Annotated in this window: 54 protein-coding genes, 2 tRNA genes and 1 pseudogene (2 of these 57 only partly in view); 5 read left to right on the plus strand and 52 right to left on the minus strand. The window is 62.3% G+C overall.

Annotation, left to right across the window (positions count from 1 at the left end):
* The 4 genes from GTP44_RS03630 to GTP44_RS03645 all read right to left on the minus strand — a co-directional run.
* On the minus strand, positions 1–844 hold the start of the coding sequence (locus GTP44_RS03630; protein ID WP_161018355.1) for a glycosyltransferase family 9 protein. 1,412 nt of this gene lie to the left of the window's left edge; the window shows 844 of its 2,256 coding nt (coding positions 1–844); it begins with the start codon at positions 842–844; the stop codon falls past the left edge of the window.
* A gap of 94 nt (positions 845–938) precedes the next feature.
* Positions 939–2,243, minus strand: coding sequence for an MFS transporter (locus tag GTP44_RS03635; protein WP_161018356.1), 1,305 nt, complete (start codon positions 2,241–2,243; stop codon positions 939–941).
* Between the two features lie 48 nt (positions 2,244–2,291).
* Entirely contained in the window at positions 2,292–3,071 is a 780-nt protein-coding gene (locus tag GTP44_RS03640; protein WP_161018357.1) for a substrate-binding domain-containing protein, read from the minus strand.
* A gap of 115 nt (positions 3,072–3,186) precedes the next feature.
* Positions 3,187–4,083 carry a LysR family transcriptional regulator gene (locus GTP44_RS03645; protein ID WP_160991150.1) on the minus strand — a complete coding sequence of 299 codons (897 nt, stop codon included), beginning with the start codon at positions 4,081–4,083 and terminating at the stop codon, positions 3,187–3,189.
* 275 nt (positions 4,084–4,358) lie between these two features.
* On the opposite strand from GTP44_RS03645, the gene mqo reads away from it, so the two are divergent.
* Entirely contained in the window at positions 4,359–6,074 is a 1,716-nt protein-coding gene (mqo, locus tag GTP44_RS03650) for a malate dehydrogenase (quinone) (protein ID WP_161018358.1), read from the plus strand.
* Between the two features lie 3 nt (positions 6,075–6,077).
* Here mqo and proX read toward each other — a convergent pair whose 3' ends face one another.
* From proX to proV, 3 genes are read right to left on the minus strand one after another with little or no spacing between them, the layout of a single operon-like run.
* The gene (gene proX / locus GTP44_RS03655) at positions 6,078–7,124 is read right to left on the minus strand and encodes a glycine betaine/L-proline ABC transporter substrate-binding protein ProX (protein ID WP_161018359.1); all 1,047 of its coding nucleotides are present in this window, start codon (positions 7,122–7,124) and stop codon (positions 6,078–6,080) included.
* 15 nt (positions 7,125–7,139) lie between these two features.
* Positions 7,140–8,231 carry a glycine betaine/L-proline ABC transporter permease ProW gene (gene proW / locus GTP44_RS03660; RefSeq protein ID WP_161018360.1) on the minus strand — a complete coding sequence of 364 codons (1,092 nt, stop codon included), beginning with the start codon at positions 8,229–8,231 and terminating at the stop codon, positions 7,140–7,142.
* Positions 8,228–9,463, minus strand: a complete 1,236-nt coding sequence (gene proV, locus GTP44_RS03665; protein ID WP_161018361.1) for a glycine betaine/L-proline ABC transporter ATP-binding protein ProV — start codon at positions 9,461–9,463, stop codon at positions 8,228–8,230. Before proV ends, proW begins: the two co-directional genes overlap by 4 nt.
* 469 nt (positions 9,464–9,932) lie before the next feature.
* Here proV and GTP44_RS03670 point away from each other — a divergent pair, with 469 nt between their 5' ends.
* Positions 9,933–10,949 (plus strand): glycoside hydrolase family 43 protein, encoded by a 1,017-nt coding sequence (locus GTP44_RS03670; RefSeq protein WP_161018362.1) that lies wholly within the window; start codon positions 9,933–9,935, stop codon positions 10,947–10,949.
* Positions 10,950–10,969: 20 nt separating this feature from the next.
* Positions 10,970–12,892, plus strand: a complete 1,923-nt coding sequence (locus tag GTP44_RS03675; RefSeq protein WP_202423965.1) for an NPCBM/NEW2 domain-containing protein — start codon at positions 10,970–10,972, stop codon at positions 12,890–12,892.
* Between the two features lie 16 nt (positions 12,893–12,908).
* Here GTP44_RS03675 and GTP44_RS03680 read toward each other — a convergent pair whose 3' ends face one another.
* On the minus strand, positions 12,909–14,570 hold the full coding sequence (locus GTP44_RS03680; RefSeq protein WP_161018363.1) for a glycoside hydrolase family 43 protein: 1,662 nt from the start codon (positions 14,568–14,570) through the stop codon (positions 12,909–12,911).
* 22 nt (positions 14,571–14,592) lie between these two features.
* A complete protein-coding gene (locus GTP44_RS03685) occupies positions 14,593–17,523 on the minus strand; it encodes a TonB-dependent receptor domain-containing protein (protein ID WP_229256763.1) in 2,931 nt (976 codons plus the stop codon).
* Positions 17,524–18,082: 559 nt separating this feature from the next.
* Here GTP44_RS03685 and GTP44_RS03690 point away from each other — a divergent pair.
* Positions 18,083–19,030 (plus strand): DUF535 family protein, encoded by a 948-nt coding sequence (locus tag GTP44_RS03690; protein ID WP_161018364.1) that lies wholly within the window; start codon positions 18,083–18,085, stop codon positions 19,028–19,030.
* Here the strand turns inward: GTP44_RS03690 and GTP44_RS28165 are convergent.
* The 3 genes and pseudogenes from GTP44_RS28165 to GTP44_RS03705 form a co-directional block, all read right to left on the minus strand.
* Positions 18,968–19,450 (minus strand): efflux RND transporter permease subunit, encoded by a 483-nt coding sequence (locus GTP44_RS28165; RefSeq protein WP_371867141.1) that lies wholly within the window; start codon positions 19,448–19,450, stop codon positions 18,968–18,970. The genes GTP44_RS03690 and GTP44_RS28165 overlap by 63 nt on opposite strands.
* A 5-nt stretch (positions 19,451–19,455) precedes the next feature.
* Entirely contained in the window at positions 19,456–20,874 is a 1,419-nt protein-coding gene (locus GTP44_RS03700) for an MFS transporter (protein WP_371867135.1), read from the minus strand.
* A 21-nt stretch (positions 20,875–20,895) separates the two neighbouring features.
* Positions 20,896–21,749 (minus strand): annotated as a pseudogene (locus GTP44_RS03705) (aldo/keto reductase).
* Between the two features lie 122 nt (positions 21,750–21,871).
* Between GTP44_RS03705 and GTP44_RS03710 the strand changes: the two are divergent.
* On the plus strand, positions 21,872–22,840 hold the full coding sequence (locus GTP44_RS03710; protein WP_161018367.1) for a LysR family transcriptional regulator: 969 nt from the start codon (positions 21,872–21,874) through the stop codon (positions 22,838–22,840).
* Between the two features lie 153 nt (positions 22,841–22,993).
* Here the strand turns inward: GTP44_RS03710 and guaA are convergent, their stop codons facing one another.
* The 40 genes from guaA to GTP44_RS03905 all read right to left on the minus strand — a co-directional run.
* Entirely contained in the window at positions 22,994–24,604 is a 1,611-nt protein-coding gene (gene guaA, locus GTP44_RS03715; RefSeq protein WP_161018368.1) for a glutamine-hydrolyzing GMP synthase, read from the minus strand.
* A gap of 66 nt (positions 24,605–24,670) precedes the next feature.
* A complete protein-coding gene (gene guaB / locus GTP44_RS03720) occupies positions 24,671–26,134 on the minus strand; it encodes an IMP dehydrogenase (protein ID WP_161018369.1) in 1,464 nt (487 codons plus the stop codon).
* A gap of 419 nt (positions 26,135–26,553) precedes the next feature.
* The gene (locus GTP44_RS03725) at positions 26,554–27,201 is read right to left on the minus strand and encodes a hypothetical protein (RefSeq protein ID WP_161018370.1); all 648 of its coding nucleotides are present in this window, start codon (positions 27,199–27,201) and stop codon (positions 26,554–26,556) included.
* A gap of 49 nt (positions 27,202–27,250) precedes the next feature.
* A complete protein-coding gene (locus tag GTP44_RS03730) occupies positions 27,251–27,538 on the minus strand; it encodes a hypothetical protein (protein WP_161018371.1) in 288 nt (95 codons plus the stop codon).
* Positions 27,535–27,930, minus strand: coding sequence for a hypothetical protein (locus GTP44_RS03735; RefSeq protein WP_161018372.1), 396 nt, complete (start codon positions 27,928–27,930; stop codon positions 27,535–27,537). The genes GTP44_RS03730 and GTP44_RS03735 overlap by 4 nt, the downstream gene beginning before the upstream one ends.
* Position 27,931: 1 nt before the next feature.
* Complete coding sequence (locus GTP44_RS03740; RefSeq protein WP_229256765.1) at positions 27,932–28,270, minus strand: ubiquitination-like system serine protease family protein; 339 nt, start codon at positions 28,268–28,270, stop codon at positions 27,932–27,934.
* An 11-nt stretch (positions 28,271–28,281) separates the two neighbouring features.
* Positions 28,282–28,800: a glycoside hydrolase family 19 protein gene (locus GTP44_RS03745; RefSeq protein ID WP_161018507.1), complete on the minus strand. Its 519-nt coding sequence runs from the start codon at positions 28,798–28,800 to the stop codon at positions 28,282–28,284.
* Positions 28,801–28,826: 26 nt separating this feature from the next.
* Positions 28,827–29,261 carry a hypothetical protein gene (locus GTP44_RS03750; RefSeq protein WP_229256766.1) on the minus strand — a complete coding sequence of 145 codons (435 nt, stop codon included), beginning with the start codon at positions 29,259–29,261 and terminating at the stop codon, positions 28,827–28,829.
* Positions 29,262–29,323: 62 nt separating this feature from the next.
* A complete protein-coding gene (locus GTP44_RS03755; protein ID WP_161018375.1) occupies positions 29,324–29,722 on the minus strand; it encodes a hypothetical protein in 399 nt (132 codons plus the stop codon).
* Positions 29,722–31,701 carry a glycine-rich domain-containing protein gene (locus GTP44_RS03760; protein WP_161018376.1) on the minus strand — a complete coding sequence of 660 codons (1,980 nt, stop codon included), beginning with the start codon at positions 31,699–31,701 and terminating at the stop codon, positions 29,722–29,724. The genes GTP44_RS03755 and GTP44_RS03760 overlap by 1 nt, the downstream gene beginning before the upstream one ends.
* Positions 31,701–32,765 (minus strand): hypothetical protein, encoded by a 1,065-nt coding sequence (locus GTP44_RS03765; protein WP_161018377.1) that lies wholly within the window; start codon positions 32,763–32,765, stop codon positions 31,701–31,703. The genes GTP44_RS03760 and GTP44_RS03765 overlap by 1 nt, the downstream gene beginning before the upstream one ends.
* On the minus strand, positions 32,762–39,025 hold the full coding sequence (locus GTP44_RS03770) for a tape measure protein (RefSeq protein WP_161018378.1): 6,264 nt from the start codon (positions 39,023–39,025) through the stop codon (positions 32,762–32,764). Before GTP44_RS03770 ends, GTP44_RS03765 begins: the two co-directional genes overlap by 4 nt.
* A gap of 35 nt (positions 39,026–39,060) precedes the next feature.
* Complete coding sequence (locus GTP44_RS28400) at positions 39,061–39,384, minus strand: phage tail assembly chaperone (RefSeq protein WP_443093265.1); 324 nt, start codon at positions 39,382–39,384, stop codon at positions 39,061–39,063.
* Positions 39,385–39,392: 8 nt separating this feature from the next.
* Positions 39,393–39,899, minus strand: a complete 507-nt coding sequence (locus GTP44_RS03780; protein WP_161018380.1) for a hypothetical protein — start codon at positions 39,897–39,899, stop codon at positions 39,393–39,395.
* A gap of 138 nt (positions 39,900–40,037) precedes the next feature.
* Complete coding sequence (locus GTP44_RS03785) at positions 40,038–41,267, minus strand: phage tail tube protein (protein ID WP_161018381.1); 1,230 nt, start codon at positions 41,265–41,267, stop codon at positions 40,038–40,040.
* An 89-nt stretch (positions 41,268–41,356) separates the two neighbouring features.
* Positions 41,357–41,776, minus strand: a complete 420-nt coding sequence (locus GTP44_RS03790) for a DUF4128 domain-containing protein (RefSeq protein WP_161018382.1) — start codon at positions 41,774–41,776, stop codon at positions 41,357–41,359.
* Positions 41,773–42,174: an HK97 gp10 family phage protein gene (locus tag GTP44_RS03795; RefSeq protein ID WP_161018383.1), complete on the minus strand. Its 402-nt coding sequence runs from the start codon at positions 42,172–42,174 to the stop codon at positions 41,773–41,775. The genes GTP44_RS03790 and GTP44_RS03795 overlap by 4 nt, the downstream gene beginning before the upstream one ends.
* Positions 42,174–42,557, minus strand: a complete 384-nt coding sequence (locus tag GTP44_RS03800; protein ID WP_160990314.1) for a hypothetical protein — start codon at positions 42,555–42,557, stop codon at positions 42,174–42,176. The genes GTP44_RS03795 and GTP44_RS03800 overlap by 1 nt, the downstream gene beginning before the upstream one ends.
* Positions 42,554–42,925: a hypothetical protein gene (locus GTP44_RS03805; RefSeq protein ID WP_161018384.1), complete on the minus strand. Its 372-nt coding sequence runs from the start codon at positions 42,923–42,925 to the stop codon at positions 42,554–42,556. Before GTP44_RS03805 ends, GTP44_RS03800 begins: the two co-directional genes overlap by 4 nt.
* Positions 42,922–43,437, minus strand: coding sequence for a DnaT-like ssDNA-binding protein (locus GTP44_RS03810; RefSeq protein WP_161018385.1), 516 nt, complete (start codon positions 43,435–43,437; stop codon positions 42,922–42,924). The genes GTP44_RS03805 and GTP44_RS03810 overlap by 4 nt, the downstream gene beginning before the upstream one ends.
* A gap of 95 nt (positions 43,438–43,532) precedes the next feature.
* On the minus strand, positions 43,533–44,498 hold the full coding sequence (locus GTP44_RS03815; RefSeq protein WP_161018386.1) for a hypothetical protein: 966 nt from the start codon (positions 44,496–44,498) through the stop codon (positions 43,533–43,535).
* A gap of 64 nt (positions 44,499–44,562) precedes the next feature.
* Positions 44,563–45,027, minus strand: coding sequence for a hypothetical protein (locus tag GTP44_RS03820; protein ID WP_161018387.1), 465 nt, complete (start codon positions 45,025–45,027; stop codon positions 44,563–44,565).
* 52 nt (positions 45,028–45,079) lie between these two features.
* The gene (locus GTP44_RS03825) at positions 45,080–46,249 is read right to left on the minus strand and encodes a major capsid protein (protein ID WP_161018388.1); all 1,170 of its coding nucleotides are present in this window, start codon (positions 46,247–46,249) and stop codon (positions 45,080–45,082) included.
* Between the two features lie 143 nt (positions 46,250–46,392).
* The gene (locus tag GTP44_RS03830) at positions 46,393–47,196 is read right to left on the minus strand and encodes a DUF6651 domain-containing protein (RefSeq protein WP_161018389.1); all 804 of its coding nucleotides are present in this window, start codon (positions 47,194–47,196) and stop codon (positions 46,393–46,395) included.
* A gap of 136 nt (positions 47,197–47,332) precedes the next feature.
* A complete protein-coding gene (locus GTP44_RS03835; RefSeq protein ID WP_161018390.1) occupies positions 47,333–47,560 on the minus strand; it encodes a hypothetical protein in 228 nt (75 codons plus the stop codon).
* Complete coding sequence (locus GTP44_RS03840) at positions 47,545–47,817, minus strand: hypothetical protein (protein ID WP_161018391.1); 273 nt, start codon at positions 47,815–47,817, stop codon at positions 47,545–47,547. Before GTP44_RS03840 ends, GTP44_RS03835 begins: the two co-directional genes overlap by 16 nt.
* On the minus strand, positions 47,814–49,415 hold the full coding sequence (locus GTP44_RS03845) for a putative phage head morphogenesis protein (RefSeq protein WP_202423966.1): 1,602 nt from the start codon (positions 49,413–49,415) through the stop codon (positions 47,814–47,816). Before GTP44_RS03845 ends, GTP44_RS03840 begins: the two co-directional genes overlap by 4 nt.
* Entirely contained in the window at positions 49,412–50,842 is a 1,431-nt protein-coding gene (locus GTP44_RS03850; RefSeq protein ID WP_161018392.1) for a DUF4055 domain-containing protein, read from the minus strand. Before GTP44_RS03850 ends, GTP44_RS03845 begins: the two co-directional genes overlap by 4 nt.
* 11 nt (positions 50,843–50,853) lie before the next feature.
* Positions 50,854–52,137, minus strand: a complete 1,284-nt coding sequence (locus GTP44_RS03855) for a terminase large subunit domain-containing protein (protein ID WP_161018393.1) — start codon at positions 52,135–52,137, stop codon at positions 50,854–50,856.
* The gene (locus GTP44_RS03860; protein WP_161018394.1) at positions 52,121–52,582 is read right to left on the minus strand and encodes a DUF2280 domain-containing protein; all 462 of its coding nucleotides are present in this window, start codon (positions 52,580–52,582) and stop codon (positions 52,121–52,123) included. Before GTP44_RS03860 ends, GTP44_RS03855 begins: the two co-directional genes overlap by 17 nt.
* Before the next feature lie 31 nt (positions 52,583–52,613).
* Entirely contained in the window at positions 52,614–53,207 is a 594-nt protein-coding gene (locus tag GTP44_RS03865; RefSeq protein WP_161018395.1) for a putative metallopeptidase, read from the minus strand.
* A gap of 355 nt (positions 53,208–53,562) precedes the next feature.
* Positions 53,563–53,778 (minus strand): hypothetical protein, encoded by a 216-nt coding sequence (locus GTP44_RS03870; RefSeq protein WP_161018396.1) that lies wholly within the window; start codon positions 53,776–53,778, stop codon positions 53,563–53,565.
* Positions 53,779–54,286: 508 nt separating this feature from the next.
* Positions 54,287–54,362: transfer RNA gene (locus tag GTP44_RS03875), tRNA-Thr, on the minus strand.
* 5 nt (positions 54,363–54,367) lie between these two features.
* A tRNA-Gly gene (locus tag GTP44_RS03880) sits at positions 54,368–54,442 on the minus strand.
* A gap of 107 nt (positions 54,443–54,549) precedes the next feature.
* Positions 54,550–54,777: a YodC family protein gene (locus GTP44_RS28170; RefSeq protein ID WP_371867138.1), complete on the minus strand. Its 228-nt coding sequence runs from the start codon at positions 54,775–54,777 to the stop codon at positions 54,550–54,552.
* Positions 54,778–54,834: 57 nt separating this feature from the next.
* A complete protein-coding gene (locus GTP44_RS03890) occupies positions 54,835–55,056 on the minus strand; it encodes a DUF2158 domain-containing protein (RefSeq protein WP_161018398.1) in 222 nt (73 codons plus the stop codon).
* A gap of 55 nt (positions 55,057–55,111) precedes the next feature.
* Positions 55,112–55,276 (minus strand): hypothetical protein, encoded by a 165-nt coding sequence (locus tag GTP44_RS27120; protein ID WP_202423967.1) that lies wholly within the window; start codon positions 55,274–55,276, stop codon positions 55,112–55,114.
* A gap of 860 nt (positions 55,277–56,136) precedes the next feature.
* Positions 56,137–56,670 carry a hypothetical protein gene (locus tag GTP44_RS03895; protein ID WP_161018399.1) on the minus strand — a complete coding sequence of 178 codons (534 nt, stop codon included), beginning with the start codon at positions 56,668–56,670 and terminating at the stop codon, positions 56,137–56,139.
* Positions 56,671–56,744: 74 nt separating this feature from the next.
* Positions 56,745–57,170 carry a hypothetical protein gene (locus GTP44_RS03900; protein WP_161018400.1) on the minus strand — a complete coding sequence of 142 codons (426 nt, stop codon included), beginning with the start codon at positions 57,168–57,170 and terminating at the stop codon, positions 56,745–56,747.
* A gap of 2 nt (positions 57,171–57,172) precedes the next feature.
* A protein-coding gene (locus tag GTP44_RS03905) for a hypothetical protein (protein ID WP_371867139.1) crosses the window boundary here: on the minus strand, positions 57,173–57,321 show its 3' portion. It continues 76 nt past the right edge of the window; only the last 149 of its 225 coding nucleotides appear in the window; its start codon lies off the right edge, out of view; the stop codon is at positions 57,173–57,175.

The following is a 57,321-nucleotide window of genomic DNA, read 5'->3' on the forward strand; positions in this document are numbered from 1 at the left end:
ACTCCAGCCGGATCGAGACCGAGGTGCTGGCGATGCCGCCGTTGAGGTAAGCCTGCATGTCGCTGTACACCAGTTCAGCATGCCGCGCCACGCCGGTGGCGGGGATCACGCAGGCGAGGACCATCGTCGCCAGCACCAGCGCCAGGATGGTATAGATGCGGCGGCCATACAGACGACGGCCATAGGTCAGCAACGGCACCAGCACCAGCGGCAACGGCAGCGCCAGCCAGCTGCCGCGCGCGCCGGACAGCACCGAAGCCAGCAAGCCCGACACCAACGCCGCCACCGGCAGCCATTTCAGCTTGTCCAGCCGATGGTCGCGGAACACCGCCAGGCCGCAAGCGGCCATCAGGCCCGAGGCCAACGCCAGGTCGCCGAAGGTGATTTCGTGATGGGTGAAGCCGACCGCGCGCGTCATTTCGCCACTGAACACCTGCCAGCTGGCCACCGCCGCCGACACCATCGTGGTGATGCACAGGCCCAGCCAGAAGTAGCGGATGCGCGGCCGCAGAAAGTACATGACGCCGATGCAGCTGAGGCCGAGCAACAGCCGCGCCGGTCCGTCCAGCGTGCGCAGCGGCTGATGATCCAGCACCAGCCGCAGCAGCGAAATCAGGAAGTAGAGGAAAAACGCCAGCGTCACTTCGCGCAGCTCGCCCCATTGTTGCAGATGGGCGCGCACCACGGCGGGCAGATAGCGCAGGAACACCAGCAGGATGAGGCACTGCACCAGTCCCAACCCACTCTTGCTGGTCAGCGCCAGCGCGGGTAAGGCAAACAGCAAAATCGAGGACAGGGGACTGCCGCGCTCGGGAACGAGCGCGGAGGAGCTGGCATTAGTCATTGGCAAGTCGGCGGAAAAAAGTAAGCCCGGGGCGGTTTACTTTTCATTATATAGCAGAGGCAACATTGTGCGCATCCGCCCTCCACCGCCGAAACTATCCCGCCACAGTACTGGGCGTCGCCGCCTGGCGGCTGCTGTATTGGCGATACAGGTAAAGCGTCGCCATCAGGCTGCAGACGGCGGCGAAGGTCAGCCACCAGCCCGGCGAGGCCTTGTCGCCGGACTTGTCGATCAGCGTGGTGGCGATGGCCGGCGTGAAGCCGCCGAAGATCGCCGTCGCCAGACTATAGGCCAGCGAGAAGCCGGTGGTGCGCACCTCGACCGGCATGACTTCGGTCAGCGCCACGACCATCGCGCCGTTGAAGCTGGCGTACACGAACGACAGCCACAGCTCGACCGTCAGCATACGGCCGAAGCTCGGCGCCTGCACCAGCCAGTGCAGCGCCGGGTAAGCGGTCAGCGCGGCCAGCAGCGCAAAGCACAGCAGCAAGGGGCGACGGCCGATCCGGTCCGACAGCGAACCCATCACCGGCAACCAGAAGAAGTTCGACAGGCCGACACACAGCGTCACGATCAGGCTGTCGGTCGTGCTGAGCTTGAGCACCGCCTTGCCGAAGGTCGGCGTGTAGATGGTGATCAGGTAGAACGACACGGTGGTCAGCGCCACCAGCATGGTGCCGGCCAGCACCAGCCCCCAGTTGTTCAGCATCGAACGCAGAATGGTGCGCAGGTCGGGACGGTGCTTGCGGCGCTGGAATTCCTCGGTTTCCTGCAGCGTGCGGCGGATGACGAACAGGATCGGCACGATCATGCAGCCGATGAAGAACGGAATGCGCCAGCCCCACTCGCTCATCTGCGCCGGGCTGAAGTACTGATTCAGGCCGTAGCCCAGGCCGGCGGCGGCGATGATCGCCACCTGCTGGCTGGCCGACTGCCAGCTGACATAGAAGCCCTTGTTGCCGGGCGTGGCCATTTCCGACAGGTAGACCGACACGCCGCCGAGTTCGGCACCGGCGGAAAAGCCCTGCAGCAGGCGGCCGATCAGCACCAGCGCCGGCGCCAGCAGGCCGATGGTGGCGTAGCCGGGCACGCAGGCGATCAGGATGGTGCCCAGCGCCATCAGCCCGAGCGTGACGATCAGACCCCGGCGGCGGCCGACCCGGTCGACATAGGCGCCGAGGATCACCGCGCCCAGCGGACGCATCAGGAAACCGGCGCCGAAAGTCATCAGCGTCATCATCAGCGAGGTGACCTCGTTATCGGAAGGGAAGAAGGTCTGCGAGATGGCGGTGGCGTAGAAACCGAACAGGAAGAAGTCGAACATCTCCATGAAATTGCCGCTGGTAACACGCAGCACCATGCCTGCGCGCGAGGGCGAGGCTTTAGAAATGGCAGTCATTTGAGTCTCTTTTCTGCCGCACGGCGGCGGCATTGGAATGGAAAAAACTTATTGGCCGGGCAGCGGGTCCATGCCGCTGGCGACCACCGCGGGCAGAGCCTGCGGCGAAGCGAGGAATTTAATCAGCTTGCGGCCGGCCTCCGGATGCTTGGCGGCGAACGGCACACCGGCGGCGAAGCGGGTCACGCTCTGCACCGCCTCCGGCAGACGCCCGACCAGTTGCACACCGGCCACCGGCTTCAGTTCGCTGACCTGCTGGAAGCCCAGCGCATAGCGGCCTTGCGCCACCAGTTGCCCGACCGGGGTTTTCTCCACCATATGCGCCTTCGGCTTGACGGCCGCCTCGATATCGAGCTTTTTCAGCAGTTCGCGCTCGATGTAGACGCCGCTGGCGCTGTCGGAATAGGCGATCGACTCGGCCTGCAGCATGGCTTGCTTGAGCGCGTCGACGGTGGAGATGTCCGGCGCGTAGGCGCCGGCGCGCACCACCATGCCGATACGGGAATCGGCCAGGTCGGTGCGGCTGGCCGGATCGACCACGCCTTGTGCGATCAGCCGGTCCAGCGCGTAGCCGACCATGATGACGACGTCGGCCGGCTCGCCGCGCGCCAGCCGGTTCGGGATCGATTGCGGCGACTCGCCCATCGACGGCCCCCAGGCGGTGCTGAGGGTGTCGCCACTGCTGCGTTCATACTCGGGCTGCAATGCCTTGTAGGCGGCTGAGAAGCCGCCCGAATTCATGACCTGTACTGGTTCGGCGTGGACGGCGGGAATGCTGAGTACGCAGGCCAGCGACAGCCAGGATGCGCGATATGAAGGCACTTTCATGGGGGGATCTCCTACTAATCAGATGTTCTTATATCCCCATTATCAGAAGTCGGTTTGATAAAGTAAAATGCAAAGATTCTTGCGATTGATGCGCCAAACACATCAATCATGTCCATCAAACGCGCGCCAGCGCCGCCTTCAGCTCCTCGTACAAATGCTGCGCGGCCGGCGCGAAAATGCGGCCGGTACGACGGATCACGCCCAGCGTGCGCACGATGCCGGGCGCCTTCAGCGGCACCGCCCGCAGCCTGGCCGCGTCCGGCATCGCCATCTGCGGCACCACCGCCACGCCCAGCCCGGCGGCCACCAGCTCGATCAGCGTCGACACATGGCGCACCTCGATGTACGACTGCGGCCGCCACTCGGACGGCGCCATCGCATCGTCGAGCACCTTGCGGTTGCCGCTCGACTTGGCCACCGTCATGTAGGGATAGCGGCCGATGTCCTCCCAGCTGACCGCGCGCTTGCCGGCCAGCGGATGCGACGGCGGACAGGCCAGCACGAACTGCTCGCGGATCACCGGCTCGAAATCGATGCCGGGCGCGCCGGCGCCCAGGAAGTTGATGCCGAAATCAGCGTCGCCACGCGCCACCATCGTCAGCACCTCGTGCGCGCCCTCGTCGGCCACGCGGATGCGGATGCCCGGCAAGGCGGCGTTGAAGCGCTGCAGGATGGGCGGCAGCACGTGGTGCGCCACCGACGGCACGCAGGCGATGGTCACCTGGCCGAAGTGGGTCAGCGAAATATCACTGATCTTGTGCAGCGAGCGTTCCACATTCTCCAGAATCTCGACCGCCTTGAGGAAGAACTCGCGCCCGACCAGCGTCAGCGCCACGCGCCGCGTACTGCGCTCGAACAGTTGCACATTGAGCGCCTCTTCCAGCTTGGCGATGCGCCGCGACAGCGCCGGCTGCGACAAATGCAGCGCCTGCGCCGCCGCGCGGAAACCGCCCTTGTCGACCACCGCGACCATCGCTTGCAGATCGCTCAGGTCGAAGCGCAATTGATGCATGCGGCCACCCGGAACAGCGCCGGGCGCCGGTATGTTGGTTGTAGTCATGTCCGCAGTGTACCGTAAGGCGCCGCCCCGCCGCCGCCAGCGCTTGACCTACACAAAATTTCGGATATCCACAATAGTCTAAATCAAGTAATCTACACTATGATCCCGCCGAGACAATTGCACCAAGGCAAATGTGTGCCGCCACCCCACGTGCATGAAGAGCAACATTGCCTGCCATTGAGCGCTGCGCCAGCACCGCTATACTTTTCATTAAGAGGATAATTTTCATGAGTCAACCAAACAACAATGCGTCCGTGGACGCCAAAGGCAAGCGCTTCTCCCGGCGCAAGTTCATTGGCGCGGCAGTCGGCGCCGCGGCCGTATGGGGTGGCTACTCGGCGCTGTTCGGCGGCCAGTTCCGCGCCGACAAGGCCGACCGCAAGGTTGACGTGCTGCTGATCGGCGGCGGCATCATGAGCGCGACGCTGGGTGTCTACCTGGCCGAACTGGAACCGGGTTGGACCTTCGAGGTGTTCGAGCGTCTGGACAAGGTGGCCGAAGAAAGCTCCAACGGCTGGAACAACGCCGGCACCGGCCACTCGGCGCTCTGCGAACTGAACTACACGCCGATGGACGACCAGGGCAAAGTGCAGATCAGCAAGGCGGTCGAGATCAACGAGAGTTTCCAGATTTCGCGCCAGTTCTGGTCGCACCAGGTGCGCAAGGGCGTGCTGGGCAATCCGCGCGACTTCATCAATTCGACGCCGCACATGAACCTGGTGTTCGGCACGGAAAACCGCGAGTTCATCCGCAAGCGTGTCGAGGCGCTGAAGGCCTCGCCGCTGTTCGCCGGCATGGAAATGAGCACCGACCCGGTCAAGATCAAGGAATGGATTCCGATCATGATGGAAGGCCGCAAGGCCGATGACGTGGTCACCGCCACGCGCTCGCCGCTGGGCACCGACGTCAACCTGGGCGCGATCACCCGCCAGTTCTACCAGCACCTCGGCGAACGCGCCGGCGTCAAGATTTCGACCGGCTATGAAGTGCGCTCGATCACCCGCAACGACGACGGCAGCTGGCGCGTGTCGGCGTTCGACATCAACGACAAATCCAAGATCCAGACGGTGGACGCGGGCCGCATCTTCATCGGCGCCGGCGGCGCGGCGCTGCCGCTGCTGCAGTTGTCGGGCATTCCCGAGGCGAAGCAGTATGGCGGCTTCCCGGTCGGCGGCGAATTCCTGGTCACCGAGAATCCGGAAGTGACCTCGCGCCACCTGGCCAAGGTGTACGGCCTGGCCGATACCGGCTCGCCACCGATGTCGGTGCCGCACCTGGATACCCGCGTGCTGGATGGCAAAACCGTGCTGCTGTTCGGCCCGTTCGCCACCTGGTCCAGCAAGTATCTGAAGAACGGTTCCTACTTCGATATCGCGAAGGCGACGACGCCGTCCAACATCATTCCGCAGCTGCAGGTCGGCATGCACGAATTCGCGCTGGTGAAATATCTGGCGCAACAGCTGGAACTGTCGAAGGAAGAGAAAATGGCGGCGCTGCGCCACTACATGCCCGAGGCCAAGGACGGCGACTGGCGCCTGTGGCAGGCCGGCCAGCGGGTGCAGATCATCAAGAACATCCCAGGCCAGGGCGGCGTGCTGAAGCTGGGCACCGAGGTCGTGGTGTCGGCGGACCGTTCGGTGTCGGCGCTGCTGGGCGCCTCGCCGGGCGGCTCGACCTCGCCGGCGATCATGCTGTCGCTACTGGAAAAAGTCTTCCCGGACCGCATCAAGACGTCCGCCTGGCAGGACAAGATCCGCGAGATCGTGCCGACCTACGGCAAAAAGCTCAATGAGCATCCGGAGTTGCTGGCTAACGAATGGGCCACCACCGCCGAAACGCTGCAACTGACGATCGCCTCGCCAAGCCTGGACAACTTCGTGCCGGCTGGTGCCACCACCGAGAAGCCAGGCGTGGTGAAAAAAGTACCTGATATGGCGTTGTAAAACTCAGGATTTGGCCGCCAGCGCCTGTTCGATCCAGCTATCGAACAGCGGCTGGTGGTATTTGATCCAGCCCGCCACATGGCGGGCGATGTCTTCCTGCGTATTCTCGCCATCGCGCATGCGCTCGTTTTGGGCGTTGATGTCGGCGATCGGCAAGCGCATCACCTCAAACAGCCGGACCGCCGCCGGATTCTTCTCCGCCCACGCGCGGTTGACCACAATGCGCGTCGTGCTCACCGCGAAACCATAGTCGCTGCCGTCGTCAAGCTTGGTGTTGGCGTGATCCGGCGTCGACGAGAACGGCACCTGCAGCCACACCACATCCTTGCCCGGCACCAGCACCCCGCTGACCCAGTACGGCGTCCACGTGTAATACAGGATGGGCTCGCCGCGCTTGTAGCGGCCGATGGTGTCGGCCATCAGCGCCGCGTAGCTGCCCTGCACATGCTTGACCGTCCCGCGCAGCTGGTAGGCATCCAGATGGTTTTCGATCATGGCCTCGCAGCCCCAGCCCGGATTGCAGCCGGTCAGGTCGGCCTTGCCGTCGCCGTCGTGATCGAACAGCTTGGCCAGGCCGGGATCGCGCAACTGCTCGATATTGCGGATGTTGTAGCGATCGGCCGTGGCCTTGTCGATCAGATAGCCTTGCGCGGCCGGACCGGCATACGCGCCAACGCGTATCAGCTTGGCGTCGCCGCCGGCGTGCTCGTAATAGTCCTTGTGCAGCGGGTCCCAGTGCACCGCGAGGAAGGTCGCGTCACCATTGGCGACGGCGATGTGCGCGGTCGGGTATTCGACTTCCTTGATCGGCTGCGGCTCATAGCCCAGCTTTTCCAGCGCGCGATCCACCAGCATGGTCTGGAAGGTTTCCTCGGCAAGCGAGCTTTGCAGCGCTTGCACCTTGACGCCCTTGCCGGGCAGCCCGGCCGCCGGCGTCTGCGCCATGGCGAGACCGGTGGTCAGCGCCAGCACGGCCAGCGCCAGCGCGACGATCCAATGCCGCTTGCGTTGCGACTTGTACGTCGCCTTAAATTGTTTGATCCTATCCATCGGGTTCCTTTCTTGTTATTGTGTGGTGAGAGGTTTGGCGGGGGCGGCGGTTTCACCGTGCGCCGCGCCACGGCGCACCAGCCGCAGCACGATACCCACCGGGCCGGTTTGATACCAATGGCGCACGCCGCGACGCGGCTGGCCCATCGCCTGCGTCAGACGGTCCAGCGTGATGGCCAGCAGCACGATGCCCAGGCCGCCGACGGTGGCCAGGCCCATGTCCAGACGGCCGATACCGCGCAGCACCATCTGGCCGAGACCGCCCACCGCGATCATCGAGGCGATCACCACCATCGACAGCGACAGCATCAGCGACTGGTTGATGCCGGCCATGATGGACGGCATGGCCAGCGGCAACTGCACGCGGCTCAGCAACTGCCACGGCGAGGCGCCATAGGCGCGCGCCGCCTCGATCAGATCAGGACGCACCTGACGGATGCCCAGGTTGGTCAGGCGCACCAGCGGCGGCAGCGCGAAGATGATGGTCACGATCACGCCCGGTGCGTTGCCGATACCAAACAGCATTACCACCGGCACCAGATACACAAAGGCGGGCGTGGTCTGCATGGCGTCCAGCAGCGGACGCAGGATGTTTTGCGCGCGGTCGCTGCTGGCCAGGAAGATCCCCAGCGGCAGGCCGATCAGCAGGCAGAAGGCAAGCGAAGTCAGCACCAGCGACAGCGTGACCATCGCCTCCGGCCACACGCCCAGCGCCGACACGACCAGCAGCGCCGCCACGGTGCCGACGGCCAGCGCGCGGCTGGTGAACTGCCAGGCCAGCAGGCCGATGATGGCGATCAGCGTCATCGATGGCACCGCCATCAGCAAGTCGCCGACGCCGGTCAGCGTGGCGTCGATCGGCGCGCGCACGGTCTGGAAGAAGGGACGAAAATGCGCGACCACCCAGCCCAGCCCCTGATTGATCCAGGATTCCAGCGGCAGGCCGCCATCCATGATGTGCTGCAGGCCGCTGGCGTGCTCGGGCGCCGCGGCAGGCTTGGCGGCGTCCAGCCACGAGGTGTCGCTTGGCGGCGTCGGCAGCCAGGGGTTGGTCTGGGCGACGGGTTCCGCCGTCGCTTCCGCTGTGGTTACGGCATTCGGATTCATGCGTGTCCTTTCTGTTTTTGTGGTTCAGCGATGGGCGGCGTATTCGGGTCGAGGAACTTCAGCAACGTGGTGCGGCTGATGGCGCCGTGGAAGCTGCCGTCGTTGGCCACTACCGGGACGGCGTAAGGCAATTGCGCCACCTGGCCGAGCAGGCCGGCGACCGGCGCGTCCACATTGATCGACCGCACCTCCGGCAGGAAGGCGTGCGCCAGTCCCAACGGACCGGTATGGCCGTCCAGCGCGCTGCGCAGCGAATCGGCCGACACCACGCCGAGGAACTTGCGTTTCGGATCAACCACGTAACCGTAGCTGCGGTCCTGATCCTCCAGCATCGACAGTGCCGCCCGGGCGCCACGGGTCGGCGACTCCGACACCACGATCTGGCTCTTGCGGGCGATATCGCCGGCCTTGAACACCGCCGCCGCATCCACCCCGCGCACAAAGCTGCGGACGTAATCGTTGGCGGGCTTGCGCAGGATTTCTTCCGGCGTGCCCACTTGCACCACGTGACCATCTTTCATGATCGCGATGCGGTCGCCGATGCGCATGGCCTCGTCGAGGTCGTGCGAAATGAAGACGATGGTGCGGCGCTTGATCTGCTGCAGGCGCAGGATTTCCGACTGCATTTCAGTGCGCATGATCGGATCGAGCGCGGAAAACGCCTCGTCCATCAGCAAGATCGACGGATCGCAGGCCAGCGCGCGCGCCAGGCCCACCCGCTGCTGCATGCCGCCGGACAGTTCATCGGGATAGCTGCCGGCGTAGGCGGCCAAGCCGACCTGCTCCAGCGCCTGGCGGGCCTGCTCGTGACGCTCGGCCTTCGACATGCCGGCCAGTTCCATGCCAAAGGCGGTGTTGTCGAGCACGGTCAGTTGCGGCAGCAGCGCGAACGACTGGAACACCATGCTGATGTCCTTGCGGCGCAGCGCGCGCAGTTGCGCGTCGGGCAGCGTGTTGATGTCGTTGCCGTCGATCAGGATGCGGCCGTCGGTCGGCTCGATCAGCCGGTTCAACATGCGCACCAGCGTCGATTTACCCGAGCCGGACAGACCCATGATGACGAACACCTCGCCTGCATCAATGGTCAGGGTGGCGTCGAACACGCCGATGGTGCAGCCGGTCTTGGCCAGAATGTCTTGCTTGCTGGCGCCCTGGCGGACGAGCGCCAGCGCCTCTTCAGGCTGATCGCCGAAGACTTTGAAGACATGGTCGATAATAATTTGTTTAGCCACGTTGTGGTTCTCCTTCGATTTGACGAATGGATTGAGACCCGGCCGGCCGCAGGCTGGCGATGGGAATCAGCGAACCCTGTCGGCGCTGCCATGGCGCGATCGGGCGCGCGCAAGTGGCGGACAGGGTAGACACGAATGACCGGCAGGCGTGCCGGCCTATACCAAAGTGTCGTGTGCGTGCTAAAAGAGGCTGGGTCGCAGGACTTTTAGCCACGCATGGAAAGCGCGGACGCAAGGCCCGCTTCAGAGGTGCTACTGACGACGTTTGTTGTAAATTTACATCAATTATACCGTAAAATTACGGGGAAGTCTAATAGCTTTCTGAATTGAAATGTGCTAGCTACGTTCGTTGGCGCACATATCACGCCCTGCGCCGCCATACTGCTTTCGGTATCGATCACCCCTAAAAAGTGATCAGCTTCGCGGCGCGGTCGTCATAACATTGTCAAAACCAATATCTGGAGACACAATGCAAATCACGTATCGTCGGCGCCGACTGCTGGCGCTCGCCTCGCTGTGCCTGTTGACCACGACCCTGCCGCCGCTCGCGCGGGCCGCCGACGCCCCCGGCGCCAACCCCATCATCCGCGACAAGTTCACCGCCGACCCGGCGCCGCTGGTGGTCGGCGACACCCTGTACCTGTACGTCGGCCACGACGAGGCGCAGCGCGACCAGATGTTCAATATGCGCGAGTGGCTGGTCTACTCCACCAAGGACATGCGCACCTGGACCCCGCACGGGCCGATCATGAACGTCAAGGACTTCAAATGGGCCAAGGCCGACGCCTGGGCCTCGCAAACGATTGAAAAGAACGGCAAGTTCTACTTCTACGCGGCGGTCGAGCACGACGCCACCCATCCGGGCAAGGCCATCGCGGTGGCCGTCTCGGACAAGCCGACCGGCCCCTTCGTCGACGCGCGCGGCGCGGCGCTGGTGACCAACCAGATGACGCCGAAAGGCACGCACAGCTGGGAGGACATCGATCCGACCGTCTTCACCGACGATGACGGCACCACCTGGCTGGCGTGGGGTAATCGCCAGTGCTACATCGCCAAGCTGAAGCCCAATATGATCGAGCTGGACGGCCCGATCCAGGAGATCACCCCGCCCCACTTCGAGGAAGGCCCGTGGCTGCACAAGCGCGGCAATATGTACTATCTGACCTACGCATCGCTGGACCGTGGCACGCAGCGCGACGAACACGTTTCCTATTCGACCGCGCCTTCGATCACCGGCCCGTGGACGTATCGCGGCCTGCTGACCGGCTCCGGCAAGTACAGCTTCACGATCCATCCCGGCATCGTCCAGTTCAAGGACAACTGGTATCTGTTCCTGCACAACGCCACGCTGGCGATCGGCGACATGAACGGCGCCATCGGCCGCCGCGCGGTCACGGTGGAACATCTTCAATACAACGCCGACGGCACCATGAAGCCGGTGGTGCAAACCAGCGCCGGTGTCACGCTGCCGCCGCCGGCGCAATGAGCGAAAGGCACGGAGTCCTTATGCAAAGCAAAATCAAACTGATGCCGGCGCTGCTGATGTGCGCCTTTCTCGGCCAGGCCGCGACCGCGGCGACATCGGCCGCCACCGGCGACCCGCTGGCGCCGAGCGCGCGCTGGAGCGCCTACAGCATCGGCCGCGCGGCCACGCCGCCGATGGGCTGGAGCAGCTGGAACGCTTTCGGCACCGATATCGACGAGGCCAAGGTGCTCGGTTCGGCGCAGCGCATCGTCGACAGCGGCCTGGCCGCCAAGGGCTACCGCTACATCAATATCGATGACGGCTGGGCCATCCGGCGCCAGCAGACAGACGGCCGCCTGATCATCCGTCCCGACCGCTTCCCCTCCTCCACCAGCGACCAGCGCAGCAGCTTCCGTCCGTTCACCGACAAGCTGCACGCGATGGGCCTTAAGGCGGGCATCTACTCCGACCTGGGTCGCAACACCTGCTCGCAGGCGTACTCGCCCGACAAGACCGACCTGCCGCAAGGCAGCGTGGCGGAACGCGAGGTGGGCCTGTACGGCCATATCGATCAGGACATCGCGCTGTACTTCGCTGACTGGGGCTTCGACTTCATCAAGGTGGACGGCTGCGGCTTGCGCGCCTATGGCGCCAACAGTCCCAAGGTGCGCGCCGGCGAATTCCGCGCGCTGCCGCCGGTGCTCGACCTGCAATCGGTCAACCGCTCCGACATCGCGGCGGTGCAGGCGGAGTTCAAGGAGATCAACGCGGCACTGCTGCGCCACAACCCCGACGGCGATTTCCTGCTGTCGCTGTGCGTGTGGGGCGCCGCCAATGTGCGCGCCTGGGGCAAGGACTACGGCAGCCTGTCGCGCACCAGCGATGACATCACGCCCGCCTGGACCCGCATGCTGACCAATTTCGACAGCGCGGTGCGGCGCGAACTGTATGCCCATCCGGGCAGCTGGAACGATCCCGACATGCTGTTCATCGGCAAAGGCGATTTCGACGCCGGCCACCTGACCGAGGCGCGTTCACACTTCACGCTGTGGGCCATGCTCAACGCGCCGCTGATGCTGGGCGCCGACCTGCGCAGCACGGCGCCGGCGCTGATGGAGATCGTCGGCAACGCCGACATCATCGCGCTGAACCAGGACCCGGCCGGCAACCAGGCCACGCTGGCCTATGACGCCGACGACCTCGCCATCCTGGTCAAGCAGCTGGACTCGGGCGACAAGGCGGTGGCCATCTTCAACCGCGGACTGGCCCCGATCGACGCCGACCTGACCGCCGAGCACCTCAAATTACGCAAGGACGCGCCGGTCACGCTGACCGATCTGTGGGCCAAGGCCGACAGCACCTTCACCGGCGCCACCAAGCTGCGTGTGGCGCCGCGCGAGACGCGCGTGTTCCGCGTCCATGGCGAGCGAACGCTGGCGCATGGCGTGTACTTGTCGGAACAGCCGGGCAGCGTGAATCCGGCGGTCGATGGCGTGACCCGGCCGCAACCCGATCCGTCCATCTTCCGTTCGTCGGCCGGCTGGTCGGGCACCAAGGGCGCCGGCGAGCGGCCGATGTATGCCGGCTGGGGCGGCGCGCGCGCCGACAGCACGCCGTATGGTCAGACGCTGCACATCGGCGGCGCCGGCTACGCGGCAGGTGTCGGCGTGCTGGCCAACTCGCGGCTGGAGGTGCGGAACAAGGGCTATGGCCGCCTGACGGCCGAGGTCGGTGTGGACGATTCCGCGCGCGATCGCAATGGCGCGGTGACCTTCATGATCTATGGCGACGGCAAGCTGCTGTCGCGCAGCAAGCCGCTGCGCTGGGGCCAGCCGGCCCAGCCGCTGAGCGCCAACGTGCAGGGCGTGAAGATCGTTGAACTGGTGGCGCGCAGCACGGCGGGCGACAACGAGCAGTTACCTGTCTCGTGGGGCAACGCCGCGCTGCTGTCACCAGGTCATTAAAGCCAACGGCAACGCCTCACGGCGTTTCCGCAGCCTGCACATATGGCCCGATCACCACGCCGACAAAGCCCTTGGCCTTCTGCGTGGACAGGAAGGTCACGTCGACATCGGACTGCAGCGAGCGCAGCTGACCACCGCTGCGGTAGCTGTAGGCCGAGCGGCCACCGTGCATCTCCATGATCAACTCCACCCGCGCATCGCTGACCGGAGCGGAAGCCAGCAAGGTCTCCTTGCCCGCCTCGGTCTTATACAGCACCACCGATGGCTTGCCCTGTAGCTGACTGACGCCGAGGAAGACATAGGCGGCGTCGTTCTGCATCGCCACCAGGCCGGCGCGCTCGCCATCGTGCCGTGGCGCGTAGTTCACCACGGTCGAGACGATCGCGTCGTGATGCTGTTGACGACGGCCGATGAAGGCCGGCACGCCGGCCAGATCGCCCAGCGGCTGGCCCGAGGTCAGCACCAGCGCGCCCTGCTCCACCTTGTAGAACGGCGTGCGCGGCGTGCGCACGCCGATCCAGGCCGGCGACAACGGCCGGTCGAACTCGTCCACGTAGCTGAAGTTGCCGTTCATCGGCGGCGTCGCCGCCGCTTGCGCGGGCAACTTCGGCTTGGGCAGCGTGTACGGCACGGTCTTGCCCTGCTCCAGGATCATCGGCCAGCCGTCGCGCCACTGCACCGGCAGCAGGAAGGTGTCGCGGCCGATGTTGTACATATTGCCGGGATACGGCCGCGTGGCCAGGAACACCGCCCACCAGTCGCCGTTCTGGGTCTGCACGAACTTGGCGTGACCGGCGGTGGTGACCGGATTGGGGCGCTTGGGATCGAGGTCGCGCTGGGTCAGGATCGGATTGACCGGCCCCGGCAGATAAGGGCCGCGAATGTCGCGCGAACGGAACACGACCTCGGAGTGGTTATCCCCGGTGCCACCCTCGGCGCAGATCAGGTAGTAATAGCCGTCTTTCTTCAGCAGATGCGGACCTTCGATCCAGATCGGATTGGCGGCCGGCTTGACGCCGCCGTCGACGATCACCTGCGGCTTGCCTTTCAGCTGCAGCGTGGCTGGATCGAGCTCGGTCAGGTAGATGGCGCGGTGGCCGTCGTAGCGCGGCGTGCCTTGCGGCGCGTCGTTGTGGACGATCCAGGCCTTGCCCTCATCCCAGAAGATCGACGGATCGATCCCGTTCAGCCCCTTGACCGTCACCGGCTTGGACCAGGGTCCGGCCGGATTGGTGGCGGTGATGATGAAGTTGTTGACCTCCCCCACGCAGGCGGCGCAGGTGGTGATGATGTAGTACACGCCGTCATGGTGGGAGATGTCCGGCGCGTAAATGCCTTGCGAGCCGCGCCGGCCGCTGAAGTCGACCTGCTCCGGCCGGTCCAGCGCGTTGCCGATCTGGGTCCACGTCACCAGATCCCTGGAATGCATCAGCGGCAGTCCGGGGAAATTGGTGAACGAGGAATTGACCAGGTAGTAGTCGTCGCCGACCCGCGTCACGGACGGGTCCGGGAAGTAGCCGGCCAGGATCGGGTTGACGAACTCCCCCGGCTTGGGCGACGCCGGCTCCAATGCCTTGCCGGCGTAACTGTAATGCTCAAAGCGCGCGCTGGTGGTGGCTGCCTGGGCAGCCACGCTCAGCGAACACAGAGCGGTCAGCAATGTGATCGAATATTTCATCGTGTCGTGTGAGCTCCGGTCATTAGAAGTTCATGCGCACGCCAACGCGGTAGGTGCGCCCCACCGAGTCGTACAGCGCCGGATTGAGGCCCAGACTGAGATTAGTCTGCGGCACCATCACCGGCGCGCGGTCGGCCAGATTGTCGATCTTGAAGTAGCCGCTGACCTGCTTCGAGAAGCTGTAGTTGCCACCGAAGTCGATGTAGAACGCGCCCGGCATGTGGTTGTCGTAAATGGTCGGGTGCGCCGCGGTGGATACCGGGCAGTTGGTCTGGCACTCGATGTACTCGTTGTTGAACACACCGGAGCTGATCCAGCGCTGGCTCAGGTTCAGACCCAGCTTGCCGCTGGCCAGGCCGTCCCACGACTGCGTCAGCATTACTTTCCACTTCGGCGTGGCGCCCGTCATGGCGCCGGCGCCTTCGCTCGGCGTGGTGCCTGGCACGCCAGGGTCGGAGATCGAGTGGATCATGCGCGTCGCCAGACCGCGCAGCGTGACGCTGCCCGGCAGGCCGAAGTCGCTCATGTTTTTACGATAGGCCGTCTCGAAGTCGACACCGCGGGTGTGCAGCGAGGCGAAGTTGAAGCTCTGCGCCAGCACATAATTGGTGCCCGCGGAGCCGTTGATCGACACCGCCGAGCAGACCTGCTGGTTGCCGCCGTAGCACAGGTCGACTTCCTGCTGCGGATTCAACGAGTTGATCACGTTCTGGACCTTGATGTCGTAGTAATCGACCGAGAAGTTGAAGTTACGCGCCCAGCTCGGCTGGCTCAGCACCACGCCGAAGGAATTGTTGCGCGCCACTTCCGGCTTCAGCGCCGGGTTGCCGACGTTGCGCTGCTGGATCTGGATCGATTGACCCTGGTTGTTGTTGACGGCCTGATTGGTGACCGTCATCGCCGCGTACAGCTCGGACAGATTCGGCGCCCGCACGTCGCTCGACGAGACCGCGCGCAGGCGCAGGCCATCGATCGGCGTCTGCCAGGTGGCGCCGAGCTTCCAGGCGCGCGCCTTGCCGGCGGTGCTGTACTTCTCTTCGCGGTCGGCGATGTTCAGATTGGCCTCGCCCCAGGTGGCCGACTTCAGGAAGGGAATATTGAGCTCAACATAAGCTTCCTTGACGTTGAACGCGCCCTTGCCGTTGTGGTAGTTGCCGGCGAACCAGTTGTCGCCGGTGACCGACAGCGTCGGGTCGGCCGGATACTCGGGACGGTAAGGCGATTCGACCGCCGCGCCGGCACCGTAAGGGTCGCCAAACACCGAGTATTCCTCACGCCGCCATTCGGCGCCGAACGCCACCGAAATCGGGCCGGCCCAGCCTTGCGCCAGCTCGCCATTGATGTTAGCGCTAACAACATTTTGCGTCGAGTCGGTGTGTTGCAAGGGACCGTTGGTCGGCGCGATGTAGTTCCAGCCGGCGATATTGATCGGGTTGTCGCCGAAAATATTGATCGGCTGGCAGCCGGCCGCGCGCGCCGCCGCACTACGGCAGACGATCTGGCCATTGGCATCGCGGACCGCATCGATGGCGAAGTTATAGCGCGGGTTGAGCGTGATGTCCTTGACCTGGATGACGGTCTTGTTCTCGCCATGCTCGGCATAAGCGTCATACGACCATTCCTTGCTGAACATCTGGAACTTGCCGTTGGCGCCCAGCACCACGCGACGCTGGGTCCGGGTTGGGTGCACGTTGATGTTGGATGGGAACTCGGCATTCGCGGTACCGACCGACATCACGCCACTTGGGTAGCCCGAGGCGCAGCCCGCGGCGACCGAAGCCGGCAGATAGGCGTTGTCGCAGCGGATGGACAGATTGCCCTGCTTGGCCGCGCCCGGATTTGGCGAGAAGGCCGAGGTGACCTGCGCCCAGTTGCCGGTGACATAGATTTCATTGTCCGCGTCCAGATCCCACGACACACGGGTGTAAGCGACCTGACGCTTGAAGTTCATCGCCAGATTGGTGCCGGCGCCAACGCTGCCGGAACGGTCGCCGCCGATACAGAAGTTACCGACGCAATCGGTGCCGTACTGGAACGGATAGGGCGTGCCGCCGGGGCCGAAGGCCGTGCCGCGCAGCGGGCCGTTGGTGATCAGGCCATACTTGGCGTACTGGATGTGCTGGGCGTTGACGATGCTGCGGTAGCGCGGTGCGCCAGCCGCCTGCATGTCCTTGGTCGATTCCTGCAGCGCCGGATTGTTGTACCAGGTGCGGCCGCCCGCGCCCACTTCACCGAAGCCGGGCGAATCGATACCGTTCTGCTTGCTGAACTCACCGCTCAACGTGACATGCAGACGGTCGTCGGCGAAGCCCTTGCCCCAGGCCGCCTGTACGGTGGCGCCCTTGTCGTCGTGGTACTTGGTCATGCCGCCGGAGAGATTGGTCTTGAAGCCGGTGAACTTCTTGTCGGTGATGAAGTTGACCACACCGCCGATGGCGTCCGAACCGTAGGAGGCCGACGCGCCGCCGGTCACCACGTCCACGCGCTTGACCAGCAATTGCGGGAACTGGCTGACGTCGGTCACGCCGGTCACGTTGGCGCCGACCACGCGCTGGCCATCGAGCAGCGTCAGGGTGCGCAGCGTGCCGAGGCCGCGCAGCGACAGCGACGACAAGCCCTGGATGCCGCTGGAGGTGCTGAAGGTATTGGTGGTGCGGCCGGTGCTGCCCTGCAACGCAGGCAGTTCGGTCAGCGCATCGAAAATATTCGGTTTGGCCACCTTGTCGAGGTCGGCGGAGGTCAGCGAGGTGGTCGGCGTCGGCTGGGTGAAGCCGCGCGCGGCGATGCGCGAACCGGACACGGTCACGGTTTTAACCGCCTCTTCGGGTTCCGGCGTGGCGGGCGCGGCGGGTGTTTCGGCTGGTGCTTGCTGGGCATAGCCCGGCATCGCCAGCATGCCGCAGGCGCTGGCCACGGCAAGATTAAGCATGGTGCGCTTGACTGGTTTTTTCATTACGTCTCCTGTTTTTTTAATAAAAAATCATCCGTGGATTAAGGCAACTGCTATTGATTATGTGTGCACCTCCTGGTTATGGCGCGCGCCATCGCTGACGGGTTGCTATTGGAAAGACAGATCGGATCGGGGGAGTCAGCGGCTGCGCCTGACGGCATGTAGCGAAATGGCGGCCCAAAGCGCCGCAGCCTTTGTCCGCATCATCCCGCATTGATTGTCCCCTATGTGACCCTGTTGGCGGGTCTTATCATTTCGCATGTCGGCCCTTCATGTTAGCCTCGCAAAAAATGTTTGCGGTAACATTTCATTAGCAATGTAGCCCCTGCATTAGCAATGAGCCAATTACTTTTTTGTCGCGACTGATATCCATTTCGATATCGCAGAATCCGCACTTCCACCGAGACGGCCCGCCAGCCCGTCATCCAATCTACACGATTCGCCAACGTTGTTTGCACATTCATTGCCTACGCTTCCGATATTGACCGCCATCAGGCATGAAATTACCGGATTTACCACAATGAACACTAGAAACTACGACGCTTGGCTGACCAGACCAACCATGGACGCCGACTGGCCGACGATTACCGTCCGCTCGGGCGCCAAGGATTTTATCGGCTTACCCAAGTTGCGCGAAACCATCAAACTGTGCATGCGGGCGTGGCTGCATCGGCATGCGACACGTGATTGGCTGGCCGTGCTCAACTCCCAAGCGTGGATCCGGGCGCTGGTTGTCGCCCGCCCCCGGCTGGTATGCAAAATATACCGGCCGTATCTCAGCAACGCGTTTTCACCCGCACGGCGAGTGACTTTGCTGGCCGGGCACTATCGTTTCGTGCAGCAGCTGGGGCTGGAAAAACTGATTCTGCACGCCGCCTACAAGCCGGTGGATCTGGCTAGCGTGACCGGCAAGACAGGCGACGCGTATCGTGTGGTGCTGCGGGCAGTCGAGCCGATGGAGCGCGAGGGCGAACTGGTGCTGCAACTGCTCAAGGAAGACACGCTGGTGTACTCGTGCGCGTTCACCTTTTTCGTCGAACAGCAGCGGATGGTGCTGGGAATCGGCTGCATGCAAGGTCCGCAGTGCGGCGTCGGTCTGCAACTGATACGCGAGGCGACCCGCGAACTGCACGGTCTGCGCCCGAAGCACCTGATGATCAGACTACTGGAAGCGCTGGGCGCGCAGCTCAATTGCGCGGCCTTGCGCCTGGTGGGCAACAACAACCGCGTCGTACACCGGGCGCGGCAACAGGGCAAGGTGCACGCCGACTACGACACCTTCTGGCAGGAATGCGGCGCGACTGCGCGCGCGGATGGCGATTTTGAACTGATCTGCGCGCCACTGAGCGCCCCTGATTTTCAGGCGCTGCCATCGAACAAGCGTTCGGCGGCGCGCAAACGCCATGAGGCCGTATGCAACGTCACCGACATGATGATCATGAAATTGCTACCCGACCAGACTGTCGCTTGGCAAGGCCCAGACAAGCGCCGCGACAAAACCGGCGCATAGCATGAACATGCGCGCGCATCGTCTGGGCAGCGAAGCGGCGCTGGCGGCGATGGGCCGGCCCGCGCGGCGTGGCCACATCCGTGTCAATGCCGGCGCCACGGCGAGCACCAGCAGCATCGTCAACCACATGGCGATCACCATCGCCGCCATGAACTGCCGGTAAATTTCCCCGACCGCGCTGGAGGCCAGCGCGATCATCGGGATGAACATGGCGCTCAAGACGAGCATGGTGGCACAGGTGGTTCGGCTGAAATCCCTCATGGCGGACGCCAGCGCTTGCTCGGAACCAGCATGCTGCGCGGCGTCCATGGCAACGCCCCCATCATCAGATCGTACTGCAACAGTTTGCTGAACGACTTGCGGCTGCGAGGCCCGCGCACTTGTGATGGCCGCTATAGCACCCAGCGCCATACAGATCATTGATTTCACGATATTGCCTCCAGTTGCTTGGGTTTCACTTTGCGACGCGGAAGTACGATAAAAATCCACGACACTATCAGCGCCAGAGTAAGCAGCAGGCCAGCGGCGTCCATGACCGCTGAAATCCGATGGGCCAGCACCTGGCTGTCATGAGCGCCGATAGGTGCTGCGCCGGCAAAGACCAGCACCAGCAAGCCGAGTCCCAATGCTCCGCCAAGCTGATGGGCAACGTTAACCAAGCCCGAGGCAGCCCCGGCGTCATCGCGAGCGACTCCAGCCACTCCGGCGGCAGTCAAAGGGCCTAGTAGCAAACCTTGGCCCAGTCCGATTAATAGCATCGGCGGCACAACACTCGTCCAATAGCTCGCTCCGGCATCGGCCCGCCCTAGCCAAAGCAATCCAGCAACGCCCAGCGACAAGCCCGCCAGAATGAGTGAGCCGTTGCCAACGCGCCGCGCTAGCCTGGGTGCGCCCATCGCCGCGACGAAGTTGGGCAGCGTTACCGGCAGGAAGGCGAGGCCCGCCTGCAAGGGCCGCATATGCAGCACGCCCTGCAGGAACTGCGTGGAGAAAAACCAGAAGCCCACGGCGCCGCCGAGGAAGAGCATGCGCGCCAGATAGGCACCCGCGCGTTCGCGGTTTGCCAGCAAACGCAACGGCAGGATGGGCTGGCTGATGCGGCGCTCGATCAGGACAAATACTGCTGTCAAGATGACGCCACCGAACAGCGCCGACTGCGCCAAGGTGTCATGCCAACCAGCCTCGGCGGCACGCACGAGTCCATAGACCAGTGCCGTCATCCCCATGGTCGAGCAAATTGCACCGCCCACGTCGAAGCGGCCAGGACGCATTGGCGGCTCGACGATGTGCCGTCTGGCGACAACGATCAGCAACAGGCCGATGGGGAGATTGATAAAGAAGCCGGCGCGCCACGAAACCAGATCAGCAAACAGGCCGCCCAGTACCAGGCCCAGCGTTGCCCCGACGCCTGCCGCTGCGGCGTACATCGACAGTGCGCGATTGCGCTCGGGTCCTTCAGCAAAGTGGGTAGACAACAACGCCAGCGTGGACGGTGCCAGCACCGCTGCCCCAACGCCCTGGATTGCGCGGGCTGTGAGCAGCCAGCCAGCCGACTGCGCTATCCCAATCGCCATCGACGCCAGCGTAAACAAGGATAGGCCCGCAATGAACATGCGACGCCGCCCCAGGATATCGCCGGCACGCGCGCCAAGCAATAGCAACCCACCAAACGTCAGCGTATAAGCATTGGTTATCCATGAGAGTTGAGCGGCACTAAAACCGAGGCTGGCCTGAATGCGCGGCAGTCCAGTGATGACGATGGAAATATCGACCACAATCATCAGGTAGCTGGCTACGATGATTGCCAACACTGTGTTGGCGTTTTGCGCCTGTGAATCGGGCATAGCGTTACTCATGGCCAGCGCTCAGATGTCGAGCTTGCGCTCGGACATCCACTTGACGACAGCCGGATCACGGTGCGAAAAGAAGCTGCTCGTGTTGGTGTCGAGCGCCTGGATGCGGTCCATATCGGTCTGATCCAACGCGAAGTCAAAGATCGCGATGTTCTCGGCCATGCGCTCCTTGCGCACCGACTTCGCCAACGACACTATGCCACGCTGCATCAGCCATCGCAGCACTAACTGGCCAACCGTTTTACCGTGATGCGAGGCGATGGCCAGCAATGCTTCGTTCTGGAGCAGGCCATTACGCCCTTCCGCGAACGGCGCCCAGGCTTCGGCTTGTACGCCAATCTCCTTCATGAAAGCGGCACTCTCCGCCTGCTGCTGGAAAGGGTTGGCCTCGACCTGGTTGACTGCGGGCGAAATCTCATTGAACGCCAAGATGTCCATCAAGCGGTCCGGGTGGAAATTGCTGACGCCGATTGCGCGAACCTTCCCGGCACGGTAGGCGTCTTCCATCGCACGCCAAGAACCATGCACGTCGCCAAAGGGTTGATGAATCAGATAGAGGTCCAGATAGTCGAGCTGCAAGCGACGCAGCGACTTCTCGATGGCCTGCTGCGTGCGTTCGTAGCCCGTATCTTGGACCCAGAGCTTGCTAGTTACGAAGAGCTCTTCGCGCGGAACGCCGCTTGCACGAAGTCCCTTACCGACCGCCTCTTCATTCATATAGGAGGCAGCGGTGTCGATGAGCCTGTGTAGCCCGTTTCTATGGCGTCGACGACGCTCCGCTGACATTCATTGGCGTCTGCAATCTGGAAAACGCCGTAACCAACGACAGGCATTTGAATTTTGTTGTTCAGGGTGACGAAGTTCATGGGCCGATCCTTTCGATGTTTGTCGGGATTCACTTTAGACAAAGCACTGACATCTGAATAGTGACAATTCGATTGATTTATCCGCATCAAATTGATGATAATCATCGAGGGAGGCACTACTTATGGCTATCAACGAACTTCGGTCCATCACGACCTTCATCAAGGCAGCAGAATTGGGCAGCCTGCGCAAGGCGGCGCAGGACCTCGGAATCAGCCCGCAGGCAGCAAGCAAGGCACTCGCTCAACTGGAGTCTCACCTGGACGCCAGGCTATTTCACCGCACGACGCGTGTGATGTCCTTGACCGATGCTGGGCAGCGATTGCTTGAAGATGTGCAGCCGGCCGTACTCAGTATGCAGCGTGCACTGTTGAACGCCCGCACGGCAAAGGACGAGTTCGCCGGTCCTTTGCGAATTGCTGGCCCTCGGACCACGTTCCAGCCGCTTCTCTGGCGGCTGGTTGAGGAATTCTGTGAAATTCATCCGGGTATTCAGCCGGATGTCCTGCTCGAAGATCGTGTCGGCAACTGGGTGGAAGACCGCGTCGATGTTGGGTTCCGCTTGGGGGCATCGCCCCACGAAGGCGTTATCGCTCGGCGGCTGTTTCCGCTGCAGATGGTCATTTGTGGCGCGCCAAGCTACTTCGCGCAGCACGGGGCGCCACAAACGCTGGCTGCGCTGGCACAGCATCGCTGCAGCGCGTTCCGGCATCCAGGGACCGGTAAAGTCGTACCGTGGCATGTAAAGCTCGGTGAGCAGACAGTAGATCAGCCGGTCGTACCGGCGATCTGCAGCAACGACGAGTTGTTCGAACTTCAGGCTGTGCTTGCGGGCAAGGCACTTGGGCAACTCGCGGGAGTCACGGCGGCACCATACATCCGCACAGGACAATTGATTCCAATCCTGCTCGATCACATGCCTGACTTCGCGAGCTATTTCGTCTATTTTGGCAGCAAGACCTCGCAGCCAGCACGCACCCGGGCATTCATTGACCTGGCGGTTCAACGCCTTGCTAATAATTCGGATTACGTGCTTAGCACAGAGGAATTAGTGCTCAGCTCAAGCGCGGGCAAAACAAAATCTAAGGTTTAGATACCATATCGTAACTGCCGACCATGACATGGAATCGCTAAATCCTTCCTGCTCGTGCAGGTCCCATGCCATGAAAAATGCCATTGACGATGCAGGAAGGCTCATCAATGGCATCAGTTTAACCCAATAAAATCAATGAGTTAGAATGCAACCTCACTCCCACTCGATGGTAGCAGGTGGTTTTCCGGAAATATCGTAGACGACACGATTAATTCCTCGGACCTCATTGATGACCCTATTAGAAACCCGGCCCAGCAACTCATGCGGCAGGTGCGCCCAGTGCGCGGTCATGAAGTCCTGCGTCTGCACGGCGCGCAGCGCCACCACGTACTCGTAGGTGCGGCCATCGCCCATCACGCCGACCGACTTCACCGGCAGGAACACGGCAAACGCCTGCGAGGTCGCTTCGTACCAGTTCTTCGGCACGGCGTCCTGGTCGAAGCCAGGCACCACGGTCGGTACGTAGGGGGTATTGCGCAGCTCTTCGATGAAGATGGCGTCGGCCTGGCGCAGCAGGTCGGCGTATTCCTTCTTCACTTCACCCAAGATGCGCACGCCCAGGCCCGGACCTGGGAACGGATGACGGTAAACCATGTCATGCGGCAGGCCCAGCGCCACGCCCAGCTTGCGCACCTCGTCCTTGAACAGTTCGCGCAGCGGCTCCAGCAGCGACAGCTTCATGTGCTCCGGCAAGCCGCCGACGTTGTGGTGCGACTTGATGGTCTGGCCTTTCTTGCCCTTGCCGGCCGATTCGATCACATCCGGATAGATGGTGCCCTGCGCCAGCCATTTGGCGTTGACCAGCTTGCCCGACTCGCGGTCGAACACCTCGACGAATTCGCGACCGATGATCTTGCGCTTCTGCTCCGGATCGGCAACACCGGCCAGGTGGCCCATGAACTGGTCCTCGGCATCGATGCGGATCACTTTGACGCCCAGGTTCTTGGCGAACATGTCCATGACCATCTTGCCTTCGTTCAAACGCAGCAGGCCGTGATCGACGAACACGCAGGTCAGCTGGTCGCCGATGGCGCGGTGGATCAGCGCCGCCGCCACCGACGAATCAACGCCGCCCGACAGGCCCAGAATCACCTCATCGGTGCCGACCTGCGCGCGGATTTTCTCGACTGCTTCCGAGATGTAGTCAGGCATGTTCCAGTCCGACTTGCAGCCGCAGATTTCGTGCACGAAGCGGCTCAGCATGACCTTGCCCTGCACCGTGTGGGTCACCTCCGGGTGCCATTGCACACCGTAGAATTTTTTCTCTTCGTTGGCCATCGCCGCGATCGGGCACGACGGCGTATCGCCCATCAGCACGAAGCCCGGTGGCATGTCCAGCACCTTGTCGCCATGGCTCATCCAGACTTTCTGCATGCCGTGGCCTTCGTCGGTGACGAAGTCGACAATGCCGTCCAGCAGCTTGGTGTGGTTGCGCGCGCGCACCTCGGCGTAGCCGAACTCACGCACCTTGCCGTTCTCGACCTTGCCGCCCAGTTGCGCGGCCATGGTCTGCATGCCGTAGCAGATGCCCAGCACCGGCACGCCCAGGTCGAACACGGCGGCCGGCGCGCGCGGTGCGTCGCCTTCCAGCGTGGAGCTGTGGCTGCCCGACAGGATCACGCCGGCGGCGCCGTAGTTGCGCACGAATTCGTCGCTGACGTCATACGGATACACTTCCGAGAACACGCCGGCGTCGCGCACGCGGCGCGCGATCAGCTGGGTCACTTGGGAGCCGAAATCGAGAATGAGGATTTTAGAGTGCATGGAGTTTGAACGAGTTGGATAACTATAGAAAAACGCCGGCGTGGGCCGCCGGCGTTTGCAAGGGAGTTAGTCGCCGGAACGGTAGTTCGGCGCTTCCTTGGTGATTTGCACATCGTGCACGTGCGATTCGCGCATGCCGGCCGAGGTGATCTCGACGAACTCGGCTTTGTTGCGCAGCTCTTCGATGGTGGCGCAGCCGCAGTAACCCATCGACTGGCGCACGCCGCCCACCAGCTGGAAGATGATCGCCAGCACCGAGCCTTTGTAAGCCACGCGGCCTTCGATACCTTCCGGCACGAACTTGTCGGCCTTCATGGTGGCGTCCTGGAAGTAGCGGTCGGCCGAACCGTCCGACATCGCGCCCAGCGAGCCCATGCCGCGATACGATTTGTACGAGCGGCCCTGATACAGGATCACTTCGCCCGGCGCCTCTTCGGTGCCGGCAAACATCGAGCCCATCATCACGGTCGACGCGCCGGCGGCCAGCGCCTTCGAAATGTCGCCCGAGAAGCGGATGCCGCCGTCGGCGATACAGGGCACGCCGGTGCCTTCCAGCGCCTCGGCCACATTGGAGATCGCGGTGATCTGCGGCACGCCAACACCGGCGACGATACGCGTGGTGCAGATCGAGCCAGGACCGATGCCGACCTTGACCGCGTCCGCGCCGTACTCCACCAGCGCCTTGGCGGCGGCGGCGGTAGCGATGTTGCCGCCGATGACGTCCACATGCGGATACTTGGTCTTGATCCATTTCACGCGGTCGAGAATGCCTTGCGAGTGGCCGTGGGCGGTGTCCACCACCAGCACATCAACGCCGGCGGCGACCAGCAGGTCGATCCGCTCTTCATCCTTGGCGCCGACGCCGACGGCGGCGCCGACCAGCAGCTTGCCTTGCGAGTCTTTCGACGCCAGCGGGTGTTCGGTCGACTTCTGGATATCCTTGACGGTAATCAGGCCCTTCAGTTCGAAGGCGTCATTGACCACCAGCACGCGCTCCAGGCGGTGCTTGTTCATCAGGCGCTTGGCTTCGGTGGTGTCGGCGTCTTCGTTGACGACCACCAGCTTGTCGCGCGGGGTCATCTTGGCGCGCACTTCGGCGTCCAGCTCCTGTTCGAAACGCAGGTCGCGGTTGGTGATGATGCCGACCACTTCCTTGCCTTCGACGACAGGGAAGCCGGAAATGCCATATTGCTCGGTCAGCTTGATGACGTCGCGGATCTTCATGGTCGGCGGGATGGTGATCGGATCACGCAGCACGCCGGCCTCGAAGCGCTTGACGCGCGCCACTTCACGGGCCTGATCTTTCGGATTCAGGTTTTTGTGGATAATGCCAATACCGCCCTCTTGCGCCATGGCGATCGCCAGGCGGGCCTCGGTGACCGTGTCCATCGCTGCCGACAGCAGAGGAATGTTCAGGCTGATATTGCGAGTCAGACGGGTTTTGAGGGACGTATCCGCTGGAAGAACGTTGGAGTACGCTGGGACGAGCAGCACGTCATCGAATGTGAGTGCTTTTTGGAGTAGACGCATAGCATTTCCTATAGGCGCAAAAGCAGATTATACAGAAATTGCCTATGTTTGTCAGCAACTTCCCCAAACTACCGGAGACACAATAGAAATAAGGCTTACTTCAAATGGCGTTTGTTTGGGGTGGTTTGGAAAAGTCTGGATTTTCGCCCATTTTTCGCCCAAATTTCGCCCACGCTTTTAAGCTAAATCGAAGGTACAGCAACAACAAAAGTTGCCATTATCACACTCGCCAAGCCAGCTGTCGAAGTTTGTGCTTATATGTTTGACTTCCTGCGACACCACCCGACCAAGCTGATGCAGGCATGGGAGTAGCCGGCGCCGCTGCAGAAGAAGAAATCCACACTGATCACGCCGCCCCTAGGTACGCAGATGGGATTGCTATAAATAACCTTTGATCGACAAACCGCAACGATGGCCCCTCATGAGAGATCTAGACGGGCAATTTTCAACAACTTCGAGAACGCTACCGTTCCGGAAATCGGGTCCAACGCTTTCAGAAAAATCTGACTACGCATGATTATATCGGCTGGCTGAAATAGCCAATCATCGTCGTCTATGCGTTTAGCAACGTCAGAATGACGTTGTTTGAAGTCGGGAGCGTTCCTATCTAACTGAACCAGCATATTGGAACCTGCAGCCGCCTTCGCCACAAGGGCTTGAGCTTTAAAAGAAAATGCATCCTCACGCGTGCGCGCGAGCCCAGCCCAATTGTGGAAAAACTGATCGACTAACCTGAACTCATCAGGATTTAATTCACCAACAAAGAGATGTTTATACTTCGCCCAAGTATTGTCAGGCCAGATAACCTTAAACCATGATTGGGGCGTATCGTGCGTTTTCACGCCTTCAACTGCTGATTCCGCGTTCCTTATATCGAGCACAATTATCTTTGCCGCACTCTCCAACTCGTTGGATCTACCGAGTGCATATACTAGCAGTGCAATATACCCAACGGCCGCTGTAACTACACCTGCGACTCGGTCGCCTGGAACCTTGCAAAACTCAAATAGCGTGAAGAGCACGCCAAACAACGCAAGATAATACGCCGTCAGTCTTAATATCTTCATGATCTGTTCTGATCTAACCAAGGTTGCTTATATTAGCACGGTGCAACACCTAATTTAGACACCCGGCTACGATCGCCTCTAGCGCCTCCTCATACTTTCGACCTTGCGGCCAATCCCTGGCCAGCGCCAAGACCTTCTCGCCATCCGACGCGCTGGGCGCCAGCTTCTCCACGGCGTAGTCGGGCCGCGCCGGCACGTCACCCGGCTTCACGCAGAACACGGGAACCGGCACGTCCACGCGCTGAGTCACCGGCGCCGGCGTGGCGGCGCAGCCGGCCAGCAGCACCATCGCCACCAATCCTGCCAAATTGGTAAATTTGAAGGGTTTCTGGTTCATCGCACGCTCTCCAGCATCTTGTTCACGTAGGGCATCGCCTCAACGCAGGTCGTCGGCCGCGCGCCGGCCAGCTGCGCCAGCGCCTGCTCATAGCGCCGGCCGCTGACCTCGGCGGCCTGCCGGGCGGTGGCGCCGCGAGCCTCGGCGGCCTTGGCCTGCTCGTGCCACATCACGATCGCGCGGTTCTGCGCATCAACGCCGGCGCGCAACTCTGCGGTGACGCCCTGCTCCGCCCTCAGGTCGGCCAGCGCCTTGTCGCGCGCGGCCGCCGCCGACCACCACAGTGCGCCGCCGGCGCCACCGCCGGCCAGCAGGATGGTCAACAGCACCAGCGCGGCGATCCTCCAGATCTGGCCGGCCAAGGCGCCGCCAGCAATTTTGGTCACATCCATATCAGCTCCAATCGGGTAGCGGCACGGTCTGCCCGGCCAGCGCATGCGTGCAATCGCCGAGGAACTGGATCATGCCGTCGGTGACGAATGAGTGACAGATGCCGCACTTGAACGGTGAATTGCGGCCGGTGCGCTCTTCGTAGTTGCACCAGCACTCCATTTTGTCGCCATCAATGTGGTGCCCATTTCGAGCCAGTACCGACTGCGCGAACGTCGGGCGAACCGGGTCGCCGTTGTAGTCCCAGACCGGACGCTGGTGGCCGTCCGCCGCCGGCCCGATCGGCAGCACATGGATCTCGCCGCAGCCCGGGCACTCGAATGCGACCTGGTTGTCGCTCATGGTGCAGATCTTCACGCGCGCGCGCATGCCAGCACCCGCTGCGCGACGCTGAACAGTGCCAAGCGCTCAGCCAGCCCGTTCGTACCGCCATTGATTCGCCGCGTCACCCGCACCTGGTCGCCGGCGTCGGCCAGCTCGTTGAGCCCGTGAGTGCGCCAGAACCACGCCGCCGATCGGCAGGCATTCACAGGCTGTTCCAGCAGCTCAGGCTGCGCCAACAGGTCTAGGCCGAGCGCGGCGCCGCACGCGGCGTAGTTCGTGCGGCCGGTGATCTGGATCAGGCCGCGCCCTTTGTAGCGCTGCCCGTCACCGTCGGCCTGTGGTGTGTTGCCCAGCCGGGCGGCCAGCGTGCCGGTGTCGTATGCGGCGCCGCTGGCCAGCTCGCGCACGAATTGAAGTTGCCCGGATTCGTGCCCAATCTGCGCCAGGAACGACGCAGCACGCGCCGGGGTGTTGATGCCGAACTCGGCCATGGCGGCGTTCAGCGGCGCCAGGTAGGCGGCGATGCGGCGCTGACCTGCCTGCGGCATGATCTGCTGAAGTTGGTTGGCGGTGATCACAGCGCACCTCGCACGTCTTTGACGATTTCTGCGGCATCGTGCGCGATCTCGCCAATGTCCTTGTCGCGCCGGCGATCCAGCCAGCGGATAACGCCGCCGATCAGCCACCACGCTGGCAGGCCGGCCAGCACCATCACCGGACCGGCGATGAACAGCACGCCCAGCGCGGGGTCGGCTCCGTACAGCACGGTCACCGATCGCGCCGAGTCAAACAACGTCGGCCACCAGCTGTGCAACGCCATGACCGCAAACGGGCCAAAGATGCCGCTGGCGGCGATGGTGCTGGTCAGGCGCAGGAACGCCTCGCGCAGCGTGCGCGGCCACATGAACAGGAACACGAGCGCTGTGGCGGCGGCGCCCGCCAGCACCGGCACGCCGAAGATTTTGATGAGCGCGGCGCCGCCGGCGGTGGTGGTTTCGATTGCAGGCATGGTTTCTTTCATGGCGAGAGAGTCCGCCGAAGCGGATCGGGAAAATAGCACCGGCGCGCCGGCTACAGGGAGTTGGCTTGAATGAACAGCGCCGTCAGGTCTAGATTGAAGTGCGCGGCAGCCGCAATCACCAGTTGGTTGTCGATCCGGAACGTGGTCGCCTCTTCGTACTCGATCAGCGCCAGGCCGCGCGCAGTCTCGTCCTGCATCTCGTTGATGAACGCGAGCACGTCTGTGCGCGAGACCCCGTTCAGATACAGCGCTTGAAGACCCTGGCGCCGCGTCACTTCTTCCGGCACCTGCACTGGCGCGGCCGGCGTCGTGAACGTGCCTGCGGCTTCGTCGTAGTAATCGCCGATCTGGCCGCCCAGATCGGCATCCAACAGGCCGGGGAACACGTCGAGGTCTTCCACCTCAATGGTATTGGCTACTCGGCCATTCTCGATAATATGAGCCCGCATTAGATGTTCCCCCTAACAATGATGCGCCCGCGTGCGCCAGCGCCTGATGTAGAGACAAAGCCACTGTTGGCCTTACATCCACCACCACCACCTCCGGGCTCTACCCCTGCCTGGGACGCCTGATTTGAAGCCATGGGCACACCAGCGCTACCCGGAAGATTTGCGTCTCCACCTTTACCACCGTAGATAGAAGTACCACCGTACGAGGTATATTGCGTAGTGGCAGGACCGCCGGCACTGCCGCCGCCAGCCCCGCTTTTATGGGTATCCCCTCCGGGCACCGGGTTGTTAGTGCCGCTGTAACTAGCGATGCCCCCACTGATGGTGAGTTGTGCACCAAATGGGGACGACGCCGTGGATAGTGCTGTAGCGAAATTGGTGGAACCTGCCAGTGCAGTTCCTCCAACACCTCCATTGGCAGTAGCGTATGTGCCGAACGTTGTACTGCCGCCTTGGTTGCCGTTCGACAGTTGAGAACCAGAAGCCCCGACAGCAAGCCCGCCTGCGCCTACAGTGGTGGTCACATCTGGGCTGACACTCAAAATATCGGCAACAGGAATAGTAGTAAGAATATAACTGCCGCCTGTTCCGCCAGTGGCAAAGGCTGCACTCGCGTACGCCGTAGCTGCACCACTACCACCGCCACCCCACAGCTCCAGGGTGAGACTGGTGTAGCCGGGCGGGGTCCTGAAGGAGCCCGAGGTCACGATAGTCTTTTGGAACGACACTTCGACAATCGATTTAAGCGTAAGGCTCACCTGATCCTTCATGAACAGGCGCGTCTCTCCGGTGTACATGATCCAGTTCGTGCGGTCGTCCGAAGCTGGGATGGTGATATCGCCGCTACCGCTATTCCGGATCCAGACTGACCAGCTCGCGGGAAGGTTGGCCAGATTGTCGAAAGTCTGCGTGAAAGTGCCACTGGTGATGTCGATGAATTTCCCGGTGTCGGACCGCGTCAGCATGACGTTGGCCGTGCGCGTGACATACGTAGCACCGCCGATCACCGGCGCACCATCCGCTTTGAAGATCGACACGTCCATCTTGGTACTGGTTTCGGCAAAAATCTCCAGCCGGTCGCCGACCGTGGTCGTGTAATCCACGCCGCCAGGCAGCACCAGGTTTGCGCCATTGATCAGCGGCGTAGCGGCGGCGGCAATCAGCGTGAACTTGGCGCCAGGCTGCGGTGACTCACCGAGGCTGACAACAGCCGTCGCGCCGACCAGCGTTGCGGAATTGCCGTCAGCGGCCCAAATGTTGATCGTGGCAGCAGCGGTGATGTTCGCAGCCTTCCGCTCGACCAACTGTCCGGTCAGGCTGCCGCCGTTCACGCCGCCAGTCAAACCTTGGATGCCCTGTTTGCCTTGCTGTCCACCCGGCCCAATGACCCAGTCCGCTCGCGTGCCAGCACCCTCGACGCCATCGACCATCACCGTCAGGGCAGTGCCGACATAGCTCTTCACCGTGCCGAACATGCGGATGCCAGGTGCGCCCTTGCTGGTGATGGCCACGACCTCGCCCTCCGGGAACTGCTTGCCGCCGCCGATGACGAACACTTTGTCGCCGGTGCCGGCCGCAATCGAGGTCGCACTGGTCGCCGTCAGGCTGGTGGCGGCGACAGCGGCAGCGGTGGCGCTGTTTTGCGCAGCGGTTGCGGAGCTGGCGGCGGCCGTGGCGCTGTTCGACGACGCCAGAGCATAGCCGCCTGCATCTGATGCGGCCTGCTGGGCGGCCGCACGGTGGCCCGACGCCTGGGTGGCGCTGGTGGCTGCGGCTTGGGCATTGCTGTCGGTTGCGGCGGCCAGCGTCTGCACGGCCAGCGCATTCGCATATACGTTGTCGCCAAGTGCGTTCATCTGGATGCCGAACGGACCTTGCGCCGCCGCAAAAGCATCCGCTTCGGGGTCGAAGTCATCCGGCCGATCAATGGAGGGTGCCACCGGCAAAGCGTCCGCATGGACTGGAGCAGTAATGGCCATTACATCTCCTCCACTTGCAGGGTGATGACGCCGTAGTCAAAGCCTTTCAGGTTCAAGCTGAACTCCTTGTGAATGCCAAAAATGAATAGGGGCTCGAACCAGTCGAGCGTGAAGTCGTCGAGGCCGGACCAGATGGCCGGGCGGCCGTTCAGCTGTTCGCGCAGCTTCATGATCTGGCTGGTCAGCGACTTGTCGAACCACACCTGCAGGTCGACCTTCGGCACCGACCGCTCCGGATCGAGCGACAGGTTGCCGAACTTGTCGCGCTCGACGTTCGAGAAGTTGAGGTGATCCGATGTCGCCTCATATTGCGCATCGCCGATGTAGACGGCGTTGCCGATGATGATGCCGCCCACCGCGCGCCGGCCAGCGGCGGGCTTGCTGACGGTCACGGAGATGCGCGAATTGCGATACGGCGGCAGGTCGTAGTACTGCACGCTGGTGCGGCTTTCAAACGAGCCGAAATACCAGGCTTTCCAGCCGCGGCTTTTCCGCTTGCTGAGGTTTGCTGTGACCGAATACTTCTCCACTCCGCCGACCGTTTGCTTGATGGTGATAGTTCGCGCATCGAGTCCTATCACAGCAATCGTGTTTGCGCGATCGGTCAGCTGGATCTCCTGCACGATATCGACCGGCGCCTCGGCCTGGGTGTTGCGCAGATCATCGAAGGCCGCCCACTTGTTGGTCGGCATCTTGAGGTCAAGCCAGGCTGTGCCGGTCGCAAGCGGCTGATTGAGATTCGGGCCATCGATCCGCGACTCGTATACCAGATGAGCAACAGGATCGATCACCCGATCATTCAATGCGTAGGTTCGCGTGGGGTCGTAGACCGAGTAAGTCGTGCCGATGTTCTGCCACCACGTAGGGCTGGTCGCCGGCGCGTGGCCGGCATTCGCAGCTTGCAGCGATTTCCAGACCGTGATCAAACCACCGACGACCCCGGTGCTTGCGGTGGCGCCCAGGGCATACGTCGTGTCCATCGCGTGCATTGCCGGTGGCGCCTCCACCAGCGTGCTGCTGACCAGCATTGCGTCGGTGACTGTGATTGGAACGGTTACTCTCATGCGGTCGCTTCCTCTTTGGTGGATGCGTAGATCCGATCATTACGAATGACACGCTTGAACAGGCCCGTGCTGGTTTCGCTGCTATTGGCCGTGCGTTCGCCGGCGGCTCGCAACTGCGCCATTTCGCGGCGCATTTCTCGCATCTCCGCAAGCAGCTCGCTGTTGTCACCTCCGCCGCGCAGCATCGACGCCGTTTGCGTGGCGTTGAAAATACGCGACGGGCCGGTCGCCTCCAACTCCGGACCGTTCTCGCCCACGATACGTAGGCCGCCCAGGTGAAGACCACCGGTGGCGAACCCGGGAATTCCATGCAGCTTTTTGTATTCCTCGCTATCCATGAAACCGGCACGGATTTGCTCAAGCGTCTGCCCTGCGGCAAGCGCTTGCTCCCAAGCGTTCACGCCGGCGGCGTCGCCGGCGCGCCCCAGAAGAGTTCGATAGAGCTCTTGAATCTTGGCCTCGTCAGAATTTGCGATGGCGCCGACTACGTTGACACCCTTCGCCGCCTCAGACTTCCAGTAATCAATCTCGCTTGCCGTTGCATCTCGACCAAGATATTGCTTGTAGGCGTCTGCTGTAGTCGCACCGGCGTTGGCCACCGGGTTGGCAGAAGCGGCCTTGAGAGAAGCGGCGAGCGCGGCAAGCGCCTCCGGGATCGAAGCGACGCCCGCGCGAATGCCGTTGAGCGTATCGACCTGCGACTTAGCCTGATCCAGCATGGCGTCGAGCCTGACCAGCTCTTTTTTGTGAGCCTCGTCCAATGCGGTCTTCTGGTCCTTGATCGCCTTCAGCGTCAACTGCTCGGTCGACAGCTGGGCATCGCTGAAGACAGCCAGGCCAGCAACGTTGTTCCTCGTGGTGTACAGATCGCGCTGGTAGTCGAGATACGAGCCGAACTGGCCGGTCGCGTCCTTGCTCACAGTGGACAGCGCCTTTTTCAGGCTGTCGGCGTCCGGCAGCGGGCCGCCGGCCTTAGCAATGGCCAGCGCTGCGGCGATCTGCGCTTGTGCGGCCTGGCGCTCGGCTTTTTCCTGTCCGGGGACCTGCATGCCATCCAAGGTTGAGTGCAATGCATCCGACAGGCTTTGCAGATTTGAGACGGAGCCACTCACCTTATCGAGGCTCACCTGGAGACCATCTGCCGCCGACTGGTAGATGGCTGCCAGCGCATCCTTTTCGCGCCCGATCGCGGATTGGAGGTCGCCGTAGGCATTCGACACAGCATCGATGAGCGCCTTTGCCATCGCTGCCTGCGCGGCCGTCGCGGCCGCTTCCGCTGCCGCAACCGCTTTCAGCGCCGCCAAGCGGTCGTATAGCGCGACCGTGCTGGCCGCCATCCCGGCGGTCTCCATCGCACGCACCTGCTCGGCCGACATGCTTGCCTTGAGGATGGCATCGATCTGCTGCTGGTAGCCGGCATTCGTGTTCGCCAGCGCTTGCGCGGCCGCCTGCTCCTCCTTCAGCGCGGACAGGCGGTCGTAGAGCGCGACGGTGGACGCGGCCATGCCGGCAGTCTCAAGAGCTCGCACCGCCGCCTCACCCTCGCGCGCCGCCAGCAGTTGATCGATTTGGTGCTGGTAATTCGCGTTGGTGCTGGCCAGCGCCTCGGCGGCAGCGGCGGCCGTCTCGATGGCATCCTTGGCGGCCTGGGCAGCCTGCACCTGGTCGTACAGTGCCTGGTTGTGGCTGTCGATCGCAGAGCGCGCCTTGGCTGCCAGCTGTTCCTGCGTCATGATCAGCTCGTCGAGCTTGCTCTGCAGGTCGGTGCGCTCGTCGGCGATTTCTTGCTCTGATTTGGTCAAGTCGACCGTGGCGGCATGGGTTTTCGCAAACGCTTCGGACAGAGCCAGGAGTGCAGCGTACTGCTGCGCACCTGCTTCGGTCGCCAACGCACCGGAGTTGGCGATGCCCAGCACGTACTCCTTGAACTTGTCGCGGGTGTCTAGGCTTTGCAGACCCATCGCCGCCAGCTGGTCAGTGACGTATTTCTGCACCGGCGCAAGGCGTTCAGCCTGCGTCAGGAAGTTATCATTGAAGCCACTCTGCTGACTGGCCAGCTTATCAATGCCCCCGGTAAGCTCTATGAGACGCTCGCGAGCGGCGATGCTGGCTAAGCCGGTTTGGCCGAACGTGGCGCCGCTGGACGCAAGGATGGCGTCGAGGTTTGCATAGTTTGATGCGATGCGGGTGAGCGTCTCGAAATAGCCCTCTCCCACCTTCTGGAACTGCCCCAGATCGGGAATCGCGAACTGCGCCATCTGATCCCCAAGCTTAGAGAACACGGCTTCGAGTTGCTCTTGGATCTGCTCACCAGTCAGCCCCTTCAGACTGATCTTGCCGAGGTCGACCACAAAGGAATTGAGGCGCGCGGTGAAGGCGTCGCCACCCACGCCCAGCAGCACCGCCGACTGGTTGATGCTGTCGGACAAGCCCAGGATGACCTTGGTGAACTGATCATCTACCTGAGCACCCAAGTCCTTCAGCGCGGCATTGTGCTTGTCGCTGCTGAACCAACCTCCCTTCTTAGTGGTGTCCGTGTACTGGTCCGCATTTACGCCGCCAGTTGCGATTCCGGAAACGGTGTTCTTGCCCACCACGATGCCTGTATCGTCGACGGTGGTGGCGCCACCGAAGATCGAACCAACCAGCTTGCCGACGGTGCCACCCAGGACGCCGCCGATCAGCGGAATATTGCCAAGCACAGATTGGGTCAGCGCCTGTGCGCTACCAACGGTATCGGCCGCCACATTGCCAGTGATGCCGGTGGTACGAACAACAAGACTACCCAGGCCGGCAATATTGTTGTCGATGCTCTTGAGCGTCGCTAGCATGCCGGCGGTATGGGACAGCTCAACGCTGGTGTTTTCCGCCGTGAGTGCGATGGCGCGGGAAATAGAATCGGACTTTGCACTGGAGTCGCCAAGTACCGAGCCGGTGCCTTGTGCGTCCTGGCGCTGCTGCGCCACATTCGCGCCGCCACCACCCAAGCTACCAGCCACTTTTGCCCCGATCGCAACCACTGCCGCCAGCGTGGCGGCGCCGGCGGCCAGATTCAGTGGGAATGGCAGGGATGCGATGGCTTTCACTACGGCAGTAACACCCCAGGCGCTCGCCTCGGTTGCGGCCAATCCGGTCGATGCTGCGGTCGTCGCAGCCTCCCCGGTCAGCTTGGTTGCATTCAGGGCCGTGTTAGCCGCAACCTCACCTTCTTTGTAGAAGATCTTCTTGACCATCGACTCGACGGCCATTGCCATTTCGTAGGCGCGGAAAGCCTTCTCGGTGGCCTCCAGTACCTTGTAGCCCTTGGAGTTCTCGCTGAAGAATCCCTTGGCGGCGCCAGCCATGTCACCATACGACTTAATCTGAGCCTGTGCTGATGCCTTCGACGCGGCAATTTCGGCTTGAGCGATCTTCTCCGCGCTGCTTTTTGGATCGGCTTTTACCGCGGCCAACTGCGCGGCGATGGCCTGTTGTTGGACGGCGTACCCGGTCAGTGCCGTGGTCAGACCGCCGATGGCGGACCCGACGCGGCCGAACGATTCCGCCATGCCCTGCGCCGCTTGACGGGCGGCATCATCCACGGCTTGAAGGATCTTCAGCAGGCGCTCAGCTTGAGCAACATCAGTGCCGGTGTCGAGACCTTGCAGCGTCTTCTGCGCCTTCGTCAAGCGCGAGTACGCGGCGATCTTCATGTCGATGTCGGCGACCGCCTTCTCGCTCCCCTCGATACCTGCCAGTGCCGCCTTTTGCTCTTCGAGCAACGCGATGGTTGACTCGGTAACGGCCGATGGCAGTTTGTTGTATGCAGCGATCTGGCGCTCGGTTGCGTCGATCTGGTCGTTGATGGCGACAATCTCCTTCCGACTGGCTGCCTCAGCGTCGCGGGCTGGCTTGTCTTTGTCATACGCATAGGCGCTTGACAGCTGATCGGCAGCTACCAGCGACGCGCGCAGGGCTTCGGTGCGCTGAGCGCCGAGGTCCTTGATCTTCGCGTTGTTGGCGATCCGTTCGGCAGCATCTTTGCCGTTGTAAGCCGACAGCGCGGCGATTTCCGCATCGAAGATTGCGGCCGCATCCTTCCCAGCGGCCAGCGCGGCCGCGTGCTTGGCGTTGTACACCTCGGTGTCGCCGGCCAAACCTTGGCGATTTAGTTCGGTGATACGGGCCACGCCCTCAACACGCAGGTTGCGCTCGTGCTCAATGCCGGCCTTGATCGCTTCAACACGAGCTTCAACAGTAGCTTTCGCCGTCGCAGCACCATCCTTGTCGATGAACTTCGCGCGAACGAGCTTCTCCATTTCTGGTGGGATTTCACCGAATTGCTTCTTCAGCTTGTCCAGCTCGGCGGCGAGACGTTGGGCTGCAGTGCCGTTCTCGCCATACCACTTCGTCAACTGCTGAGCACGAGTACCTTCCTTCGCCAGCCTGTCAATAGCATCGTCCTTCGCCATTTTCTGGCGGAGTTCAACAATGCCATTCTCGAGTCTGAGTTTCTCCGAAAAGAACTGGGTCCACGATTGCCCCTTTTCGAGGGTCATGGACGAGTTCATAGAATCAAGCTTTTTCTGTGCCGCATCGATCTGGTTGATAACGGGCAGATTCTTGTCTGCTTGCGGTTTCGACATGCCGCTGTTTTGCAGCTCGATCAACTTTTCGTTTTTTGCGATGCGCTCATCGAGCCCCTTAATGATGCGGACCTGCGCCTGTTCAAATGACTCAACTGCTTGCTTGTTGCCATCTTCGGACTTCTTCCCCCACACCGACCAAGCAGTCGCAGCTAGACCCAGCAAGGTAATGACGGCGCCGATAGGACCACCCAGGAAGCCAATCGTGCGGCTTAGCAACCCGACCGATGCGACGGCCGCGCCGTTCGCTGCCGTGAGCGTGGCTTGCGCAGCGGCCTGAGCGGCAGTAGCCGCAGTGACCTGCGCGCTAACGCGAGTCTGCTGCTGCCCGAGGATGGCCAGTTGGGCCAGCGATGCCGAGCGCGCCTGCTCGGCGATTGCAAGATCAGCTTGCAGACCACGGCGCAGCGCCTCCTGCACATTCAACTCGCGCGTCGAGTCGCGCAGTACGCGCAATGCCGTGCTGAGCGCGCCGGCGGCGGTCGATGCCGCGATAGCTGCGCGGGCCTGGGCAATGCTTGCCTCCGTGTTTGCGATAGATGCCTGTGTTGCCGACATATTAGCGTTCGCGACCGCGAGGCGCGCCACCGTCTCTTCGCGTGCTACGACGATTGATGCTTGGGTGGCAGCCAAGCCAGCGGTGGTCGCGGCGGTGCTCACCACCTCAGCTTCCGCACTGGCAATAGTGGCGGCGCGTGCCGCATTCGCCGCGGCAACTTGGGCGTAGATTGCGGTGATATGCTCGTAGGTCTTCATAGTCCATGCGGTGAGCCAATTCACTATTGCAACGGCCATGACCGTGCCAGCAACGCCAGCCAGCAAGTTGAGATTCCGCGCCAACGCCTCGATCCCGGTCGTCAGCGCCATCACGGTACCGCTGGCCTTCGCCTGGGTGCCAATGAACTCCATGACGCTGTTCTTCAGCACGGTGAATGAGCCGCCGATGGTCTGGATTTGCTTCGACTCTTCCTTCAGAGGGTCGAGGGACTTCGGGAGGACTTCGGACATGACCCGGGTTGTGAGTAACCCCTCTTCCGCCATCTTCTTTAGTGCCCCAATCGGCACACCTAAGCCATCGGCGAGCGCTTTCATGAGACGCGGTGCGGCCTCGTTCACGGCATTGAATTCTTCGCCGCGCAATGCACCGGCGGCGAAAGCCTGGGAAAGCTGCAGCTGCGCCGATGCCGACTCGGCGGCCGTGGCGCCAGACACCTTCAGCGCGAGGTTGACGGTCTCCGTGATGGCCGCGACCTGCTTCTGCTGCACGCCCAGCTCCCGCGTGCCGTTGGAAATCCGGGCGTACAGCATGCCGGTCGCGGCCAGATCCTGCTGAGCAGTATTAGCGATGCGGCGCACATCGTCCACAGCAGCGGCATACTCGCGCTGCGACTGGGTGGCCAGTTGCAACTGCGCGGTGAACTTCGTGTATTCGTCGGCCATCCGGATGATCGCGCCCACGCCGGCACCGACGCCCAGCAGTTGGAGTGCCTGCGACAGCTTGCGCGTCACCACGTCCAGGCTGGCCGCCTGCTGCTCGGCGCGCGCGCCGGAATCACGCATGCGTTCGAGCGACTGCGCGGCGGTCAGCGCTTCGCGGGAATCGATCCGAATTCCCAGGGTGGCGATATCAACCATTGATGCCCCAAAAGAAAAGCCGCCCCATGGACGGCTTACTGATTGCTTAGAAAAACCTCATCGAGCGCGTCAATGCACTCGCCTTCGAACGGCGTCAGGCGGAAGCCGTGGCGCCGCTCCCACGCCATGATCTGCTCGTCGGAGATAGGGTTGGCGGCCATGCCGCCGTTGGTGCGCTTGGCGCTCAGCTGACAGAAGTACTCCCACACATGCACCAGCTCGTGCGGGATCGGAGGCACGTCGAGCTCCGGCGGCATTTCGCCGGATTGCTCGTAGATGACGTTGAGATGCCACTCCAGGGTGTGGCCATCATCCTGCTTGGTGCTCAGTTTGAGTGACGCCCTGGCGTACTCGACCAGCTGCCGCTTTAGATCGTCAAAAAATTGGCGTCCACTTCCAGCGCAGCGATGACCTTGTCAACCCAGGCAGGGAATTTGGTCAGCAGAGCGCGGACGTTAGCTTCGGTCACCGGCACAGGCTGGCCGCCGGTGGTGAAGCCAGGCAAGCCGACGGTCACCGCGATGGCGATCTTCAGGTTGCGGTCCTCACCCAAGTCGAACAGCTGGCCGGCGCCGGCATCGGTCTTGCCGTCGATCTGCTGCTTCTTGGTCTGGCTGCGCTTGATGGCGGTGACCGAAGTGGCGCGGATGATGTCGCGGTACTGGATGCTGTTCTTGCCAACGATCTCCAGGCCCGCAGCGTGGTCGCCGTCGTCATTGAACAGCGTGCTTACGGTGAAGGTCTTTTCGACAGGCGCGGCACTGGCGGCCAGCAGCCGATCGAAGTCCACGCCGACGGCGGCTGGCATGCCGGCGGCGATAACAGCAGCGGTTGCCAGGGTGGCGACGGAGGTGGTGTTGGTATTCAGTTCCATGGTGTTGCCTTTCTTCGCGTGGTAGATAGATGCCCGCGCACGCCCGCCGCTCCACGCGAATGGAGACAGCGGACGGGCCGGTGCTGGGGGGTGGCTTTCGCCAAAATGAGAACCCGGCGCGCGGCCGGGCTGTGTGGGTTACGGCGCCAGCGAGTCCTGCACCGACAGCGTGCTGCGGTCCGAGTCGGTGCCGGTTCCGCCAGTGAAGTCATACAGGGCGGTAAAGGCATAAGTGCGAACCGTGGCCTTCTCGCCATCATCCGGTGTGCTACCCTGGATTTTGATGCGCGGCATGCTGAAGCCGATGAAGTCCGCCGCCGGCGTACGGCCGGACGTCAGCACCGAAATCAGCGACGTCTCGGTTTCATTCAAGAACAGCGTGTGGATTGCCGAGCTGTCGAGGAAGGCAGAGAACGAGCCCTTCACCAGTACCTTCTTGCGAGAGATATCGGGGCGCAGGTTCGTGCCCACCACGCCATCGAGCGCACTGACTTGGCCGTCGATCGTGAAATCGATGTTGGTCACGATGGCGCTTTCGTTGCCGTTCAAAACCAGCAGTCCGGTGGCGGTCGACAGCACGTCGCTCGTCGATTCAGCGGTCGGCGAGGTGAAATACGGAGCGCCGGCCGAGGTTTGATCGAGGCCGACCAGGGTGAAGTCGATTTCCGCGTTACCGTTGCCCGGCAACTTCACGGCGATCTGGCCGACCTGGACGTCCTTGCTCACCTCCGACATAACCACGTCCGAACGGAATTCCTCGATCGTGTTGTAAATGTTGGTGTGACCCGACTCGGGGATGTACGACTTTTTGCCGTACACGGTGCAGGTGACCGAGTCGCCCGACGCCTTTGGCCCCACGGCCACGTTGTCGAGCATCTTGCCGGTCATGACGCTGGCAGTCAGCACGGTGACCAAGAAGTTGTGCGCGTTGTTCGGCGTGCCGGTGGTGGCCCAGCCAGCCCAGCGCACCACATCGCCAACCTTGAAACCGTCGGTCAGGAAGGAGCCGGCGGCGCGGGTGAACGTGCCGAACGCGCCGGTGGTGACTGCGGCGGTCACGTTGGTCAGCGGACCGCTGGTGGCGCCGGCGGCAAAGTCCTTGCGCAGCACCTGCGAAATCCAGTCGGCGTAGGTGCCGGGCGACAGCAGGCCGCTCAGCTTGCCGTCCACCATCTGCGTACCCTGGCGTTCGCTGATCACCTGCTGATGGCTTGCGATTTCGTCCGCAGTGCTGTACGTGTCGCGCTTCAGCTCGAAGGTCGAGGTCTTGCGGCGCAGCAGTTGAGCGCCGGGCGCGGTGGCCTGAACGCCCAGGCCGGTCTGTCGCTTGGTTCGGACCGTCTTAAAGATGCCTTCAGCGATTGTCATGTGGAAAGCCTTTCAAAATAAAAAAGCCTCCGGCTGGAGGCGAAAGAAAGCACCCGAAGGCGCCTGGTTGGATGTGGCGGGGTGCCGGTTTAGTCGAATGCGTCGACGTGGTAGCTGATGGTGATCGGCACCATCCAGAAGCCGCCGTCAGGCCGGCCGGCGGCCACCGACGGAGTGCTGTCGATGTGCACACTGAGGCCGGAGTACTGCAAGGTGGTCGCGCACGGGAAAATTTCTTCGATCGATTTCGAGATTGCCGCGGACTCGGTGGTGCCCTTCCCCGTCGGTGTCCGCACGCTCACCTGGTACAGCCCGGTGTAGTGCTTGTGCTTGCCGCCCTGACTCGGGTTCAGTGTGCTGGCTGGCAGCAGGTCGCCCTGCAGATAGCTCTGACCAGTGGTCGGCGTGTACGCGAAGTTCCCGAAGGCGACCGGCAGCGCCGGCGTGCGGGCCTTGGCCCAGGCCGCCAGCCGCGTTTCGATTGCCGCGCGGGCGATGTCATGACTCATTGCAGTCCTCGTACATACTGTTCGATTGCCGCCGGCAGGCCGGCGAGCGTGATGCGCACCATGCCCGATGGCGCCTTGACGCTGCTGTGGCCGTATTCGATCTCGCCGGCATACGGCAAGTTGTTCACGATCCAGCATTCGCCGCCGGCCTTCAGGCTCGTGACTTGCCCGGCCATCTTCGCGATGGTGGCGGCGCCGGCGATGTCCACGCTGTCAAGCGTGCCGCCCGGCATGGTCACACCGAACTGCCAGTTCGCGCGCAGCCGTCCAGTCAGCACCGGCGAGGTCATCACCACGCCCTGCGCGGCCAGCACGATGGTCTGGCGCAGCGCCTTGTCGACATTGCTGCCGGCCTTGGTGATGAACTTCGAAAGATCGGCCGAGAAGGACCCGGCCATCAGACTCCCCGCAGTTGAAGGGTGTACAGGAGCGCCACGTCGGTGGGTTCCAGATTGATCACGTCGGCGATGGTGTACGCCTTGGCGCCGATCAGCACCGTGTCGGACGTCGATGGCGTCGGCATTTTCGTACCGTCGCGCTGAAGTGGCGACAGAAGCAACTGCTGGTCGCCCTGCTTGATCAGCGTGCCGTCGATGTCGTCCTGGTTGTAGTTCAGCTTTACGCCGGTGCCGATGTAGTCAGCCTGGCCACCGGTGCCGGGCACGGGGCCGCCGGTGCCGGGGTCGTAATCGGGTTGCGTCTCGCGGCGCAGCGTGACCAGCCCGCCCTTGCGCCGCAGCGAGGCATCGGCGCGCGCGGCGGCTTTGGTGTAGTCGGTCATTTCTGTTCCAGATAATCGTGCGGCGGCGTCTTATTAAAGCGCACCGCCTTGATGGTGGCCTTACCGTCGATCAGCGCGCGCAGCACGCGGTGCCAGCCATCCATGATGAAGCCCTCTTCGCTCAGGATCACCGGATAGCTAGTATCGACGTCCAGCGCGCGGCGCATGTGGTGCGCCATGCCGAACGGTGAGCCTTCCGGGGTCCAGACTTCGGTGCCGACGTAGATCGCAGCCAGCGGCAGGTCGAAGGACTCCAGATCCTTGGCGCGGGCAATCAGGTTCGTCACCGTCCAGATCTTGCCGTTGTGGCTGTAGGTGTTCTCGTGCGCCGCACAGCCTTCGATGTGCACCACAGGAAACTTGCTCATGCCCGCACCACCTTGATCATGCCCGCGCCGCCGGCCGCGCCAAAGAACGGCTCCAGCGCCGCATCGATGGCGACGAAGCGCGCGGCGGCGCTGGTGCTGTTCTCGAAATATTCTGTTTCTATCGGCCCGGTCTTGTCGCGCTTGATCTGGTTGTTGCCCACTTCCAGATCGGGCAGCAGCTCGGTACCGTCAGCGGCACGCGCGGCCAGATCGATGCAAGCGTTGCAGACCTCGACCGGCACGATGGTGGTGAGCACCGGGAAGCCATCGACGCACACGCCGTAGCGCGGCCAGTCCAGCGCTTGCGTCTGATGCGCGCGGCGGCCGGCCCAGCGCTGACGGTAGGTCGCCAGCATAAAGCGGGTCGCGTTGCGTAGCGCGATTTCCTTGCTGGCCTCGGTGCGCGGCGCCCAGTTCGTAATGCCTAGCGCGGCGCAGCGCGCGTCAGCCGCCGCCACGCTGGCATAGCTCTCGGCGTTCGGCAGACCGGCGCCGGTTTCGGTGATGAACATGGTTTCCTTGATGCGTAAAAGCCGCCACGAAGGCGATTGTGTTCTTCGGTGGTGCTGCTTCAGGTTAGAGGTCGTGTGAGAGTGCTTGCCACCGACTAGCCCGGCAGAATTTCAGCCGTAAAGCCCTCCAACACCACGTAGTCGGCGGCGTTCGTCAAGGCGGCGCTGTAGAAAAACGGCTGGTCCACAGACATGTCGAATGATCTTTGTAGCTGGGGCAATTGCACAGGGCCATATCCCCAACCACCCGCGAAATACGTTTGCGAATTCTGCGATCCACGGTTTGCAAGCCGAACCCGACCACACGTTCCCGTGGCGCCTGCTCCTGAAATATTCAGGCCAACGAATAAATTAGTCGGTGTCATACCAGCGTAGTAGGCTTTATTGTTCGCGGTGTTACTTGATCCGAATATGACCTCCGACCTGAATACCCCATTGGGGCCCATCGCGCCACCGGGGACCGTCACATTACAGAGTTGGGTAATCGAAAGTGATTGCGTGTACGCGCCCGATCCGACGGCTGCCGTAAGCGGGCCCACTGGTATGTACGAAACGAATGGCGACACAGCTGGATTAACAAATAAATCCTTGACCGAGCCTACGGTAGTCGAGCTAAACGTGCAGTAGTAGAGCCCCGCAGCACCGCCGACAATGGCGCCGGCGGGCAACTTGATCCATGCGCCCGCATAAACAACATTCAACGCGGTGCCCAGCGTGATTGTGCCGTCGGCAGCAACACTACCGCTAGGGACGATAATGACCGGCACCGCTGATTGAGCGATCACGCGAGGGATATTCAGCAGACCGCTGCCGGTGGTGGCCGTGACCATCCCCACCGAGCAGCTGATGCGCACCCGCTGAACACCCGAGAAAGGCCCGATTGGAGGCAGCGCGCCCGGGCCGATAGTCCACGAGCGGACCGAGTTGGAGCCGCCCGCCACCTGATCCAGCAGATAGGCGACGCCGGCGGCAGCATCCGAGCCAGAGAGCGTCAACAGCTCGCCTTCTTGCAGCGTGATGGTCTTAGCGGACTCGCCGGCGTTGATCGTGGTGGTGGGCATGAGCTATCTCACTGTGGAATTAGGAAAAGCCCGCGCGCGGCGGGCTGGTGGTGGTTGGCGCCGATCAGGCGCCGGTCAGCAGAGCAAGCAGCTCGGCCTTATCAGCGGTGGACGAGAACGGCACACCTTTCGCGGTCAGCGCCGCTTGCAGCTGCGCCTTGGTCATGCTTGCTGGGTCGATTTGCGCGGCCTGCGCGGCGGCCAGATCAGCCAGGCGCTGGGCCTCGGTCGCGTTGGCCATCTCGCGCTCCAGCAAGGTCTGCTCACGCGCATCCAGCAGGCCGGCGCGCTGGTTCAGTTGCAGCTCGCGGTCGTCCAGTTGGCCCTGGCGCACCAGCAGTTGATCGTGCATGGCCTGCAATTCCGGTTCGGATGGATTCAGGTGGCCCGATTCGGCGGCATATTCCAGCAGCGCGTCGCGCGACTCCTGGTCGAAGGGCTCGTGCTTTTGAGGATCGAAATCGGACACGTTGATGACGACGTAGTCACCCTGGCTGGGGTGGCTTGGTTTGATTTTGATGGTTATCATCTCTTCTCGCTGGTTCCCCGGCGCCGTACTGGCCGCCGGGTGGGTTGTTGGTTTAGCCGCCGATCAGGTGGCCGCCCAGGTGCCCGTTTGGCGCAGCGGTACCCCAGGCCAGATTGACCTCATAGCGGACTTGGCGCTTCTGCTTGTAGATGCAGAACTCGTAGGTGATACCCGAAATCGGGTCGGTCACCATCATGACGTCGTCTGCCGAGTCGCCACCTTCAGGCATGGCCGGCGCGCGCGTCGCCAACTGGATCGCGGCACGCTGGAAGAACACGTTGCGCACAGTTGCGGCGATCAGGGTGATGCCGGTTGCCGAAGGTGGGATGGCCTGGCGCAGACCTGGCGCTTGCAGGCGGATCTGGCCGCCATCGGCCATGTTGGTATCGCCCTGCGCCAGGATGTACTGGTTCGGGTCGCCCGCGAGCTTGATGATATCGCCCGCCAACAGGGTGCCGGTGCCAGCGGATGCCAGATTGATCAGGGTCGCGCCCTTGGCGTAACCGGCGTTGTTGGTGGTGGCGCCAGTTGCGGTACCTGCGGTGATCAAGTCGCCGATCGCGCCGGAGTTGTGCAGATCGAAGCCCTGCACGATGCTGATGGCGCCACGGCGCAGCAGCTCGTCGGTGCCGGCTTCGTTCACACGGAACAGGCCCGGCTGTTTGCCTTCGAGGTTCGCAGCAGCCCCCGAGCCCAGAACCATGTGCAGGTCGGACAGTGGTGCGCCATTGTCTTTCAGGATCTTCTTCGGCTGAGAGAAGTCCGACAGGTCGCTCGCCACACCGAATGGGGTCGTGCCCGGAGTGCCGTAGGCGCGGCTCAGCTTCAGGCTGGTCGCGGCCAGGTCGGTCTCGACCTCGTTCGTCAGCGTGCGCAGCGCTTGGGCGATGCGCTGCTGATTGACGTTGGCGTAGGTGCCAGCGCTTTGCAGGCGCATGGTGTCGTCGCCATTGATGCCGAACGGCACCGAGCGCTGCTTGTTGATCGTCATGTCGACGTAGTTGATGGTCTGATCGCCAGCGTCGGCTGCATACGCGCCTTGGGTCAAGTCTTCGGCCGCCATCGCGCCAACCACCGGCGATCGGACGGTTTGGTTCAGCGCCGCGCGCGCTGCGGTCGAGTCGCGGGACACGGCCGGGATGAAGCCCACGTTCTCACGTGCGATGACGTTCATCGCCGCATAGATGTCGGGAACCAGGCCGTTCAGAGTCAGGGTAGTCATAAGTTTCGCCTTTCAGAAATGAAAAAAGCCCGCCGATGCGAGCCTGTTGGGGTGAATTGAATGTGTGAAGCAGAGGCCGATCAGCCAAATCACCCCTCTAGCGATACGGAGAGGTTTGGCGCGATGGTCGGATGGAGCTGGTGTTAGCCGGAAATGGTGGTGCCGGCCTTCATTGCGTCCGCGCGCTCCTGCACGCCCATGGCCTCGAACTGGGCGCGAGAAATTTGCTTGCTGCCGGCTCCGCCGGTGCCGCCGCTCGACGCGCCACCACCGGATGCGCCGCTGGCTTTCAGGATCTGGTCCTTGAACGGGCAGGCGCGAACCAACTGCTCCAGGCCTTCGTCAAAGTCCGCAACTTCGCCGGGGCGGCTCGGCGAGTACAGCTTGTTACCGTTGCTGTCGTACGGGACCAGCTTGCCGTCCTCGACCTTGAAGTTGTTGCCGAAGTAAGCGCGCGCCATCTCGGCCGGGATGGCCAGGCGGCTAGCGTGCTTGTCGTCGGTCAGCAGTTTCGAGCTGGTGAAGCTTCCGCCGATCATATGATTGTTCAACTCGCCGGTGCGTTTCTCCAGCGTGGCGGTCAGCTCCTGAATCTGCGTGGTGCTGGCCTTGGCCGCCGCCGTAACCTGCTCTTCCGCAGCACGCTTCGCAGCATCCTTGATCTCCTGCACCTGGGCAGCGGTCTTCAGATCGCCGACGGACAGGCTCTTCACGGTTTCCAGCGCCTTACGCGCTGCTTCGCCGTCGTCGATGCCCTCGAAGCCCTTCAGCTTCGTTTCCGCTTCGGTGAAGCGGCGCTTGTAGTCGGTGTTTTCACCGGTCAACTGGCCGATCTTGGTGAAGGCTTGGGCGCCGTCGAATTCGATCTCGGCGCCGTCGTCTTTAACGTACACCGGCTTGCCATTACGCAGGACCGCATTGCCCTTGTCGTCGAGGAGTAGTTTCATGGTTGAACTTTCTGTTCAGGAGGGTTGAGGGCTTGCTGCCCGAGGTGGCCGGCGGTTCGCTTGCTGCTCCGCGCGCGGCAATAAAAAAAGCCGCCAGGTTGCCCGGGCGGCTTGGGTAAGTCTGGATAAATTGTGTTTAAGCTACAACTACGCGGTCGCCTTTCAGCATGCAGCCGACGCAAATAATCTGCCGCGTGCCGCCCTTGAGCTTGCGCGCCTGAATCATGGCGCCGATGACCGTCTCAATAAACTCCCGACCCGCGCAGCGCGGGCATTGCAGCATCTCAGCCGGCTTGGTGGCCGTCCGGGATTTAAGTTTGGTCTGCTCTGGCGCGGGCGCCGACGGAACTACATGGAGGGCCACGGCATCTCCACGTCGGCCGGGCCGGGCGTCTGGATCTTCGGATCGTCCGGCTCCAGCACGGCGCTGTAATCTCCGCCGAAGAATGCGATGAACGGTTCGCCAACACCCAAGTCGGTACGCTTCTTCCAGACGCGGTGACCGTTGACCAGCACGATCACGTCGCCGGAATGACCAGGTGGCGGCAAAAAGCGCGCGCGCAGTTCCTCAACCGAGGGAACGCGGGTAGCTTGCAATTCGCTGTTTAGGCCAGTGTTCACGACGCCTCACGGGTGTAATTGATCCCCAGCTTCGCAGCAGCGCGAATCCAGGCAATATGATGAATTTCTGCGGTAGCGAACCGAGCATCCAGCTCGCCACGATTCACCATTGTATCAACTTCCTTCCGCGCCGCCGACAGTTCCGCGTCGAACGTCTGGCCGATCAGTTCCTCGGCTGGCCAGGCGCCCTTCACGGACATCATGTGGCGATAGTGCGGCGCCACGGCGCGAAGCTCCGACAACTGGGCGAACGATGCATTTCGCACATCAGCGACCGAGAACGACAGGCCGCCCGGGTGGTTGTGAGTGAACAACGCGCCCTGCATACCCGCCAGCTCATCCTCAAAATAAGTCACCCGATCCGGCAGGCCTGAGCGCTTCAGCAGCACCGCGCCATCGGCGCCGATGAAGGCGCCGAACTCGTTCGCCTCGCCACGAATCGCGTTTTCCATCTTGACGGCCGCCGCGCGCGCCGGCGTGCTGACGTCGGGCTGCACGCGGGTATAGCCCGGGTCGTAGATCGAGAACTCACCCTGCGGCTGCTTGAACTCGCGGGCGTCGCGCACCGCCATTTGACGAAGTGTCAGCGTGCGTCCCCGGTCATTGGTGAACACCTCGGCCTTGTAGCCGCCCTCGCGGTACGCCCTGCCCTTTGCCTTGCCCAGGATCTCATCCTGCGCCTCGGCGGTCTGCGCTTTCAGCCAGTCGTTGTAGCTGAGGTTCGCATCGACCGGCCCGCCGGCGGCCGAGCGCTGGCCGTAGAGCGACTTCTGCCCCTTCAGCAGCGCGATCGACGTCGAACGGCAGCGCCAGTGCAGTCGGCCCGGGCCGGCGCGGTACGGCACGCTGTGGCCGACCGGCTTGTGGTCGATCGGTGTGTACAGCAGGTGGTCCCGCGCGCGGCAGTCCGGGGTCGTCTTGCCGTCCAGCGTGCTCACCCACATCTCGTCGCCGAGGATGTCGAGGTTGTCCTTGTAGAAGGTGTTGCGCGTGATCTGCGCGGTGTGGCTGAGCGCCGTAGACACCACGGCATCGATCTCGCGCCGACTGGTGTCCAGCAAGCCGTCAGCGTAGTTCAGCGCCTTGGTGCCGCGAATCTCGCGCACGATGTCGGCGGTGGTCTTGCCCTGGGTGTAACCCATGCAGATGCTGTCCTTGATGCGCTGCAGGCGGGTCTGGCCTAGGCCGGCGGCCCAGTCCTTGAGCAAACGGCCCTGCATCGGCTGCGCCACGGCGGCAGCGTACACCTGCGCCGGCACGATGGCCGCAATGCTGAAATCCACCGGCACGACGTGCTTGTACAGGTCGTACTGGAACTGGCCTTCATACTCGACGTAGGCGCGCAGCTCGTCGGTCATACCTTCGTACAGCGCTGCATAGGCCTGCGCGTTCAGCTCGCGCGCCGACTTCAGCAGCGAGTCGAGCCGCTGGACCTTGAACGAGTCAGCGTCGACGTCGGCCAGCGCGGCATTCAGCTGGGCGATCAGGTCCGCATCCGTCAGATTCAGAATCCGGATCATCTTCGCCAGCACGAAGTTCCCGTAGCCGGCCATGTCCACCTGGTGGCGGACAGCGTGGTTCAGCAGCGGGTCGATCATTCTTCGTCAGGGTTAGGTGCAGGCTTATTCGCCGGTGGCGGCAGCGGATCGTCCATGGTGCCCGGCGCCGGGCCTTGGCGCTCGATGCGCTCTTTCTCGGTTTCCCAATCGATGTCCGGCTTGACGATGCCGCGACGTTGGAATTCCTCGTGCAGCGATTCGTCGGACAACTTGCCGGCCTGATTGGTCTTGAGCAGCAGCTCAGCGCTTGCCTCGGCCAGCGTGGCGGCGCCGAAGTCCTTGAACAGGGTGACGTGGCCGCCCTGCTGCTCGCCCAGCCACTCAGCCATCAGCTGCAGCGCTTGGTCGGCGGAATCCTCGATGTTCTCGGCCACCTTCTGGAGTGCGCACGCGCCCTGCTCGTTGTCGGCCAGCGTCTGTGATTCGGTGATGTTGCCCGGCTTGATAACCAACAGTTCGGCGCCGGCCTGGCGCATGCGGTCTTCGATATCAAGGATCGACTTGCGACCCGCCTCGATGGCAGCACCGGTGTGCTCAACGAACTTCATGTCCGCATCAGGGTTGGTGGCTTTTACCCCCGTGCCCGCGCCGACCGCCAATTCCACGCCGTCCCCGAGCATCTTGGTGAACAGGATCGGCACCCGAGCGACGTGCAGGATGTTCTGCTGATCGCTCTTGCTCTGCCAGTGCTCCACGTTCGCATAGGCCAGCTCCAGCAGCGCCGGCCGGGCGCGCATGAAGCCCAGGCGGTTGCCGTAGACCGGCACGAACGGGATGCCCTTCAGGGTGGTGACGCCGCTCTCGAAAGGAGCCCATTCGTCGTCGCTCTTGTTCTCGACCTTGCGCCAGGTCTCCCACGCGCCACGGCGCAGAACGCGCACCTGCTCGATGGTTTTTACGTCGAAGTCGCCGTCCGGCACCTCGACCGCCTCCAGCAGGCGCAGCTGCGTCAGGCCGGATTTATCGGACAGCCAGCCCAGGATGCAGCGGGGGTGGATCTGCACGAAGTACGGCCGCACGCCAGCGGCATCCTCATCGGCCTTGGTCACGTACAGCGGCTTGCCGTTCTCGTCCTTGGTCGGCGGGTAGTCCACCAGAATGCCCGAGAAGCCGTAGCCCAGCGCTTCCTGCCCCACCTCCGCGAGGAAGGCGTGCAGGTTGCGGCCTTGGCGGTCGACGTCTTCGCACAGCGCTTGAATCTTGGCCGGCACATCCTTGCCGTAGGTGATCGGCTTGCTGAAGGGCTTGGCGCCCAGCACCTCGATCGTGCGCTGGTACGCCGGGAACAGCGTGGCGACGGCCAGGCGCGTTGCATGGGCCTTATCCTCCTCGCCTGGCCATTGAGGCAGGTAGGCCTTGCCGGCCGCACGCATGGCGTCGGTGCCGCCCAGCAGCGCATCGATCAGCGCGCAGTGCTTGTTGAGCGCGGCGGCTTCGGTGGATTGTTTGCGGACTGGGTGGACCATGGAATTCCTTGTTACATGCGCAGCGACGAGACGGTGGTCTCACGCTTCACGATTGGGTACCGCTTGACCATGAAGTAGCCATTGGCATCGTTCGGGTGATCGTGGCCGGACTTCTTATCAGGCTGGCCATCGGCGCCCCACACCTGCTGCTCCAGCGCCTCGGTGGTCGTCGGACACAGGTCGGTGTTGATCTTCCAGCGCCGCACGCCGTCGGCGTTCAGGATCATCGCGTTGTAGGCATTGACCCGGTCCTTGACTGCTGGGTTCGAGTGGTCGACCTCGATCTGGAAGCCGGCCGCGCGCAGGATCGACAGGTCGGACTCGCTGGCGTTCTTGCTGCTGGTGTTCTGGCCGGACGCATCCGGGAAAATCTTGACCTGGTGGCCTTTGTCCTTGAAGTCCTCCTTCAGGATTCGGGCCATGGCCGGCGTGTCGCGCACCTTCACTCGCTCGGCCAGCGTCAGCGGCAGACCCTCGCGCACGACATTGATGCAGGCGGTCATGTTCTGGACGTTGAAGTCGAGACCCACCTGCAGCGGTTCGCCCGGCAGGATGATTGCCGTCGAGCGGTTCTGTACGCGGTCAAAGTCCGGATAGACGCTGCCGCTGGTCAGGTTGGTGAACTTGCCCCGCAGGTAGGCGTCGATCAGCGCTGGCGGGTAGCTGGCCAGCAGCGACGGGATGTAGTCCGCCGGCAGGTTCAGCTCGTTGTCGAACGTGCTCGCCTGAATCAGACCATACAGCGCGGCCAGCTCCGGCTTGTCGCGCAGCGCCTTCACAAACTGCTGGTAGACGAACTTGAAGCCCTCTGGCGTCGTCGTCACGTCGATGCCGTTCAACAGCCCGGGCACGTTGTAGCGCATCCGCGCGATGATCTTGCGCCAGGCCGTCTCGGCCTTCTTCATCGGCATCACGTCCAACTCATCGATCAGCGCGTGGCCGATCTTGAAGCCGACGATGGTCTCGGGCTTCTCCATCGAGCGACAGATGACCGTGCCGCGGTAAAGCCGCCCCTCGTAGACCTCGACCTCGTGATCGCCCTGCTTGACCTTAATGCGCAGGCCCAACGCGTAGGCCACCTCTTCCATCGTCGGATAGAAGATGTCGCGGATCTGCGGGTAGGTCGGCGCGAAGTAGCCCTGGCTAATTCCCGGCCACTGCCAGAAGTGCATGCAGATGCCCACGCAACCAACAAACGTCTTACCGGAGCCAAATCCGGCAACGTATGCCTTGTACTTGTGCGGCAGGTTGAGGAAGTTTGCCTGCGGGACGTTCAGTTCAAGCTGCGGAGTCATCGCGCTTAGCGGCGTCCTTTACGCCGATGGTGATTTGCACAGGCGTCGGCGGCTGGTCGTTGGTTTCCGCCTTGTGCTTGTTCACGTACACGTCGCCGACTTCCTTGGCGGCCTGCTCGATCACCTGCACGGCCAGTGCGATGTTGCGCATGTTCTCCGCCTGGTGCGCCATCCGACCCAAGGCGCGAAGGCGAAACGCCCGGCTCGCAATAGGAATCTCCGCCACCTCGTCGCGAAACTTGGCGCGGGTGTCGTTGAAAACAGTGCGCCATTTCGCGCTCAGGTTGCGCCCGACGTAGCAGTTTGGGTCGTAGCATGCCACCTGCTGGCGGAGCACATCGAGCCCGAATTCTTCTTTTACTGCCTTCGCCACCTGCGTCGGCGTGTCGAAACAGGCCAGCGCTTGGACGATGAACAGCTTCACCTCGTCTTTGAGTGCGGCCATATGTTGCCTTCCGGTAAAGCGTGCGTAAAGCTCACGCAGCCTTCAGCAAACAGGTGCCGCACGCCCTCGCTATGTTGATCTTTGCCACCTCTGGGGTGGCGTTTGCTGCTGCGACCAGTTGGGCCAGCGTGCCGTCTGGGTGACCTATGCCGTAGCGGCGGACCACGCCGACGAACTCTTCGACATCGTGGCCGCGAATCATCAGCTTCGGCATGCCGTCCTTGGTGAAGGCTGGACTGCCGAAGGCGTCCTGCTCTTGGCCGATGTGGTAAAGCTCATGCTCCACCAACGCGCAGAACTCGGCGTCGCTGCATGTCAGGCAGTAGCTGGCGTCCAGGGTGATCAGGTAATCCGGCACCGCGCCGAACCAGTCGGCCATCTGCTGTTGCTGGCGGCCCTTCTGCCACGGACCGCAGCGGAAGAGCATTTCTTCGCACTGGCCGATCACGGTGCGCCCCTGCTTCTGGAAACCGCTCGGCGCCCAGAGGAACTGCACGTCGGCGTATTCCAGGTGTGCGTGATCTTCGTTGTGCAGCTGGCCGCCCTCCGTAAGGATCTCGGCCCGGGCCCAAGTGAGCACTTCAGGCGCTGTGGCGAAGCGGCAATTAAGTGGATCGGCGAACATAGCCGGCGGCATCGGGCGGCAAACACCCGGTGCGCTTTTAGTATGTCGTTTCATCCGGCCTCACAGAAAAGTGCGACCGGGAACTAGATCACTTAGTTAACGGTCCAGCAGCTAGTGCGTACAAAATATTCATGCCGATCTTAAAGTAGGCAATCTCTCTGTGTCCGCTGAACTGTGCATCAATTCCAAATTCAACGCGTGCATTAAGTTCGCCTACAAAAGCTGCACCTCCGGACGAGAAAAAGACCGACCACATGGGAGTCCATGTTGTTCTATCCAAATTATCGTATCCACGTCTCTCAACGATAATTTTTCCATTGAGCTGTCCGTCGACTTCCACGTAGTGAAAAGTGAGTCATCCGCTGTTCGTCGGGCTTTCCACTAACGCAAGATGTCTCTTCTCCGGATCTGGTTGAAATACCAGGCCAATAGAGCCCAAATCTCCATCTGCCGCGAACAAAACGGCAAGATTGTCGACAAGTGCCGCAGCTTTTCGCTTTATCGCTTCGGCCGAGTTGTGCCAGTATCTCGCATGCTCCTGTTCTTCCTGCGTAATGACTCGGTAATTCATATGCCCCTCCGCTAATGTAGGGTGAGCATTATGACATTAACTAAGTCGTCGCCGCCCGCTCCGGACTGGAACCACCGGGCGCGGTGATCTGCACCCGGTGGCCGGACCCACCCGGTCATGTTTCGTCGGTTAACTGCGCCCGCTTTTCGTAGCCCGCCCGCTGGAGCGCGATGGACGGCAGCACAACATTACTTGGAAGGCCAGCTGGCGGCCATCGTAGAGTTCGGCGCACGCGGCACCGGCGCGCGGCGGTCAACACCCCACAGGATCATCATGATGGCGAGCAGTGACATGTCAGCGTCGAATAATAAGGATGAAGTACAGACCGCTCCCGATCCAGCCACAGAACCACGCCTGCTCTGGAATTGCTCGCGCAGCGAGGAAACTCACTGTCGCGATGGAGATGCCGGTCATCACACGAGTAACGAAGTGCAAGGAGCGCATGGCCACCTCGAATAAAAAAGCCGCCCGAAGGCGGCAAAGGTCCATCAGGGATGAGCGGGAGAACTGGTGCCCCGACGAGGATTTGAACCCCGGACCAACGCCTTACGAAAGCGCTGCTCTACCGACTGAGCTATGAGGGCGAAACTGGAGCGGGCGACCGGATTCGAACCGGCAAATGTCGGCTTGGAAGGCCAATGCAGTACCGTCTTGCTCCGCCCGCATTGCGGCGCCCGGGATCACCCAGGCCAAAACCGCGATACTGCTTTTGCCACCCTGCGGTCTCATCCTCTGCCGTGGCTTCGGGATTAACGCAGGTGCAGCGAATTCTTATCGAGCACCGAAACAGGTCAAACACTCAAGGTCAAACGGGTGGCTGTGCAGCGCGCCATCGACCAGCCATTGGCAGATCGCGCGGCCGGCGGCGTCAATGTCGCACACAGTCATCTGAGGGCCACCTGAGCGCAGCATCACCCGGTTGCCAGGCATCACGGACCGAAGGTTTGGCGGTGCGTAGCAGATAGCCAACTGGCACGTGTCGAAAATCCCGGAGTGCATATTGCAACCCTCAAATAAAAACCGCCCGAAGGCGGCCTGATTTAGTTTGAGCTCAAACTAGCTGCGACGCAAGCCGACGGCGCCAATCGCGGCGGCATAGGGTTTTAAGACCGCCACATCAAACACATCTTCCTGTCGGATATTTTTGGCATCAAACCACATGCACTTCGCACCATCCTTTGGCCCTCCACTGCCAGTGTAGTCACCAAGATCAACGACCGACATTTTCGGACCACCGCTAACCAACTGAACCACTGCACCCTTCGCGATACTGGACATTCCATACTCCCATTTTTATTGATGGAAGTACATTTTAACTTTTCTAATATGCAAGTCACTCAGGCTCAAAGCGGTCCGGCTGGCAATTCTGCGGCAGCAGATGCCACCCCAGGGCACGACGGATCTCGTCAGGGGTTGGCGGCGGGTCCAGCGGCGGGTGCGTGCGCGATTCGATCCACTCGCGGACGTCTTCCTTGGAGGGCTTCGTCGTCTGCGTCATGACCGCCTCACGCCGGATGCGGAAAAAGAAAAACCGCCACGAGGGCGGTTCGGTTTTTGCTCCAGCGCTATCTGCGAAGTGAGCGGTACACGCGAGCGAAAGCATCAATGGAATTGGTGCTAGCCTCGAATCTCGGTTATCGTTGGAACTGTGGTTCGCATTACGAGTGCCAAGAGTGTGTAATTGCGACGTTAACGTACTCCCAAAGAGAAGTCAAATTTAATACACGCGCATAATCGTGTACTTGTAGTCCCTGCAAATCCCACCATCCATAAATGTGGATTCGCCCAAACTAGGACCATTAGATGAGTTTGCTCCAGCGGGCACCGTGTAAGTCGTCGGCGAACTATCCGGGGAGGCAATTCCCCTTGACCACACTACGTCAGCACGACGGCTCTCGCCAGTGCTGTTACAGAGACGAGTGGTTCGCGATGAGCAACCCTGATTGTTCCCTGCGTTTCCATAACAGACATACACCGTAGGGCCCTGTTGTGGAGTAGCCTGAGCCAATTGAATCGGCCGCGAGGCACGAGCTTGCGTAGAAGTAGGTTGCTTCGCATTCACCTCAGGACCGACAATCCCTCGTGACCCAAAAAGCGAGTCAGCCGACTGCTCTGCGACAACACCTTGGGCGCACGCGGATGGCGTTGATAACAAAAACATCACAGAAACTAGCGTCGAAGAAACGAGAATTAATAGCTTTGCAATCATGATATTTCCCTCTAAATTTAATTAAATATTAAACTGGGATAATTACAAGTATCACAATAGCACGATGCAACAGAAATGCTATAGATTTGCCAATTTTTTATAACTTGCCAGTTGTAACCAATGCCAAGTTAACTCAATGCGGCGACACATCATCTCAGTGAAGCTGCGGCCCGTGAGTTGTGCGACTGGAGCAATCCTTCCAGCTCGCTGACCATGTCCAGCACGCGCTCACGCTCGAAGCCGCCACCACCGACCTCACCGCGGCCAGTCCCCTTGCACGGCACGCAGATGCGGCGATCCAGCGTGTTGCCGCTTCCCGAGCAACCGGGGCACTTACCATCCAGCCAGTAGGCCAGCGAGCGCTCAGCGACGCGGCGGTACAGCGCCTGGGCGGCCTGCGCATCCCAAGCACTGCCCTCCTTCACCCATTTACGTTCGCGCCCCTTCTGGATCACACGCTCGGTCCAGATGCGCAGCAGGCTGGCCAGGTTGGCGGTACCAGACTCGAACAGCCGGTGCTGCGTGCCGTCTGCGTACTTCACGCGCGAGAGCAGCGCACCCAAGCCGGCGCCGGCAACGTCGGCCAGCGCCGCCGCGCACAGCGCATCGGTGGCATGGTGGTGCTCATCGTCGCGAAGGTCAGACGAATTGACGGCGTGCAGGTAACGGTCAGCGAAGCCCATGTGGCGTACTCCAAGGTGTGTGGCTGGACGTTAACACAGTAATTTCCGCAACGCTAGGCTGTCGAGATTGCAAGTCATACGCGCAGCACCCCGGATCGATCGAACTCGGCGACGGCCGCCGACGCGGCGCGAGCGATGTCCGCGTTCGGCACGGTGCGCAGAAAGTCCATCACCTGCGGCAGGCCAGCCTTCAGTGTGCGCATCTCGTTGCCATTGGCACCGGTCTTGCCGACTCGCTCAGCGCGGTGCTGGATGTCGGCGCACGCCAGCACCATCGATTGCGCCAACTCGCGGATCGGGTGGCCGGCCGGCGCCGTGCGCTTGGCAAGGTCGGCGGCAGACAACAGGTCGTAGATGTGCTGCTCTTGCAGGTGATCCATGCCCAGCGCGATCATGGCCTGGTAGCCGGGCATTTCCATCTGCACCTGGCGGCGCATGCCGAGCGGCAGCAATGCCGGCTTCGGCCGATAGGCCTTGCGTGGCTTCTTCGTGTTTGCCATGATCAGCTCCGGCACAGGCTCAGCGCCTGGTCTTCGCTGAAGCCCTGCTCGACCAACGCGAGGTACTTGGCGCGCGTGATCTGGGCTAGCAGCTGCGCCATTTCGCGGTGCACGTCGATGTTGTCGCGCATGTACCGAGCGGTCTTTTCCA

The sequence above is a fragment of the Duganella lactea genome (genome assembly GCF_009857505.1).
Taxonomy (GTDB): domain Bacteria; phylum Pseudomonadota; class Gammaproteobacteria; order Burkholderiales; family Burkholderiaceae_D; genus Rugamonas; species Rugamonas lactea.

Bases quoted from the DNA above. Each gene is read 5' to 3' on its own strand.
- GTP44_RS03635 (WP_161018356.1), bottom strand. From the start codon at position 2,243: ATGACTGCCATTTCTAAAGCCTCGCCCTCGCGCGCAGGCATGGTGCTG.
- GTP44_RS03640 (WP_161018357.1), bottom strand. From the start codon at position 3,071: ATGAAAGTGCCTTCATATCGCGCATCCTGGCTGTCGCTGGCCTGCGTA.
- GTP44_RS03645 (WP_160991150.1), bottom strand. From the start codon at position 4,083: ATGCATCAATTGCGCTTCGACCTGAGCGATCTGCAAGCGATGGTCGCG.
- mqo (WP_161018358.1), top strand. From the start codon at position 4,359: ATGAGTCAACCAAACAACAATGCGTCCGTGGACGCCAAAGGCAAGCGC.
- proX (WP_161018359.1), bottom strand. From the start codon at position 7,124: ATGGATAGGATCAAACAATTTAAGGCGACGTACAAGTCGCAACGCAAG.
- proW (WP_161018360.1), bottom strand. From the start codon at position 8,231: ATGAATCCGAATGCCGTAACCACAGCGGAAGCGACGGCGGAACCCGTC.
- GTP44_RS03670 (WP_161018362.1), top strand. From the start codon at position 9,933: ATGCAAATCACGTATCGTCGGCGCCGACTGCTGGCGCTCGCCTCGCTG.
- GTP44_RS03675 (WP_202423965.1), top strand. From the start codon at position 10,970: ATGCAAAGCAAAATCAAACTGATGCCGGCGCTGCTGATGTGCGCCTTT.
- GTP44_RS03680 (WP_161018363.1), bottom strand. From the start codon at position 14,570: ATGAAATATTCGATCACATTGCTGACCGCTCTGTGTTCGCTGAGCGTG.
- GTP44_RS03685 (WP_229256763.1), bottom strand. From the start codon at position 17,523: ATGAAAAAACCAGTCAAGCGCACCATGCTTAATCTTGCCGTGGCCAGC.
- GTP44_RS03690 (WP_161018364.1), top strand. From the start codon at position 18,083: ATGGACGCCGACTGGCCGACGATTACCGTCCGCTCGGGCGCCAAGGAT.
- GTP44_RS28165 (WP_371867141.1), bottom strand. From the start codon at position 19,450: ATGATCTGTATGGCGCTGGGTGCTATAGCGGCCATCACAAGTGCGCGG.
- GTP44_RS03700 (WP_371867135.1), bottom strand. From the start codon at position 20,874: ATGCCCGATTCACAGGCGCAAAACGCCAACACAGTGTTGGCAATCATC.
- GTP44_RS03710 (WP_161018367.1), top strand. From the start codon at position 21,872: ATGGCTATCAACGAACTTCGGTCCATCACGACCTTCATCAAGGCAGCA.
- guaA (WP_161018368.1), bottom strand. From the start codon at position 24,604: ATGCACTCTAAAATCCTCATTCTCGATTTCGGCTCCCAAGTGACCCAG.
- guaB (WP_161018369.1), bottom strand. From the start codon at position 26,134: ATGCGTCTACTCCAAAAAGCACTCACATTCGATGACGTGCTGCTCGTC.
- GTP44_RS03725 (WP_161018370.1), bottom strand. From the start codon at position 27,201: ATGAAGATATTAAGACTGACGGCGTATTATCTTGCGTTGTTTGGCGTG.
- GTP44_RS03730 (WP_161018371.1), bottom strand. From the start codon at position 27,538: ATGAACCAGAAACCCTTCAAATTTACCAATTTGGCAGGATTGGTGGCG.
- GTP44_RS03735 (WP_161018372.1), bottom strand. From the start codon at position 27,930: ATGGATGTGACCAAAATTGCTGGCGGCGCCTTGGCCGGCCAGATCTGG.
- GTP44_RS03740 (WP_229256765.1), bottom strand. From the start codon at position 28,270: ATGAGCGACAACCAGGTCGCATTCGAGTGCCCGGGCTGCGGCGAGATC.
- GTP44_RS03745 (WP_161018507.1), bottom strand. From the start codon at position 28,800: ATGCCGCAGGCAGGTCAGCGCCGCATCGCCGCCTACCTGGCGCCGCTG.
- GTP44_RS03750 (WP_229256766.1), bottom strand. From the start codon at position 29,261: ATGCCTGCAATCGAAACCACCACCGCCGGCGGCGCCGCGCTCATCAAA.
- GTP44_RS03755 (WP_161018375.1), bottom strand. From the start codon at position 29,722: ATGCGGGCTCATATTATCGAGAATGGCCGAGTAGCCAATACCATTGAG.
- GTP44_RS03760 (WP_161018376.1), bottom strand. From the start codon at position 31,701: ATGGCCATTACTGCTCCAGTCCATGCGGACGCTTTGCCGGTGGCACCC.
- GTP44_RS03765 (WP_161018377.1), bottom strand. From the start codon at position 32,765: ATGAGAGTAACCGTTCCAATCACAGTCACCGACGCAATGCTGGTCAGC.
- GTP44_RS03770 (WP_161018378.1), bottom strand. From the start codon at position 39,025: ATGGTTGATATCGCCACCCTGGGAATTCGGATCGATTCCCGCGAAGCG.
- GTP44_RS03780 (WP_161018380.1), bottom strand. From the start codon at position 39,899: ATGGAACTGAATACCAACACCACCTCCGTCGCCACCCTGGCAACCGCT.
- GTP44_RS03785 (WP_161018381.1), bottom strand. From the start codon at position 41,267: ATGACAATCGCTGAAGGCATCTTTAAGACGGTCCGAACCAAGCGACAG.
- GTP44_RS03790 (WP_161018382.1), bottom strand. From the start codon at position 41,776: ATGAGTCATGACATCGCCCGCGCGGCAATCGAAACGCGGCTGGCGGCC.
- GTP44_RS03795 (WP_161018383.1), bottom strand. From the start codon at position 42,174: ATGGCCGGGTCCTTCTCGGCCGATCTTTCGAAGTTCATCACCAAGGCC.
- GTP44_RS03800 (WP_160990314.1), bottom strand. From the start codon at position 42,557: ATGACCGACTACACCAAAGCCGCCGCGCGCGCCGATGCCTCGCTGCGG.
- GTP44_RS03805 (WP_161018384.1), bottom strand. From the start codon at position 42,925: ATGAGCAAGTTTCCTGTGGTGCACATCGAAGGCTGTGCGGCGCACGAG.
- GTP44_RS03810 (WP_161018385.1), bottom strand. From the start codon at position 43,437: ATGTTCATCACCGAAACCGGCGCCGGTCTGCCGAACGCCGAGAGCTAT.
- GTP44_RS03815 (WP_161018386.1), bottom strand. From the start codon at position 44,498: ATGCCCACCACCACGATCAACGCCGGCGAGTCCGCTAAGACCATCACG.
- GTP44_RS03820 (WP_161018387.1), bottom strand. From the start codon at position 45,027: ATGATAACCATCAAAATCAAACCAAGCCACCCCAGCCAGGGTGACTAC.
- GTP44_RS03825 (WP_161018388.1), bottom strand. From the start codon at position 46,249: ATGACTACCCTGACTCTGAACGGCCTGGTTCCCGACATCTATGCGGCG.
- GTP44_RS03830 (WP_161018389.1), bottom strand. From the start codon at position 47,196: ATGAAACTACTCCTCGACGACAAGGGCAATGCGGTCCTGCGTAATGGC.
- GTP44_RS03845 (WP_202423966.1), bottom strand. From the start codon at position 49,415: ATGATCGACCCGCTGCTGAACCACGCTGTCCGCCACCAGGTGGACATG.
- GTP44_RS03850 (WP_161018392.1), bottom strand. From the start codon at position 50,842: ATGGTCCACCCAGTCCGCAAACAATCCACCGAAGCCGCCGCGCTCAAC.
- GTP44_RS03855 (WP_161018393.1), bottom strand. From the start codon at position 52,137: ATGACTCCGCAGCTTGAACTGAACGTCCCGCAGGCAAACTTCCTCAAC.
- GTP44_RS03860 (WP_161018394.1), bottom strand. From the start codon at position 52,582: ATGGCCGCACTCAAAGACGAGGTGAAGCTGTTCATCGTCCAAGCGCTG.
- GTP44_RS03865 (WP_161018395.1), bottom strand. From the start codon at position 53,207: ATGTTCGCCGATCCACTTAATTGCCGCTTCGCCACAGCGCCTGAAGTG.
- GTP44_RS03870 (WP_161018396.1), bottom strand. From the start codon at position 53,778: ATGAATTACCGAGTCATTACGCAGGAAGAACAGGAGCATGCGAGATAC.
- GTP44_RS28170 (WP_371867138.1), bottom strand. From the start codon at position 54,777: ATGCACTCCGGGATTTTCGACACGTGCCAGTTGGCTATCTGCTACGCA.
- GTP44_RS03890 (WP_161018398.1), bottom strand. From the start codon at position 55,056: ATGTCCAGTATCGCGAAGGGTGCAGTGGTTCAGTTGGTTAGCGGTGGT.
- GTP44_RS27120 (WP_202423967.1), bottom strand. From the start codon at position 55,276: ATGACGCAGACGACGAAGCCCTCCAAGGAAGACGTCCGCGAGTGGATC.
- GTP44_RS03895 (WP_161018399.1), bottom strand. From the start codon at position 56,670: ATGGGCTTCGCTGACCGTTACCTGCACGCCGTCAATTCGTCTGACCTT.
- GTP44_RS03900 (WP_161018400.1), bottom strand. From the start codon at position 57,170: ATGGCAAACACGAAGAAGCCACGCAAGGCCTATCGGCCGAAGCCGGCA.